Here is a 55,834-nt window from a genome sequence, read left to right as displayed (position 1 = left end):
GCGAGCGTGACGACGTCCGGCAGGACGCCCTCGTGGGCCTGGTACTCGAACCAGTGCCCGGTGCGCCCGATCCCGGTCTGCACCTCGTCGAGGACCAGCAGCGAACCGGTGGCCGCCGTGATCGCCCTGGCCGCCTTCAGGTAGCCGGGCGGGGGCACCACGACCCCGTTCTCGCCCTGGACCGGCTCGATGACGACGAGGGCGGTCTCCTCGGTGACCGCCGCGGCCAGGGCCCGCGCGTCCCCGTAGGGCACGTGGGTGACCTCGCCGGGCAGCGGCAGGAACGGCTCCTGCTTGCCGGGCTGGCCGGTGAGCGCGAGGGCGCCCATCGTACGGCCGTGGAAGCCGCCCTCGGTGGCGACCATGTGGGGGCGGCCCGTCAGCCGGCCGATCTTGAAGGCGCCCTCGTTGGCCTCGGCTCCGGAGTTGCAGAAGAACACCTTGCCGTCCCGGCCGAAGAGCTGGAGCAGCCGTTCGGCGAGGGCGACGGGCGGTTCGGCGATGAACAGGTTGGAGACATGGCCGAGGGAGGCGATCTGCCGGCCGACCGCCTCGACGACGGCGGGGTGGGCGTGGCCGAGCGCGTTGACCGCGATGCCGCCGACGAAGTCGACGTACTCCCGACCGTCGGCGTCCCACAGCTTCGCGCCCGCGCCGCGGACGAGGGCGAGCCGCGGGGTGCCGTAGTTGTTCATGAGCGCGCCCCGCCAGCGCGCGGCCAGTACCTCGTTGCTCAGGTCCTGGTTGCTCACGTCCTGGTTGCTCACGACTCCCCCTGTTCGTCCGGCACGACCATCGTGCCGATGCCCTCGTCGGTGAAGATCTCCAGCAGGATCGAGTGCTGGACCCGGCCGTCGATGACGCGGGCGGTGGTCACGCCGCCGCGCACCGCGTGCAGGCAGCCCCGCATCTTCGGCACCATCCCGGAGGACAGCTCCGGCAGCAGCTTCTCCAGCTCGCTCGCGGTCAGCCGGCTGATCACCTCGTCGGAGTGCGGCCAGTCCTCGTAGAGACCCTCGACGTCGGTGAGGACCATGAGGGTCTCGGCGCCCAGTGCCGCAGCGAGTGCCGCAGCCGCCGTATCAGCATTGACGTTGTAGACATGCCCGTCGTCCTCGGAGCGGGCGATCGAGGAGACGACCGGGATGCGGCCGTCGGCGAGCAGCGCCTCGATCGCGCCGGTGTCGATCCTGGTGATCTCGCCCACCCGCCCGATGTCGACCGGCTCGCCGTCGATCTCGGGGGTGTGCTTGGTGGCGGTGATGGTGTGCGCGTCCTCGCCGGTGAGGCCGACGGCGAACGGCCCGTGCTGGTTGAGCAGGCCCACCAGCTCCCGCTGCACCTGCCCGGCCAGCACCATCCGTACGACGTCCATGGCCTCCTCGGTGGTGACCCGCAGGCCCGCCTTGAACTCGCTGACGATGCCGTGCCGGTCGAGCGCCCGGCTGATCTGCGGACCGCCGCCGTGCACGACGACGGGCCTGAGGCCGGCGTGCCGCAGGAAGACGACGTCCTGGGCGAAGGCGGCCTTCAGCTCCTCGTCCACCATGGCGTTGCCGCCGAACTTGATGACGACGATCTTGCCGTGGTGCCGGGTCAGCCAGGGCAGCGCCTCGATGAGGATCTGCGCCTTCGGGAGCGCGGTGTGCTTGCGCGTGGTTCCGGAGCTCATGAGGAATAGGCGCTGTTCTCGTGGACGTAGTCGGCGGTGAGGTCGTTGGTCCAGATGGTGGCGGTCTCCGCGCCGGCGGCGAGGTCGGCCACGATGTGGACCTCGCGGTAGCGCATGTCGACCTTCTCGCGGTCCTCGCCGACGCCGCCGTTCTTGCAGACCCAGACGCCGTTGATGGCGACGTTCAGCCGGTCGGGCTCGAAGGCGGCCCCGGTGGTGCCGATCGCCGAGAGGACGCGGCCCCAGTTGGGGTCCTCGCCGTGGATGGCGCACTTCAGGAGGTTGTTGCGGGCGATGGAGCGGCCCACCTCCACGGCGTCCTCCTCGGTCGCGGCGCCCACCACCTCGACCTTGATGTCCTTGCTGGCGCCCTCGGCGTCACGGATGAGCTGCTGTCCGAGGTCGTCGCACACCGCGCGTACGGCCTCCGCGAACTCCGCGTACCCGGGGGTGATCCCGGAGGCGCCGGAGGCGAGCAGCAGCACGGTGTCGTTGGTGGACATGCAGCCGTCGGAGTCGACCCGGTCGAAGGTGACCCTGGTGGCGGCGCGCAGCGCCTGGTCGAGCACCTCGGCCTCCAGGTCGGCGTCCGTGGTGAGCACGACGAGCATGGTGGCCAGGCCGGGGGCGAGCATGCCCGCGCCCTTGGCCATGCCACCGACGGTCCAGCCTCCCCCGGACTCCGTCCGGGGGGACCCCCAGGTCACCACGGACGTCTTGTGGACGGTGTCGGTGGTCTTGATGGCGATGGCGGCCTTCTCGCCGCCGTGCTCGGAGAGCTGTGCGGCGGCCGCCGCGACGCCCGGCAGCAGCTTGTCCATGGGCAGCGGGACGCCGATCAGGCCGGTGGAGCACACGGCGACGTCGATGGCGCCGACGCCGAGCACGTCGGCGGCCTTCTCGGCGGTGGCGTGGGTGTCCTGGAAGCCCTTGGGGCCGGTACAGGCGTTGGCGCCGCCGGAGTTGAGGACGACCGCGGAGAGGCTGCCGTCCTTGAGGACCTGCTCGGACCACTGCACCGGGGCGGCCTTGACGCGGTTGGAGGTGAAGACGCCCGCGGCGGCGCGGCGGGGCCCGGTGTTGACCACGAGGGCCAGGTCCGGGTTGCCGTTCTCCTTGATCCCGGCGGCGATGCCCGCCGCCTGGAACCCCTTGGCTGCCGTGACACTCACGGTGCGACTCCGATCGTGGAAAGTCCGAGGTCCTCGGGGAGCCCGAGGGCGATGTTCATGCTCTGCACAGCGCCGCCCGCGGTGCCCTTGGTCAGGTTGTCGATGGCGCTGATCGCGACGACGCGGTGCGCGGCCGGGTCGTACGCCACCTGGATCTGCACGGCGTTGGAGCCGTACACGGAGGCGGTGGCGGGCCAGCGCCCCTCGGGCAGGAGGTGGACGAAGGGCTCGTCGGCGTAGGCCTTCTCGTACGCGGCGCGCACGAAGTCGGCGGTGACCCCGGGCCGGGCCTTGGCGCTGCAGGTGGCGAGGATGCCGCGGGGCATCGGCGCGAGGGTGGGGGTGAAGGACACGGTGACGTGTTCCCCCGCCGCCGCGCTGAGGTTCTGGATCATCTCCGGGGTGTGCCGGTGCAGGCCGCCGACCCCGTAGGGGGACATGGATCCCATGACCTCGGAGCCGAGCAGGTGCGGCTTGGCCGCCTTGCCGGCGCCGGAGGTGCCGGAGGCGGCGACGATCACCGCCTCGTTCTCGGCGAGTCCGGCCGCGTAGGCGGGGAAGAGGGCGAGGGAGGCGGCGGTCGGATAGCAGCCGGGCACCGCGATGCGCCTGGCCCCGGCCAGCGCGGCGCGGCCACCGGGGAGCTCGGGGAGGCCGTAGGGCCAGGTGCCGGCGTGCGGGGAGCCGTAGAAGCGCTCCCAGTCGGCGGGGTCCTTCAGCCGGAAGTCGGCGCCCATGTCGATGACGAGGACGTCGGGGCCCAGTTGCTCGGCGACGGCGGCGGACCGGCCGTGCGGCAGGGCGAGGAAGACGACGTCGTGCCCGGCGAGGGCCTCGGGGGTGGTCTCCTCCAGGACGCGGTCGGCGAGAGGCAGCAGGTGCGGCTGCAGGGCGCCGAGCCGCTCCCCGGCGTTGGAGTTCCCGGTCAGGGCGCCGATCTCGGCCTCGGGGTGCGCCAGGAGCAGGCGCAGCGCTTCTCCGCCCGCGTATCCACTCGCTCCGGCGACCGCCACACGTACAGCCATGAACCCTCCTCCTCGATGGCATGACTATACGTTTCGCTGCACGTTTATGCAATGTCGACGGGGGTCTTCACGGCCCGCTCCGGAGCGTGCGAGCCTCCAGGGGCACTCACCGAGGCAGCGCCACCCGACGAAAGGCATGACATGGACATGCTGACCAGACGTGAAAGGGCACTCGTCGCAGCCGTCTCCCTGGCACTCTTCGCCGGCGCGTGCGGCGGCTCGGGGAACGATGCCGGGTCGGACGTGACTCTCAAGATCACGACCAACGCCATCTCCGGCGGCAAGAACGGCGCACAGGCGGACTGGCTTCAGAAGTGGGCCATCCCGCGGTTCGTCAAGGCCGAGAAGGCCAAGGGTGTCGACGTGAAGGTCACGTTCCAGCCCAGCGGCGTGGACGACGAGCAGTACAAGACCAAGCTGGCCCTCGACCTCCAGTCCGGCTCCGGGCCCGATGTGTTCGACATCGACGGCATCTGGGTGGGGGAGTTCGCGCAGGCGGGGTACATAAAGCCTCTCGATAACGTTGTCAAGAGCGGCGACTGGGACGGCTGGAAGCAGATTCCGGACTCCGTGCAGCAGCTGGCCGCGTTCGAGGACAAGCGCTACGGCATTCCCAACGGCACCGACGGCCGCGTTCTCTTCTACAACAAGGACCTGTTCAAGAGGGCCGGTCTGCCCGCTACCTGGCAGCCGACGAGCTGGGACGACGTCATCCGGGCCGGCGAGCGACTGAAGTCGGTCAGCGGCGTCACCCCGATCCAGCTCAACGCCGGCACGGCCATGGGCGAGGCCACCACCATGCAGGGCTTCCTGCCGATGCTGGCAGGCACGGGCGAGCCGATCTGGGACGACGGCAAGTGGACGGGCGCCACCCAGGGCGTGAAGGACGTCCTCGGCCTCTACCGGAGGATCTACTCCGAGAAGCTCGGCGACCCGCTCCTCCAGCAGGAGGCGCAGGGCCGCGACAAGTCCTTCGAGCAGTTCGCCCACGGCAGGATCGGCATCCTGATGGAGGGCGACTACTTCTGGCGCGGTGTCGTCAACCCCGCCGAGGGCGTCGCGCCGATGAAGGACCGCGACCAGGTCGTGGGCTACGCCAAGATCCCGGCGATGGCACCGGGCAGGGGAATCAACGGCCAGGACTTCGTCTCCTACTCGGGCGGCAGCGTGCAGACGCTCAATCCGAAGTCCAGGCACCCGGACCTCGCCTTCGATCTGATGACGTTCCTGAACTCCGCCGAAGCCATCAAGTCGCAGCTGGCCGGCCAGGCCCGGATCACCGCCCGCACCGACGTCAACGACGAGGTGCTGGCGAGCGACCCGATGCTGTCCTTCGTCGCCAAGGACGTACTGCCCGTCACCACCTTCCGTCCGCCGCTGGCGCAGTACACACAGGTCTCGGCGCTGTTGCAGGAGGCCACCGCGGCGGTGGTCGGCGGCAGGAGCCCGCAGTCGGCGGCCGAGGAGTACGCGAAGAAGCTGGAAGGGGCCGTGGGCGGTGCCGACAACGTCACGTCCTGAGCCGCACGCCGCAGCGGCTCACGCGCGGGAGGGGGAACGGCGCCCCGCGCCGTCGCACGCGTCCGCCCGGTTCCGCGCCGGCGGCGACGCCGCCGGCCTGGGCCGGGCCCGTGCCACGGCGTTCCTCGTCCCGGCGCTCCTGCTGATCGCGGCGTTTCTGCTCTTCCCGGCGGTCTGGACCATCTACCTGGGGCTGACCGACTACCGGCTCACCGGCCTCGCCGCGGCACACCCCGAGTTCGTGGGGCTGGACAACTTCACGGACGCGGTGAGCGACGACCGGTTCGGCAACTCCCTCTGGCTGACCGTGGAGTTCGTCCTCGGCTCGGCCGTCATCGGCCAGTCGCTCCTCGGCTTCGCCGTCGCCTGGGTGATGCGCGAGCGGCGCGGCGCGCTGCGCCGCCTCGTCGAGGCGCTGATGCTGCTGGCCTGGGTGCTGCCCAGCTCGGTGGTGACCTTCCTGTGGATCGCGCTGCTCGACCGGGACAGCGGCTCACTGAACGCCCTGCTGCACACGCCGGGCGCCGCCTGGCTGCTGCAGTACCCGATGGCGTCGATCATCGTCTTCAACATCTGGCGGGGTGCGGCCTTCTCGATGATGCTCTACGCGGCCGCGATCGGGAACGTACCGCCCTCGCACCTGGAGACGGCACGGCTGGCCGGCGCGTCCGGCCGGCAGCAGCTGCGGGACGTGGTCCTGCCGCGGATCAAGGGACACATCCTGACCAACCTGCTGCTGATCAGCCTGTGGACGTTCAACGACTTCACCCCGTTCCTGCTCACCGCGGGCGGCCCCGAGGACAAGACCGCGATCATGCCGGTGTTCATCTACAAACTCGCCCTGAACAACGGCGAGCTCGGCTTCGGTGCGGCGATCTCGGTGCTGATGCTGCTGTTCAACCTGGTCATCGCGCTGTTCTACCTACGGATTCTCAGGCAGCGGAAGGACGGCACCGCATGACCGCCACCCTCGCCGGGTCCGCCGCCGACGACGCGTCGCACGAGGCCGCCCTGGAGCGGGCGCGGCGCACCGTGCGCACCGTCGGGCACTACACCTTCGTCTGTCTGGTGATCGCGTTCTTCGCACTGCCGCTGCTGTGGCTGGCGTCCGCGCCGTTCGACTCCAGGCCCGGTATCACGGCCTCGCTGCCGGACTTCACCCTGCACAACTTCCGCGTGCTCGCGGACAATCCGTACGCGCTGCGGTCACTGGGCAACTCCGTCGTCCTGGCGGCCGGGGCGGGCGCCCTGACCCTGGTGCTGTCGGCGCTCGCCGCGTACGCGCTGAGCCGGGTGCGGCTGCCGGGCCGGGACGTCCTGCTGTACGTCCTGCTGCTGCTGTCCTCCATCGTGACCGGCACGGCCGCCATGGTGCCCCTGTTCAACCTGGCGTTCGAGCTGCACCTCATCGACTCCCAGGTGGGCGTGGTGCTGGTGATGACCGGCGGCATGCTGCCCGGCGCGATCTTCATCCTGAAGGACTTCATGGACGGCACACCGGTGTCGTACGAGGAGTCGGCCCGCGTCTTCGGCGCCTCCCCGCTGCAGATCGTGCGGCACATCGTGGTGCCGGTGGTGCGGCCGGGCCTCGCGACGATCACGGTGTGGGCGGTGGCCCAGGTGTGGGGCAACTTCCTGGTGCCGTTCCTGCTGCTGCGCACACCGGAGAAGTCCCCCGCCGCCGTGGTGATGTACACGTTCTACACCGAGGGAGGACAGCCGGACCTCGCGCTCATCTCCACCTTCTCCCTGCTCTATTCGCTGCCGGTGGTCCTGATGTTCCTGTTCGTCAGTTCCCGGTACGGATTCCGGTTCCACGGAGGTATCAAGCGCTGATGGCATCGATCACCATGAGCGAGCTCGTGAAGATCTATCCCGGGGGTGTCCGGGCCGTGGACGCCATCGACCTGACGGTCGAGGACGGAGAGTTCTTCGCGCTGCTCGGCCCGTCCGGCTGCGGCAAGACGACCCTGCTGCGCACCATCGCCGGTCTGGAGGCGTCCAGCGGCGGCTCGATCCGCATCGGCGACCGCGACGTGACGGCCCTGCCGCCCGGGCGGCGCGATGTGGCGATGGTGTTCCAGGACTACGCGCTCTTCCCGCACATGACGGTCACCGACAACATCGCCTACCCCCTGCGCATCAAGAAGGTGCCCTCCGCCGAGCGTGCCCGGAAGGCCGCCGAGACCGCCGCCGAACTGGGCCTGTCCGACTATCTGGGGCGCCGCCCCGGCCAGTTGTCCGGCGGCCAGCAGCAGCGTGCGGCGCTCGCCCGGGCGATGGCCTGCCACCCGCGGGTGTTCCTCTTCGACGAGCCGCTGTCGAACCTGGACGCGCGGATGCGCCTGGAGGCCCGTACGTTCCTCAAGCGGCTGCAGCGCGAACTCGGCGTCACGACCGTGTTCGTCACCCACGACCAGGCCGAGGCGCTGGCCCTCGCCGACCGGATCGCGGTGATGGAGGGCGGCCGGATCCGCCAGCTCGGCACCCCGAAGGAGGTGTTCCACCGGCCGGCCAACACCTTCGTGGCCTCGTTCATCGGCTCCACCCCGATGAACCTCCTGGACGCGGTGGTGTCGTCCTCGGGCGAGCACCTCGCGGTCGGGAACGACGTACTGCCCGTGCCCGCCGCCTACGCCCGGGCGCTGACCGGCGGCGAGAAGCTCGTCCTCGGTGTCCGGCCGGAGTATCTGTCCTACTCCGCCGAGCCGGTGAAGCAGGCGCTGTCGGGGGAGGTCACCGTCGTGGAGAACCTCGGCAGCGCACAACTGGTCACGCTGAGCGGCGGGGCGGGCTTCGTCCAGGTGGTCGTCGACGAGGACACCGTTCTCCTGACGGGCGACCGGGGGTACGCCGTGCCCCGCCGGGACCGGATGCTGCTGTACCGGGACGGCGATCTCGTCGACACCGGCGCCCCGGCCGGGACAGCCGAATGAGCGCCCGCACCCTCACGGTCCACCGCGGTCGCTGGTCGCTGCGGGACCGGCTGGACGCGATGCTGCGGGAGCTGCCCTTCGAGGTGGTTCCCGGTACCGCGGCCGTCACCGTCGAGCTGTCCTACGACCGGCCGGCGGGCGTCCTCGACCTGGGCTGTCTGGGTGCGGACGGCTTCCGCGGCTGGTCGGGCGGCGCCCGGACGACGTACACGATCGCGGCCGACTGGGCGACGCCGGGCTATCTTCCGGGTGCGTTGGAACCCGGTGTCTGGCAGGTTCTGCTGCGGCTGCACCGCGTCCCGCCGGACGGCCTCGACTACGAGGTGCGGGTGACCGCCGCGACCGCCCGACCGGCGCCACCCGACCCGCCGGCCGCACCGGAGCCGGACCCGGTGCGGCGTCCCGCCGCACGTCAGCGGCGCGACATCCCCTCGGTCGACGGGCTGCGCTGGTACGCGGGCGACCTCCACAGCCACACCGTGCACAGCGACGGCGCGCTCACCGTCCCCGGACTGGCGTTTCTGGCCGCCGGACGCGGCCTGGACTTCCTCGCCGTCACCGACCACAACACCGTCAGCCACCACCCCGAACTGGCGGGCGCCGGCGCCCGTTACGGCATCGCCCTGCTGCCCGGCCAGGAGGTCACACGCGACGATGGTCACGCCAACGTGTTCGGCGACGTCGGGTGGGTGGACTTCCGCGAACCCGCCGACTCCTGGCACGCGCACGCCCGCAGCAAGGGCGGCATCATGTCCGTCAACCACCCGCTGGGCGGCAACTGCGCCTGGCGGCTGCCGCTCGCCGAGCGCCCCCGGCACGCGGAGATCTGGCACTCCGGCTGGTCCGACCGGCGCTGGGGCGCACCGCTGGCGTGGTCGGGCGCCTGGCGTCCGGACGTCATCGCCGTCGGCGGCAGCGACTTCCACCGCGAGGGTGATGACCAACTGCCCGGCTCCCCCACCACCTGGTTGCTGGCCGCGGACGACAGCCCTGCCGCCCTGCTCGCCGCGCTGGCCGCCGGGCGCACCGCGGTCTGCGCCGGTCCCGACGCCCCTCTGCTGCTGCGGTGGGGTGACGAAGTCGTCGCGCTGGGGGCCGACGGCACGGTGCTGGTCCGCCCGGACGGGCGGCGCCAGGTCGTCCACGGGGACCGCACGACCCTGCCCGCCGACGCGGGCCCGCACCGTCTGGAAAGCCACGAGAACGAGGTGATCGCACTGTGTCAGTGAGCATCCCCTCCCACGACCGCAGCGGGAGCGCGCTCGTCGTCGTTCCGCACACCCACTGGGACCGGGAGTGGTACCTGCCCTTCCAGCGCTTCCGCCTGCGACTCGTCGCTCTGCTGGACGAGCTGCTGGACCGGATGGAGGACGACCCGCGCCACCGGTTCACCCTGGACGGGCAACTGGCCGCGGTCGACGACTACCTGGAGGTGCGTCCCGGGGCCCGCGAGCGCGTGGTGTCGCTGGTGAAGGCGGGGCGGCTCGCCATCGGCCCGTGGGACATCCTGATGGACGAGTTCCTCTGCTCCGGCGAGCAGATCGTCCGCAACCTGGAGCGCGGCATCCGCCGCTCCGGCGAGCTGGGCGGCACCATGCCCGTCGGCTACCTCCCGGACATGTTCGGCCACATCGCGCAGATGCCGCAGATCCTGCGCGGCGTGGGTCTGGACCACGCCTGCGTCCACCGCGGCGTGCCCAGCAGGGTCACGACCGACACCTTCGCCTGGACCGCACCCGACGGCACGGCGGTCCGCACCCGGTACCTGGCCGCCGGCGGCTACGGCAACGCCGCGGGCCTGCTCGCCGACCGCGACGCGGTGGCCGAGGGGCTGCGCGAACTGCACGGCCGGATGTCCGCCTGGGCGCTGCCCGGGAGCGGCCCGCTGCTCGGCATGTACGGCTCCGACCACACCGCGCCGGAGAGCGACGCCCCGGATCTGCTGGCCCGGGCGGGACGCGCGGCCGGCATCACCGCCCGGCTGGCCACGCTGACCGAGTTCTTCGAGGGGCTGCCGTCGGCCACGGACGGACTGCCGGTGGTGCACGGCGAACTCCGTTCGCACGCCCGCGCGAACATCCTGCCCGGCGTCCACTCCGTACGTCCGCGGCTCAAGCAGGCGATGAGCCGCGCGGAACGCCGCGTCGAGCGGTACGCCGAACCGATGGCGGCACTGCACGGCGATGGCGGTGAACAGCGGTTCCTCGACATGGCCTGGCAGCGCCTGATCGCTGTCAGCGGCCACGACTCGGTCACGGGCTGCGGCTGCGACGAAACCGCCGTACAGGTGGCGGCGCGGACAGCCGAGGCCGAGCAGCTCGGCCAGGCCGTCTGCGACCTCATCGGGCGGCGCCTCGCCGCAGCCGTCCCGCACGACGCGCTGCTGGTCTTCAACCCCTCTCCATGGCCGCGCTCCGGCGTCGTGTTCGCCGATGTGGACCGGCCGGGCGTACAGGTCCTCGCGGACGACACCGACCTCCCCGCGCCGGTCGCGCTCGCCCGCGTGCACGGGACCGAGCTGTATGGGCGGCATGTCTCCTCCTGGTCGCTGAGCGGCGACGGCTCGCTCCTCACCTTCGAGGTCCTCCGGCAACCGTCGGCCCCCTTCGACGTGGCCGAGGTCCGCGAGGCGCTGGGCGCCGACTGGCGCAAGCGGAGACTGCGGGTGCGCATCGTCACCCCGCCCGGTGGGACGGTGCCGGTCTGGGCGCAGGTGCCGCCGCTCGGCCACGCGGCCGTGCGCCCGGCCGCCGAGGACTCGCCCACCGGTACCGGGCTGCCGCCGTACGATGTGCGGTCGGACGGCCGGGTGCTGGACAACGGCCTGGTGCGGATCGAGGTGGCCGGTGACGGCACCTTGGGCCTGCGGGGCCCGGACGGCGCCGTCACCGCCGGCCTCGGCGCGCTGACCGACGGCGGCGACCTGGGCGACACGTACAACTACGCCCCACCCGCGGCCGACCTGCTGGTCACCGAACCGGAGACGGTACGGGTCACCCGGGTCGCCGCCGGCCCGCTGCGTGCGGTCCTCGAGGTCGAGCGGCGCTACTCCTGGCCGGCGGCAGGCGACTTCGCGGTGGACGGTCGTGCGCGGCGCACCGAGCCGGTCGCGGTCACGATGCGCGTCGAACTGCGCGCGGCCGAGCCGTATGCCCGCGTCGACGTCGCGTTCGACAACCGCTGCGACGACCACCGGCTGCGGCTGCACCTGCCGCTGCCGTCACCGGCCCGGTCGTCCTTCGCCGAGGGCCAGTTCGCGGTGGTCCGGCGTGGCCTGACGGCGGAGGGCGGGGGCGGTGAGGCGCCGCTGCCGACCTTCCCGGCCTCGGGCTTCGTGGCGGCGGGCGGACTGGCTGTCCTGCTCACCGAGTACAGCGAGTACGAACTGGTCGACTCGGGCCGGGAGCTGGCGCTCACCCTGCTGCGCTCCGTCGGGCAGCTCTCCCGCAACCGGCACGTGATGCGCGACGAGCCGGCCGGCCCCCAGCTTCCGACGCCGGGCGCGCAGAGCCGGGGCCACCGCGCCGTCTCGCTCGCCCTGCTGCCGTACTCCGGCACCTGGGAGGGGGCGGCGGACACCGTGCTGCGGGCGGCGGACGAGTTCCGGCACGGGCTGCTGGCCGTCGCGGGCACGGCCGCCCTCTCGGCGCCGCTGCCCGAACCGGTGCACGGTCTGTCCGTCGGCGGCACCGGTGTGGTCCTGACCAGCGTGCGCGAGCGCGGCGAGTGGACCGAGGTACGTGTCGTCGCCGAGGGTGGCGTGTCCACCGAGGCAGTCCTCGACGGCGGGTTCACCCGGGCCCGACGCGCGGATCTGCTGGGCCGGGCCGGCGAGGAACTGCCCGTGCGCGAGGGGACGGTACGGCTGCCGCTGCGTGCCTGGGAGATCGCCACGCTCCAGTTGGGCCGCTGACGTCCGCCCCGCCGGGGCGGACGGAACGGCCGGAACACAGCGGTCGGCGACCACTCGGCGGGACGGCGGAGCCCGATGTGCGGCGGGCACCCGGCGGGTGCGGGTGCCCCAGGCCCTACGGTGGGCGGCGTGGGAGACGACGAGCGACGGGTGCCGGGTGGGTTCTGGCCGGTGCCGGACGTACTGGGGTACCTGGCCGGGAGCTGGGCGGTCCGGCGCTCGGTGCGGGATCTGGCGAGCGGTGCGGTCGGGGAGTTCAGCGGCAGGACGGACTTCTGCGCGCTGGACGGCGGCGGTCTGCTGCACCGGGAGTCCGGCCGGTTCCTCTGGCAGGGCGTCGCGCGGCCGGCCGAGCGGACACTGCGCTTTGTCCCCCGGAACGTACCGGGAACGGCGGACGTGTGGTTCGCGGACGGGCGGCCCTTCCACGACTTGGACCTGCGGTCGGGGAGGCATCTGGCCGACCACCCGTGCGCCGCCGATCTCTACCGGGGCGAGTTCACCGTCCAGGACGCCGGGCACTGGCGCTCGGTGTGGCGCGTGCGCGGTCCCGCGAAGGACCTCGTGCTGACCACGGACTACACGCGCGAGGGCTGAGCGGGCACGCCGTCGAGACAGAGGCTCCAGCGGCCCCCGCGGCCGGTGACGGTGGTCGTGGACAGGGGGCGGACGTCGATGTTCCAGTACGTCGACGGGGGCGCCTTCAGCACGTAGAGGACGGCGGCGCGGATCACGGAGGGTTCGGCGACGGCGACGATGCGGCTGCCGTCCTCGACGGGCCGGGTGTCGAGCCAGCTGCCCACCCGCATGACGAAGGACAGCAGCGACTCGCCGCCGTGCGGGGTGCCGCACGGATCGGCGAGCCAGGCGTCCACGGCCCCGGGCTCGCGCGCCATCGACTCGCCGAGCGTGAGCCCTCGCCAGCGGCCCATGTCGCAGTCGCGCAGGGCGAGCTGGGCGAGCGGGGCATAGCCCAGGGCGTCCCCGGTGGCGCGGCTGCGCGGGGTCGGCGAGCAGTAGCGCAGCTCGGCGGCGGCCAGCGGCAGCAGATCGCGGGCGACGCGCCGCACCTCCTCCCAGCCCGCCTGGTCGAGCTGCTGGTCGTCCTCGAAGCGCTCGGCGGGCAACGCGGGGTTGCGCGCCGCAGCGACGAACGTGACCCGGTGTGCCATGCGGAGATCGTGATCCGGGCCAGTGGGCGGGTCAAGGGGTGTCACTCGAAAACGAGCCGCGTCCGGTGCTCGGGCCGACGCGGACGTCGCACAGGCGGGCAAAGGTCCCGTACGCGTCCGTGGCGGGAGACCCGCCGGCCGGGTCGGCGGTGTGGATGCCGGTGGTGTCGTTGCCGGTGCTGTCGTTGCCGGTGGTGCCGATCCGCTTTCCCCACCCGGCCCCGGTCGGCTCCCCCAGCCGGCCGTCAGGGCAGTGCCTCCGCGCAGGCCGTCCGCAGGCGGCGCACCCCCTCGGCGATCTCCGCCGTGCCGCCGACCGCGGCGAAGCTCAACCGCACGTGGGCGGCCGGGGGTTCGGCGCTGAAGTACGGGCGGCCCGGGGTGAGCGCGACGCCCGCGCGCAGGGCGGCGGCGGTCAGCGCCGCTTCGTCCGTGCCGTCGGGCAGGCGCGGCCACAGGTGGTAGCCGCCGGACGGGACGTACGGCAGGGCCAGTTCCGGAAGGTGCAGCCGCAGCGCGCTGGTCAGTGCGTCCCGGCGGCTCCTCAACTCCGCGGCGACCGCGCGCAGATGGCGTGGCCAGGCGGGTGAGCCGACCAGTTCGAGGGCGGCCTCCTGCAATGGCCGCGGCACGAAGAACGTGTCGACGACCTGGATGGCGCGCAGCCGTTCCAGCACCGGGCCGCGCGCGACCAGCGCGCTCACCCGGAAGCTGGGCGCGGTGGCCTTGGTCAGCGAGCCGACGTGCAGCACGACCCCGTCCGGGTCGCCGGCGACGAGCGGGGGCGGCAGCGTACCGGCGTCCTCGTGCGCGAGCCGCCGTACGAAGTCGTCCTCGACGACGAAGGCGCCGGCGTCGCGGGCCGTCCGCAGCACCCGCGCTCGCCGGTCGGGGGCGAGAACGGCGCCGGTGGGGTTCTGGAACAGCGGCTGGCACACGAACACGCGGGCGCCGGTGGCCCGGAACGCGTCGGCGAGCAGGTCCGGCCTCACTCCGTCCGCGTCGACGGGCACGGGCACGGGCCGCAGCCCGGAGGAGCGGGCGATGGCCAGCATGCCGGGATAGGTGGGCGACTCGACCAGCACCGGGGCGCCGGGCGGGGCCAGGGCGCGCAGGGCGGTGGTCAGCGCGGACTGGCCGCCCGCGGTGACGAGGACATCGGCGGCGGTGACGGTCCCGCCCGGTCCGCCGATGTCCCGTGCGAACCACTCGCGCAGTTCCGGCAGCCCCTCCAGCGGTGGCCGCCCCCACGCCCCGGGACGGCGGCCGGCCCGGGACAGCGCGGCGGCCATGGCCCGCTCGGGCTGCAGGGAGGGGTGCAGATAGCCCCCGTTGAACTCGATCACGCCCGGCGGCGGGGCGGCCAGCGAGACCGTGACACCGGAGGCGTCCACCGTGCGCGGTACGAGGTCGGCGGCGCCGTCCGCGCTGAGCGCGACCTCCTGCCAGGAGGTGTCGCCGGCGGGGGCGGCCGTCGCGCGCGCCGGCGCGCGGAAGGCGCCGGCGCCGGGGCGGGTGACCACCAGGCCCTCGGCCGCCAGTTGCGACAGGGCCCGCGAGACGGTCACCGGACTGACCCGGTACCGCTCGACGAGGACCCGGCTCGACGGGAGCTTTCCACCCGGCGAGTAGCGGTCAAGCTCCTGTCGCAGCCGTTCTGCCAGTTCGGCGACGCTGCTACGCTCTTGCATGAGAGCACAGAGTAGCGCTACCGCAGCGACACCGATAGCGGTGGACAGCCCGGCCCCGTCGCGCGCCGGCACCCTTCAGGCGGCCCTCGGCGTGGTCGCCTTCTCCCTGACCTTCCCGGCCACCGCCTGGGGCCTGGAGGGCTTCGGGCCCTGGTCCCTGGTGGCCGTGCGCAGTGTGCTCGCCGCCGTCCTCGCGGGCGGCTGTCTGCTCGCGCTGCGCGTGCCACCGCCCGCCCGCCGGCACTGGCCCGGCCTCGCGGTCGTGGCCGCCGGAGTGGTCCTCGGCTTCCCGCTGCTCACCACGCTCGCCCTGGAGACCTCCACCACCGCGCACGCCGCCGTCGTCGTGGGCCTGCTGCCGCTCACCACGGCGCTGCTCTCCGCGCTGCGGTTCGGCATCCGTCCCTCGCGCACGTTCTGGGCGGCGGCGCTGGCGGGCGCGGCGGCCGTGGTGGCCTTCACCGTGCAGCAGAGCGGCGGCGCGCTGACCGCCGCCGACGGCTACCTGTTCGGCGCGCTGCTGGTGTGCGCCGCCGGCTACACCGAGGGTGGCCGGCTGGCCCGCGTGATGCCGGGCTGGCAGGTCATCGGCTGGGCGCTGGTGCTGTGCCTACCGCTCACCGTGCCCGCGGCCGCGCTGGCGCTGGCGCACGAGCCCGTGCGGCTCGGCGTCCACAGCGTGGCCGGGCTGCTCTGGGTCGCGGCGGGCTCGCAGTTCCTCGGGCTGGTCGTCTGGTACCGGGGCATGGCGGCCGTCGGCATTCCCAAGGCGAGCCAGTTGCAGCTTGCCCAGCCCCTGCTCACACTGGTGTGGTCGGTGCTGCTGCTCGGCGAGCACCTCAGCGCGGCCGCCCCCGTGACGGCCGTCGCCGTGCTCGTCTGCATCGCCGTCACCCAGCGGGCGCGCGGCTGAACCGGCGCTCGGACCGGTGCCGACCGCACAGCGGCCCGGCCGCTCACCGGTTCCAGCCGCGCTCCGCACCGTAGACTCGGAAGTCGAGGACCGGACTCGCAAGTCGAGGACCGCCGCTCCCGCACATGGTGAGGAGGCCCCGCAGATGCGCGCAACCGTGGGCGACCAGCTCGTCCAGCACGGCAGGGTGGTCGGCCAGCACGACCAAGTCAGCGAAGTCGTCGAGGTCATGGGCGCGGAGGGCAACCCGCCGTACCGCGTCCGCTTCCCGGACGGGCACGAGGCCGTGATGTCACCCGGCCCCGACTGCCAGGTCCGCCACAAGAAGGACTACGAACACCACTGAGTCAGCGCGGGGGTCGCGCCGGCCGGCGGTAGTGGTCGGCGACGACCCGCGCCATCGCCCCGGAGGGGTCGGCGGCGACCTCCTTCGCGGCGAAGAAGACGTGCCCGCGCACCTCGGGGTGCGTGGCCGCGAGGGTGAGGTGGCGGGACAGCTCGTCGGGGTCCTGCCAGGCGGCGCCCTGCGTGGGGCCGCCGGCCTTCCAGAGCGCCTCCCCCACGTAGAGCCGCGTACGGCTGCCCCGTACCGCCTCGGCCCACCAGGGCAGCAGGACGGCGTAGTCGGCGGTGGTGAAGCCGATGGTCCAGTAGAGCTGCGGCACGACGTAGTCGATCCAGCCCTTCCTGACCCACTTGCGCGTGTCCGCGTACAGGTCGTCGTACGTCTGCACGCCGGCCCGGGTGTCCGAGCCGCGGGAGTCGGACGAGGCGTTGCGCCACACCCCGAAGGGGCTGATCCCGAACGGCGTTCCGGGGCGGGCGGCGGCGACGCCCGCTGCCGCCTCGCGGACCAGCCGGTCGATGTTGTCGCGCCGCCAGTCGGCCCGGCTGGCGAAGGAGCCGCCGTGGCGGCGGAAGGCGGCGTCGTCGTCGAAGTTCTCGCCCGCCACCGGATAGGGGTAGAAGTAGTCGTCGAAGTGGACGCCGTCCACCGGGTACCTGGACACCGCGTCGAGCATCGCCCGCAGCACGAAGGCCCGGACCTCGGGCAGGCCGGGGTTGTAGTAGAGGCCGCCGCCGTGGCGGACCACCCAGTCGGGGTTCCTGCGGGCCGGATGCCCGGCGGCCAGCAGGGACGGGTCGTCGTGCACGGCGACCCGGTAGGGGTTGAACCAGGCGTGCAGCCGCAGCCCGCGGGCGTGCGCCTCCGCCACGGCCGTACCGAGCGGATCCCAGCCGGGGTCCCTGCCCTGCGTGCCGGTGAGGCACTGCGACCACGGCTCGTACGGCGAGGGCCACAGCGCGTCGGCCGCCGGGCGCACCTGGAGGATCACCGTGTTGAGCCGGCGGCGCACCGCCACGTCGAGCAGGGCGGTCAGCTCACCGCGCTGCCGGGCCACGCTCAGCCCGGGGCGTGAGGGCCAGTCGCGGTTGACCACGGTCGCCAGCCACATGCCGCGCATCCCGGTGACCGTGGCACGGCCTCGCGGGCCGGTGCCGGTACTGCCCGTCGCGGTGGCCGCGTCACCGGTCACCGCCAGGGTCGACAGCGCCGCCGCGGTGAACGACCTTCGTGTCACTCGGGCCATCCGGGCACTCCCCGTACGCCGTGGATCCGCGTGGTCACGGATCGTTCTCCGGGCCAGCATGCACGACCCGGGCGTCCGATCACGGCCACCACGGGGGTAACGTGCACGATCGGAGCAGGCACCGCACAACGGGCCGCCTGCCACAGCCGTAGGAACTGCGAAAGGGACGATGTGACCGGCATTTCGGGAGACATTGCACGCGTCGGAGTGGTGGGCTGCGGCCAGATGGGTGCGGGCATCGCCGAGGTGTGCGCCCGGGCCGGCCTGGAGGTGAAGGTCGCCGAGACCACCGGCGAGGCCCTGGAGATAGGCCGTACCCGGCTGTTCAACTCCCTGGCCAAGGCGGCCGAGCGCGGCAAGATCAGCGAGGCGGAGCGGGACGCCACGCAGGCCCGGCTGGGCTTCACCACCGACCTCGGGGAGTTCTCCGACCGCGACCTGGTGATCGAGGCCGTGGTGGAGAACGAGCAGGTGAAGACCGAGATCTTCCAGGTCCTCGACCAGGTGGTGACCCGGCCGGACGCGATCCTGGCCTCCAACACCTCCTCCATCCCGCTGGTGAAGCTGGCGGTCGCCACGGCGCGGCCCGACCAGGTGATCGGCATCCACTTCTTCAACCCCGCCCCGGTGCAGCAGCTCGTCGAGCTGATCCCGGCGCTCACCACCTCCGAGGGCACGCTGAGCCGGGCGCAGCTGTTCACCGAGAAGGTGCTCGGCAAGCACGCGATCCGCGCCCAGGACCGCTCGGGCTTCGTGGTGAACGCGCTGCTGATCCCCTACCTGCTCTCGGCGATCCGGATGTTCGAGTCGGGCATCGCCAGCCGTGAGGACATCGACAACGGCATGGAGCTGGGCTGCGCCCACCCGATGGGCCCGCTGAAGCTGTCGGACCTGATCGGTCTGGACACGGTGGCCTCGGTCGCCCACTCGATGTACGAGGAGTACAAGGAGCCGCTGTACGCCGCTCCCCCGCTGCTCCAGCGCATGGTGGACGCCGGCCGGCTGGGCCGGAAGTCCGGCTCCGGCTTCTACACGTACGCCTGACCAAAGCGACGGCCGACGGGCCCGGCACCGAGACGGTGCCGGGCCCCTGTCATCACCGGGTTTCCTGTCCGAGCCTGAGGTGGTGCAGGAGCAGTAACGCGGCCGCCATGCCGGCGGCGGGGACCTCGCCGCGGGCGACCAGGTCGGGTACGAGCTTGAGGGGGACCCACTCCCGGCGGTCGGACTCGAAGTCGTCCGCCGGGTGTCCGATGTACTCGCCCTCGTCCGACCAGTAGATGTGGTGCCGGGCGTCGGTGAGTCCGTTGGACGGCTCCACGCTCATGAGGTGGTGCAGGGGGCCCGGCCGCCAGCCGGTCTCCTCCTCCAGTTCCCTGGCGGCCGCTGCCGCGATGTCCTCACCGTCCTCCACGACGCCCGCCGCGAGCTCCCATCCCCAGCTGTCGGTGATGAAGCGGTGGCGCCACAAGAGGAGGACCTCGGCCGCCTTGTTCACCACCGTGGCCACGGCGACGGGCCGCAGCCGTATCAGGAAGTGGTCGAGATGCCGGCCGTCCGGCAGCTCGACATCCGCGAGGTTGACGGTGAACCAGCGGTTTGCGTACACAGTTTGTTCGTCCTGTTTCGTCCACTGCACGGTTCTGCCACCTTCCGTCGGGTCAGTGGCAATATCGCAGCCGGAACGCTCCCGCAGCAGGCGCACAATGGGTCGCCGTGAGCACCGCGCCGCGGTCACAGCGGTACGCGCAGGGCCCCGTCGATCAGTTCGGCCGCCTCCGCGGTGCCGGCGCAGCCGCTGCGCACCAGGTGCTCGCGCACGTCGCGCAGTCTGTCCCGCAGCCGCCGCGACTCCATCCCGCGGGCCTGCTCCGCCATCCGCACCGCCGTGTCCACCGCCTTGTCGGCGTTGCCCCGGCGCAGTTCGACCGTGCTGAGCATGGCCAGCCGGTGCACCCTGCCCCGGTCGTGCGCGGGGTTGTCCACGGCGGCCGCCGCGTGCTCCTCGGCGGCGGCCAGTTCGCCGAGGCTGAGCAGCGCCTCCGCCACCTGCACGTTGACCAGGCCCGGTTGGACGTAGCCCGTCTCGTCGGGTTCGTGTCCGCGCCGGATGCGTTCGGCGGCGGACTCGGCGCGCCGGATGCAGGCCAGGGTGCTCGTGCCGTCGCCGAGGTGGGCGTAGGCCTTGGCCTGCATCGCGTACAGGTCGGAGGCGAGCGCGGGGGTGATGTGCTGGCCGGCGGCGCGCAGCGCGGCCTCGGCGAAGGCGACAGCCTGGCGGAACTCCCGCATGTACAGCGACTGGTTGACCAGCAGCGCGATCACATACGCGCCAAGTCCCCGGTCACCGCTGGCCTTGGCGAGCCGAAGCGCCTGGTGGAAGTAGCGTTGCGCCAGACCGTGCGCGTCGGAGTCGTAGGCGCAGATGCCCACGATCGCCACCAACGCGCCGGTGGCGCGGTGCAGTCGGCGGCCGGTTGCGTCGGTGTAGCTGCCGCGCAGCAGCGGGGCGGCCTCGGCGTTGAGGAAGCCCACGACACGGCCGCGGGTCGCGATGCCACCGGTCTTGCGGTACATCTGCTCGTAGTGGGCGCGGGCGGCGCGCAGCATCTCGATGTCGGCGAGGGTGACCCGGTGCCGGCCACCGCGTGAGACGTCGACGTCCTCGGGCGGGTTCTCCCACTCCCACACCGGCATGACGGCGGGCGTGCCGGTCACTGCGGGGGCTCCGAGGAGGTGCGGGCGCTGCTGCTCGTCGGAGCGCCACAGGGCGGTGGCTCGCTCGACGAACCCGGACAGCGAGGTGGCGTGCGGCGCGGACGGCCCGCCGGGCACACCGAGGCCGATGTCGTCGAGTGCGACCGGCCGTTGCAGCCGGCTCGCCAGCACCTCGCAGATCAGGTCGGGCACCTGGCCGCGCGGCCGCTGGCCCTTCAACCACCGGGCCACGGCGGTGTGTTCGTACCGGAGGGCGAGTCCGCGGGCGCGCCCCTCCTGGTTGACGTGCGCTGCCAGGCCCGCGTGCGACATCCCGGCCTCGTCCAGGATCGCGTCGAGCAGTGTGTTGGGCTGCATGGGTGCCCCCCGGTGGCTCCGTGGCGACAGCGTAGTGCGTTCGCCTTCACACGGGGTGTGAACGGAGCACGCGCATCCGGGCCCTGCGCGCGCTGTCGCGGCCGGTCCCCACCCGGTTGACTGGACCGCCTCCTCCAAGAGGCCGTTCCGGGCCGCCGGCAGCTCCCCCTCAAAAGCACGGCGGCCCGGCGCGGCGCCTCTGGTCGCGCCCCGAAGGGGCGCGGGGAACTGCGCGACCAGCCACCGACCATCCACGGCCGGCGACGGACGCGCAGTCCCCCGCACGCGAACCCGTCAGCTACGCAGTTCCGCTCCCGTGCGCTCCGCGGCCAGCGCCACCGCCGCGTCACGGGCCGCGGACGCCTCGTCCACGGTCAGCGTGCGGTCCGGCGCGCGGAAGCGCAGCGCGTAGGCGAGGGACTTGCGGCCCTCACCGAGTTGCTCGGCGTTCTCGTAGAGGTCGAACAGCCGGATGGACTCCAGGAGTTCACCGGCGCCCTCGCGCAGCGCGGCCTCGACGTCGGCGGCCGGGACCGGCCTGTCGACGACCAGGGCGACGTCCTGCGTGGCGACCGGGAACGTGGAGATGCCCGGCGCCCGCGGGGTGCCGTCGCCGGCCTGCTCCAGGGCGTCCAGGTTCAGCTCCATCGCGCAGGTGCGCTCGGGCAGGCCCAGCGCCTTGACCACGCGCGGGTGCAGTTCGCCCGCGTGGCCCACGACCCGCTCGGCGCCGTCCACGGTCACCGCGAGCTCGGCGCAGCGGCCGGGGTGCCACGGGCCGTACTGGCCCTTGCGGACGACGAGTTCGGCACCGGTCTCACGGGCCACGGTCCGCGCGGCCTCGACCGCGTCGGCCCAGTCGGCTGGGCGGCCCTTGCCCCACCAGCCGGTTTGCTCACGGGCACCCGCGAGGACCACGGCGACGTGGCGCGGCTGCTCGGGCAGCGCCGCGTTCAGCTCCGCGATCTCCTCGTCGGTGGGACGCCGGTCGACGGGCGGCTGGGCCGCGATCCGCTGCTCCTCACGGGGGTGGAAGACCAATCCGGTCTCGAACAGCGCGAGGTCGTGGCTGCCGCGGCCGTCGTTGCGGCGCAGCGCCCCGAGCAGGCCCGGCAGCAGCGTGGTGCGCAGCGCGGGCTCCTCGTCGTTGAGCGGGTTGACCAGCCGGACCACGCGGCGCGCCGGGTCGCCTGCCTCCAGGCCGAGTTGGTCGAAGACCTGCTCGCCGATGAAGGGATAGGCCGGCGCCTCGACGTAGCCCGCGCCGGCCAGCGCGCGGCCGACCCGGCGGTGCACCCGCTGGCGGTGGGTGAGGCCGCGGGCCGAGGGGAGCCGGGGCAGCGTGGAGGGCAGGTTCTCGTAGCCCTCCAGGCGGATGACCTCTTCGGCCAGGTCGTTGGGGTCCGTCAGGTCGGGCCGCCAGGACGGGACGGTGACGGCCAGCTCGTCCTGGCCCTCCACCTGGCAGCCGATCTGCTGGAGCCGGCGGACGACGGCCTCACGGCCGTAGACGACGCCCGCGACCTTGTCGGGGTGGTCGGCCGCCACGGTGATCGTGCGCGGAGCCGCGGGTGCGGCGACCTCGGTGACACCGGCGTCGGCCGTGCCGCCCGCGAGCAGGACCAGCAGGTCCACGGTGCGCTGGGCCGCGGCGGAGGCGGCCTGCGGGTCGACGCCCCGCTCGAAGCGGCGGGAGGCCTCCGAGGACAGCTTGTGGCGGCGGGCGGTGCGCGCGATGGAGACCTGGTCGAAGTGCGCGGCCTCGATGACGACCTCGGTGGTCGCGTTGTCCGTGTCCGCGTGATCCGCGATCTCGGTGTTGGCGCCGCCCATCACGCCGGCGAGGCCGATGGGGCCGCGCTCGTCGGTGATGACCAGGTCCTCGGCGTGCAGCGTGCGCTTGACGCCGTCGAGGGTGGTGAACTTCTCGCCCTCCTCGGCCCGGCGCACGCCGATGGTGCCCTGGACCAGGTTGCGGTCGTAGGCGTGCAGCGGCTGGCCGAGCTCCAGCATCACGTAGTTGGTGATGTCGACGGCGAGCGAGACGGGGCGCATCCCGGCCTTCTGGAGGCGGCGCTGGAGCCAGATCGGGGAGCGCGCCTCGGGGTCGAGGCCGGAGACGGTGCGCGCGGTGAAGCGGTCGCAGCCGTGCGGCTCGTCGATCCGCACGGCGTAGCCGAAAGCGTTCGGCGCCGGTACGTCGAGCAGGGCGGGGTCGCGCAGCGGCAGGCCGTAGGCGATGGCGGTCTCGCGGGCGACGCCGCGCAGGGACAGGCAGTCGCCGCGGTTGGCGGTGACGGCGATGTCGAGGACCTCGTCGACGAGTTCCAGCAGCTCGATGGCGTCCTTGCCGACCTCGGTCTCCGGCGGCAGCACGATGATGCCCTTGGTGCCGTCGTCGCCCATGCCCAGCTCGTCGCTGGAGCAGATCATGCCGTGCGAGGTCTTGCCGTAGGTCTTGCGGGCGGCGATGGAGAAGCCGCCGGGCAGCGTGGCGCCGGGCAGCACCACGACGACCTTGTCGCCGACGGCGAAGTTGCGGGCGCCGCAGACGATCTCCTGCGGCTCGCCGGTCCCGTTGGCCTGCCCGACGTCGACGGTGCAGAAGCGGATCGGCTTCTTGAAGCCCTCCAGCTCCTCGATGGTCAGCACCTGGCCGACGACGAGCGGCCCCTTGAGGTCGGCGCCGAGCTGTTCGACGGTCTCGACCTCCAGGCCGGCCGAAATGAGCTTGGCCTGGACGTCGCGCCCGGTCTCCGTCGCCGGCAGGTCGACGTACTCCCGCAGCCAAGAAAGCGGGATCCGCATCAGATCTCCATCCCGAACGGCCGGGTGAACCGGACGTCACCTTCGACCATGTCTCGCATGTCCTCGACGTTGTGGCGGAACATCGCCATCCGCTCGATGCCGAACCCGAAGGCGAATCCGCTGTACTTCTCCGGGTCGACGCCGCAGGCGGTCAGCACCTTGGGGTTGACCATGCCGCAGCCGCCGAGCTCGATCCAGCCCTCGGAGGAGCAGGTGCGGCAGGGGCGGTCGGGGTTGCCGACGGACTCGCCGCGGCACACGTAGCACACCATGTCCATCTCGGCGGACGGCTCGGTGAAGGGGAAGAAGTTCGGCCGCAGCCGGGTCTTCATGCCCTCGCCGAAGAGCGACTGCACCATGTGGTCCAGGGTGCCCTTGAGGTCGGCCATGGTGAGGCCCTCGTCCACGGCGAGCAGCTCGACCTGGTGGAAGACGGGCGTGTGGGTGGCGTCGAGCTCGTCCGTGCGGTAGACGCGGCCGGGGCAGATCACGTAGACCGGCAGCTCGCGCTCGAGCAGGGAGCGGATCTGCACGGGCGAGGTGTGGGTGCGCAGCACGACACCGGACTCGGTGCCGCCCTCGGGGCCCTGCACGAAGAAGGTGTCGGCCTCGCCGCGGGCCGGGTGGTCCGGGCCGATGTTCAGGGCGTCGAAGTTGAACCACTCGGCCTCGGCCTGCGGGCCCTCGGCGACCTCGTAGCCCATGGCCACGAAGACGTCCTCGATGCGCTCCGAGAGCGTGGTCAGCGGGTGGCGGGCGCCGGCCGGGACGCGGTCGTACGGCAGCGAGACGTCGACGTCCTCCTCCACCAGCACGCGGGCGTCCCGCTCGGCCTCCAGTTCCACCTGGCGGGCGGCGAGCGCCTTGTTGACCGCGCCGCGGGCCATGCCGACCCGCTTGCCGGCGTCTGCCTTGGCGTGCGGGGGCAGGGCGCCGATCTCGCGGTTGGCGAGGGAGAGCGGGGAGGCGGGGCCGGTGTGGGCGACCTTTGCCTCGTGGAGCGCGTCGAGGGAGTCCGCGGCGGCGAAGGCGGCGAGCGCCTCGTCCCGCATGCGCTCGATCTCTTCCGGTTTCAACGCCTCTACCTCGACAGGGTCGTACGACTTATTGGGTGCCGACATCTCTTCCCGTGCTTCCGATTGGCTGGCTGGAGGTCCCCGTCACCGACTAGCACCGACTCGCGGACAGATCGTCACGGTTTTCGGGACACAAAGGTGCCAAAGGCCGAGTCTAACGGGGCCGGGGAAAGCGAATGCGCCCGTGGGGCCTCGGCGGGTGCTCAGAGCAGGTGCGCCGGGGTGCCCACGGGCAGGGTGAATCGGATCTCCGCGCCGCCCCCTCGGGCGCGGCCGACCGCGATGGTGCCGCCGTGGGCCTCGACGATGCCCTTGACGATGTAGAGCCCGAGGCCGGTGCCGCCGCGCTTGCTGCCCCGCCAGAAGCGGGTGAAGACACGGTTCATGGACTCCTCCGGGATGCCGGGCCCCTCGTCGCTCACCGTGACCGACGTGGCGCTGTTCCCCGCGTCGTCCCCCTCCCGTGGGGACGGCGCCGGTGTGACGTCGATGGTGACGGATCCCTCGCCGTGCCGCACGGCATTTTCCACAAGGTTGCTCAGCACCTGGTCGATCTTGTCGGGGTCGGCCCACAGCTCGGGCAGCGGCTGCTCGATCCGCACCAGGAACCGGTCGGCGGGCTGGCCCGCGGCGACGTACGCCTGGACGTGCCGTCCGACCGCGGCGCCCATGTCGACGGGCTGGCGGCGCACCTCGAGGCGGCCGGAGTCGATACGGGATATGTCGAGCAGTTCGGCGATGAGCCGGGTGACGCGGTCGGCGTCGGCGTCGACGGTCTCCAGCATCAGCCGCTTCTGGTCGTCGGTGAACCGCTCCCACTTGGCGAGCAGGGTCGCCGTGAAGCCCTTGACGGAGGTCAGCGGCGAGCGCAGTTCGTGCGCGACGGTGGCGATCAGCTCGGCGTGGCTGCGCTCGGTGCGGCGGCGGGCCTCGGTGTCGCGCAGGGAGACGACCACGCGGCGGACCGGGCCGGTGGGGTGGGCGCGGACGTACTTCGCGGAGACGAGGACCTCCCGGCCGCCGTGCAGCAGGAGGTTGCGCTCGGGCTGGCCCACCCGGATGGCCAGGCCGCCGTAGGGGTCGGTGAGCTGCCACCAGCGGCGCCCCTCCAGGTCCTCCAGGGGCAGGGCCTTCTCCAGGGGCTGTCCCAGGGCCTGATCGGCGGGTACGGCGCTGATCCGGGTGGCGGCGGCGTTGAAGCAGATGATCCGCCCGTGCTCGTCGGCGATCACCAGCCCGTCGGGCAGGTCGTCGGGGTCGACGCCGAGTCCGGCGGGATCGTCCTGCCGGGGCGCGGGTCGTCGTCGCGCGCTCCGCGCTCCGGGCGCGCGATCGGTGCCGACACTCATCCCCTCACCCCACCTCTCAGCCGGTGCAGCAGGCCCCCGGGCTGGTCACCCTACTGGTTGCGGGTGGCGGAGCGGCATCCTCCGGAGCCGCGCTGCGCACGGGCCGACGCGTACAGACATACGGCGGCGGCGGTCGCGAGGTTCAGGCTCTCGGCCTTTCCGTGGATCGGGACGCGTACGACGGCGTCGGCGAGGGCGCGGGTCTCCTCCGGCAGGCCCCAGGCCTCGTTACCGAACACCCAGGCGGTGGGGCCGCCCATGGTGCCGTGGTCGAGTTCGTCGTCCAGGTCGTCCTCGCCCGCGCCGTCGGCGGCGAGGATGCGCACCCCGGCATCCCTGAGCGCGCCGACGGCCCGCTCGACGGGGACTCCGACGGCCACGGGCAGGTGGAACAGGGAGCCGACGGAGGCCCGGACGGCCTTGGGGTTGTAGAGGTCCACGGAGGCGTCCGTGAGGACGACCGCCTCGGCTCCGGCGGCGTCGGCGCAGCGCAGGACGGTGCCGGCGTTTCCGGGGTCGCGCACGTGGGCGAGCACGGCGACGAGCGTCGGGCGGGCCGCGACGACGTCCTCGAAGGGGGTGTCGAGGAACCGGCAGACGCCGACGAGGCCCTGCGGGGTGACGGTGGTGGAGATGTCGGCGATGACGTCGTCGGCGGCGAGGTGGATCCGGGCCCCCGCGGCGCGGGCCTCGCCCACGATGTCGGCGTACCGCTCGGCCGCCTCGACCGTGGCGAACAGTTCCACCAGGGTGGGCGTGCCGCCGGCCCGGTGCGCCGCCGCCTCCCGCACGGCCTGCGGCCCCTCCGCGAGGAACAGCCGCTCCTTGCCCCGGAAGTTCCGCTTGGCCAGCCGCCGCGCCGCCGACACGCGGGGCGAGCGGGGGGAGATCAGGTCAGGGGTGGCGGGGGGCATGGAGAGCTTCACCTTCGGTAGGAACGTTCCGCCGCTACGGCGATCGGTCGGCGGCCGGCCGGCGGTGCCGGGCGGTGCCGGACGTGCCTCGGGCGCCGCGCGGCGCACATACGACGGACCCGCAGGCAGAGCCCACGGGTCCGTATGGATCGCGCCGGACGGGCCGGCGCCGCGTCACGCTGCCTTGGGCGCGTTGACGTCGCTCGGCAGGGCCTTCTGGGCGACCTCGACGAGCGCGGCGAACGCGCCGGCGTCGTTGACGGCCAGCTCGGCCAGGATCTTGCGGTCGACCTCGACGTTCGCGGCCTTCAGACCCTGGATGAAGCGGTTGTACGTGATGCCGTTGGCGCGGGCAGCGGCGTTGATGCGCTGGATCCACAGCTGACGGAAGTCACCCTTGCGCTTCTTGCGGTCGTTGTAGTTGTAGACCAGCGAGTGGGTGACCTGCTCCTTGGCCTTGCGGTACAGGCGCGAGCGCTGACCGCGGTAGCCGGAGGCCTGCTCGAGGATCGCCCGGCGCTTCTTGTGGGCGTTGACTGCCCGCTTGACGCGTGCCACTTGATTGACTCCTTGTAGCGGGGCCGTGGTTGTCCTCACACGGCCCGGAAACGATTGGGTCCCGGTTCTGACGTACGGGGCGCGGGGATCGCGGGGCGATCACGCGCCGCCGGGTCACTTGCCGAGAAGCTTCTTGATCTTCTTGGCGTCGCCCGGGGCCATCTCGGCGTTGCCGGTGAGGCGACGCGTCAGACGGGACGACTTGTGCTCGAGCAGGTGGCGCTTGCCGGCGCGCTCACGGAGCACCTTGCCGGAGCCGGTGACCTTGAAGCGCTTGCTGGCACCGCTGTGCGACTTGTTCTTCGGCATAGCGCCGTTCTCTCCTCGTAGGTGGCGCTCCGGTGCCCGGTCGCGAGAACCGGGCACGGTAGGAGCGTCGCTCTGGTATCGGTTACGTCCTGGGACTGGGCGTCCCGGGAGTCACGCCTCGGCGGAAGCCTCGGCCGGGGCCTCGGTGATCTCGGCCTCGGCGGCGTTCTGCGAGCGGCCCGGGTGGGCCTTCGCCTCGGCCTTGCGGGCCTCCTGCGCCTGGCGGGCCTCGGCCATCGCCTCGGTCTTCTTCTTGTGCGGACCGAGAACCATGATCATGTTGCGGCCGTCCTGCTTCGGGTTCGACTCCACGAAGCCGAGGTCCTGGACGTCCTCCGCGAGCCGCTGCAGCAGCCGGTAGCCCAGCTCGGGCCGGGACTGCTCGCGACCACGGAACATGATCGTGATCTTGACCTTGTCGCCCTGCTTGAGGAACCGGACGACGTGACCCTTCTTGGTGTCGTAGTCGTGCGGGTCGATCTTCGGCCGGAGCTTCATCTCCTTGATGACCGTGTGCGCCTGGTTCTTGCGCGCCTCACGGGCCTTCATGGCCGACTCGTACTTGAACTTCCCGTAGTCCATGAGCTTGCAGACGGGCGGACGGGCGTTCGCCGCGACCTCGACCAGGTCCAGGTCGTACTCCTGCGCAAGCTCCAGTGCCTTCGCGAGCGGCACGATGCCGACCTGCTCGCCACTGGGACCGACAAGTCGCACCTCGGGAACGCGAATCCGGTCGTTGATGCGGGGCTCGGCGCTGATGGATCCTCCTCGGTTAGCACCACACGGCGGTCTGGCGGACGGCCGCGTACTCTCTGTTCGACAGACCTAACCGCGCCGAAGCACGAAAAATGCCCCGGACGATCACAGGCGGGGCTCCTCGAACTACCGGAACGACCGCCGCGATGGCCGCGGGGCGCACTTTCGGACGGATCACCGCCGCTGGGACGGGACCGTCTGACCGGTGACCCGCCGCCCCGGAGGGCGGTCAGGTGGGAGTTCGAAGCCTCCACTTGTGGGCCGGGCCCGTATGCCGTGGGCAGTGCCCTGGGCATACACGTCCAGCCGGTCGTCACACAAGGTTAGCAGGATCGATGGGGAAGGGCTAATTCAAGCTGTCCGGGCCTCACTGCCGGAGCGCCCCCGTCCTGCACCTATCGTGTGGGGCATGAGTGAGACCTCCCCCTCCCCCGCCGAGCAGCCCGACTTCGACGCCATGACCCGCGACATCGCGGAGGTCCCGGCGGTCGAGGTGATCGTGACGGTCGCCGTCAACCTGATGAGCGCCGCCGCCGTGAAGCTCGGTCTGACCGAGGAGGGCGACACGTACAAGGACCTGGACGAGGCGCGCAAGCTGGTGAGCGCGCTCGCGGGCCTGCTGGACGCGAGCGCCACCGAGATCAGCTCCTTCCACGCGGCGCCGCTGCGCGACGGTCTGAAGTCGCTGCAGCTGGCCTTCCGCGAGGCCTCCGTCGTCCCGGACGAGCCGGGTCAGGGCCCGGGCGAGAAGTACACCGGGCCGATCTACGGCTGAGCCGCTCCCGCCGGTCCTCGTATCCCTCCTCGGCCGATCACCGCTGCGTCACGCGGCCGGTCCCCGCTCCTTCACGTACAAGGGCTCGCCCGGCGGCGTGGCCCCGGCCGGCAGCAGTGCCAGGTCGAGGCCGCGCACCAGGCGGGCCCTCAGTGTCTCGCTGGCGGCGAGCCGCTCGGCGACGGCGCGGGCGGCCTCGGCGGGGGCGGTGGGGACGGCCGGGTCGAGCACCAGCGCCAGGGTCCCGTCGGCCCGCCCCCGCCCGAGGTGGGCGCGCAGCACGGCGGGCTCGGCGGCGACGGCCTCCCGCACGGCGGTGACGACGGCCGGGTCGGCCAGCGGGTCGGTCGTCGTACGCCCCTCGGCGAGGGCGAGCAGGGCGGGCCCGGTCAGCTCGAACGGCACCGGTCCGGCCACGTCCAGCACCACCGTGTCGGCCTTCTCGTGCGCGGCGGCCTCCAGGACCTGGTGCAGCCGTACGGCCACGGGGCGGGCGTCCGGGTCCCAGCGGGCCAGGGAGCCGGTGGAGGCGAAGGCGGGCAGGGCGGTGCGGTGACCGGCCTTCAGGGTGGGCACGGCCATCTCGCTGGTCTTCTCCCGGCGCAGCCCGTTCTCGTCCTCCTCCACCTCGCCGAGCACGGCCACCACGGGGACGAGCAGCCGTGCGCTCCTGAGCGCCTCCAGAACGGGTCCCACGGCGGTGCGGTCCTCGGCCCAGGCGGCGAGCGCCGCGCTGAGCCCGGGGTCGGCGGAGCCGTCGTCGTCGGAGAAGCCGGAGTCGGGAATGTTCTTCATCGCCACGGTGCCGACCCTATCCGGGGCCGTGCCCGCTTCCTCAGGGTCCCCTGGCCCACGTGCGGCAGGGCTCCCCCGGGACGTTCGGGCCCCGTATCGTCGGCGGCGGACGGGCCGGGGCACGGGGAGGCGGGCGGTGGAGACGGTGGGCGGAGGATCGGAGCCGGTGCCGGTGACCGGGGGCGCGACGGTGGCGGTGGCGGTGCGTCGCCTCGGCTCCGGGGTGAGCGCCGGGTACGGCGACGCCGTGTTCGACACGGCGAGCATCGTGAAGGTCGACATCCTGGCGGCCCTGCTGCTGCGGGCCCAGGACGCGGGGCGGCGGCTGACCCCGCGGGAGCGGACGTACGCCGCCGCGATGATCGAGAGCAGCGACAACGACTCGGCGTCGGTGCTGTGGCGGGACATCGGCGGCGCCGACGGCCTGAACGCGGCGAACGAGCGGTTCGGACTCGCGCGGACCACCGGCGGCGACGGCCCCCAGTGGGGTCTGACCGGGACCACGGCCGCGGATCAGCTCATGCTCCTCGGGCATATCTTCGGGGCCCGCTCGGAGCTGAGCGAGGCCTCGCGGACGTACCTGCAGGGGCTCATGGGGCGGATCGTCCCGGGCCAGGACTGGGGTGTGTCGGCCGCCGGCGACGGCCCCGGGTGGGCGCTGAAGAACGGCTGGATGCCGCACGACGCGACCGGTCTGTGGGTCGTCAACAGCATCGGACGGGTGACGTCCGGCGGCGACGACTGCCTGGTGGCCGCCCTGTCCAGCGGCAACCCGACCAAGGAGCAGGGCATCGCGCTGGTGGAGGAGGCAGCGCGGTCGGCGGTGTCGGCGTACGGCCGGACGATGTGACCCGCAGCCGCGGTCGGAAGGACCCGGCCCTACAGCCGGAAGTCGATTCCGTCCTCTCGGCGGCCGCGCCACAGGACGATCGCCACGACCAGCATGACTCCGCCGGCACTGCCCGCGAGGGGGCCCGCCCAGCCCGAGGCGGCATCGGCCGGCTCGGCGGAGTCGGGGCCGGAGCCGAAGTAGCGCTCGCCGTAGGACGCCGCGGTCAGGCCTTCGGGCTTGAGGCGGCCCGCGGCCTTGATGGCGGCGGCGGGGTCGATCAGGCCGAAGCCGCGGGAGTCGTCACGACCGCCGACGGGGGCGTTGCGGGCCGTGTCCTCCAAAAGCTTCTTGATCTGGGCGGGGGTCAGGCCGGGGTGGGCGGCCTTGACGAGGGCGACGGCGCCGGAGACGAAGGCGGAGGCGGCGCTCGTGCCCCAGCCCTCGTAGTACCGCTGGTCGGGGTCGGCGATGACGACATCGACGCCGGGCGCGCTGACCGTCGCGTACCAGCGGCGGGTGGAGAAGGCGGCCCGGGTGCCGTAGCGGTCCACGGCGGTCGCGGCGATCACGCCCGGGTAGGCCGCCGGGTAGGAGATGTGGTCGCCCTTCTCGCCGCCGTTGCCGGCCGAGGCGACGACGACGGCGCCCTTGCTCAGCGCGTACTGGACGGCCTCGTCCTCCGCGGGCTCGGGGTGTGCGGAGTCCGAGTCGTCGCCGAGGGAGAGGTTGATGACGTCGGCGCCGTGGTCGGTGGCCCAGCGGATGCCGTCGGCGAGGGCGTTGCCGCGGGTGCTGCGGGCCTTGCCGCGGGCGGAGTCGTCCTCCTCCAGGATCACCCGCACGGGCAGGATCCTGGCCTCGGGCGCGATGCCCATGACGCCGTCGGCGTTGCCGAAGCCGTGGCCGTGACCGGCGATGATGCCCGCCATGGCGGTGCCGTGGCGGGCCCAGGGGCGGTCGCCGCGCCGCGCGCCGAAGCCGATCATGTCCTTGCCCGGCAGGACGTTGCCACGCAGGTCGGGGTGGTCGTCGTCGACGCCGGTGTCCAGGACCGCGACGGTGATGCCCTTGCCCTGGGTGGTGCGCCAGGCCTCCTGGGTGTGCATGGCGTCCAGGCCCCACTGCTGGGCGCGGATGCCGTCGGCGTGTGCGACGGCGGACGGTACGAGGGTGAGGCAGGCGGCGAGGAACAGGCTCGGGACGCCGGCCGCGAGCATCCTGCGCGGCGTACGGTTCCCGGGCGTCACGGCGGCTGTCACGAGGGCTCCTCCGTGGCGGACTTGACGGTCTGGCGCAGGCCCCGTTCGATGCGGTCGGCGAGGCCCTGGGCCTCGTTTCCGAGGCCTGCCTGGGCGGCGGGGGTGGTGGCTCCCTGCCGTGTCGCGTCGGCGGCGGCCTCCGAGGTGCCGGCGGCGCGGCCGTCGGCCCAGCCGGAGACGGCGTAGACGACCACCGGGGCCTCGGTCAGCACGGAGACGGTCCACGACGCGCGCTGCTCGTCGCCGAAGGCCGCGGCGACGGTGCCCTTGGCGGCGTAGGGGCGCGGCACGAGGTCGGTGCGCCGGGCGAGCCCCTCGTTCTCGAAACGGGCGGCCAGGGACGTCATGGCGGGGGCGTCGGCCTTGGTGAAGAGCAGGCCGACGGTGGTGACGTAGCTCTGGGTGGCGTCCGTGTAGGTGGCGCGCAGGAGGCGGGCGCATCCGGCGGGGGCGAGTGCCTTGCGCAGCGGCGGGTCGAAGGCGCCCGCGCAGCCGCTGTCCGGGGCGACCGCGACGCGGGTCCAGGTGCGGTCGGCTCCGCCGGGTCCGGCGCCGTGGCCGTCCACGGTGGGCGGGAAGAGCTGGTCGACGGGGACGCTGTGCCACAGGGCGCCGGCCGCGGCGAAGCCGCCCGCCGCGCCGGGCTTCCCCGGCTCCCCGGTGAGCCAGCTGCCGGTCACGGCGCCGCCGGTGAGCCCGAGCCCCAGCACCATGCAGGCGGCCGCCACGGCGACCCGCGGCCGTATCAGCGCACCGGTCGCCCGTGCCCGCCGGTCGTACGCTTCCGGCTCCCCGAACCCCATGCCGGTTCCGGTCGCCGGCGCCATGGCCGCGCTCCAGGACAACGCGGGGTCGGGCACGGGGCCGGCACCCGCGGCACGCGGGGGTGTCCCGGCGGGGGCGCCCGCGCCCGGGTGGGCACCGGACGGTCGCGCCTGGTTCGTGCTCGCGGCCCCGCCGGGCGGCGAGGCGCCGAAGGCGGCTTCCGACCAGGGAGCGCGCGCGGAGGGCGGGGTCGTCGGGTAGGGCGGTGTGCTCGGCTCCGGGGGGCTCTGGACCGGCACGGGGCGCAGTCGTGTGGTCGTCTCCGACACGCTCTCGGCGGGCGCGCCGCTGCCGCGTGCGGCCGTCGAGGGGCGGTGCCCCGGGCGCGGGGGTATGTTCCCGCCTTCGCGGCGGCCGGGCACCGCCGACCCGCTGGGGAAGCGAGCGGCCCTCCCGTCCCCCGGCACCGAACTCCCTGACGATCCGTCAGTGACGTCGGCGCGGATGCCGGCGGACGCTCCAGTGACCGTGGCGTGGCCTCCCCCGGCGGATCCGGACGGCTCAGGCGCGGCGCCCGGCCGCGCACCGGCCAGGCGGCCCGAGGTCCGCTCGTCCCCGTCGCCGGACGCCGTGCGTCTCGCGGCCGACGGCGTGCCGAGGGGAAGGTCCTCCGCCCGGCCGGGGCCCGGTCGGTGCGGCGTCTCTCTCCCGGCCGTCGGCGGTGCGTCCGGGAAACGGGCCGAGGCGGGAGGCGGGGGCAGGGTCGTAGGGGGCGTGGTGGTGCTGCGGCGGGAAGGGGAACGGAAGTCCGGGAAACGGGGGCGGGAGGCGGTGGCGGCCGGAGCACCGTCGGGGCCGGGGCCGGGGCTGGTGCGCGGAGACGGGAGTCCGGCGCCGTGACCCGCACGGCTGTCCGAGCCGGGGCCGGCCGAAGCGCGTGGGGAGCCGCCCGGGCCCGACGCGGCCGAACCCGCCGAAGCGCATGGGGAGCCGTCCGGGGCCGAGGCGGCGGAATCCTCCGAAGCACCACGCGACGAACCGTCCGGGACCGGAGCAGTGGAGGCAGCCGAAACACCACGTGGGGAACCACCCGGGACTGACTCAGCCGAACCCGCCGAAGCGTTCCGCGAGGAACCATCCAGGACCGGAGCCGCCGAACCCGCCGAAGCGCCCCGCGCCTCCGCGGCCCCGGCCGTGTCGCCGCCGGACGCCGGCCATGTCGCCTTCCCCGCGTCGTCGTCGGGTGCGGCCTGCACGGGTCGGCCTGAGGTGGCGCGGGCCGGGGCGTTCGGGGCGTCGTCGCCGCCCGCGGGCCCCACGGGCCGTGGGGGGACGGGGGCGTGGCGCGCTTCCGTGCTCATGCACCCCCCGTTTCCTCGTGCCCGTGCCGTTTCACCGGGCACGGCCGTCTCGTCGCCCCGTCCGGCGCGGACTCGTCGTCACCGGACACGCATACCCGTACGAGCGAACCGCCATCCCGGCTCAACGCTGCGGCCGGAATCACTTTCCCGGTTCCGCCGTGCGTGCGCGTCACTCTACGGGCTGCCCCGGCCCCGGCGGGAACCAGTCCACGAGCCCAGGGGGATCTGCCCGGAACATCCCCCTACCCTGCGGTAATCAGGTCTGGCAGGCTGCGTCCATGACTCCGCGCGCCGACGACCGGGCCCGTTACGACCGGGCCACCGCCCAACTCGACGCCCCCGTCGCGATCGTGGACCTGGACGCCTTCGACGCCAACGCGGACGACCTCGTCCGCCGGGCCGGCGGCAAGCCGGTCCGGGTCGCCAGCAAGTCCGTGCGCTGCCGGGCCCTGCTGGAACGCGCCCTGGCGAAGGACGGCTTCGCGGGCATCATGTCGTTCACCTTGGCCGAGTCCCTGTGGCTGGCCCGCTCCGGCTTCGACGACGTGCTGCTCGCCTACCCGTCGGCCGACCGCGCCGCCTACGCCGAACTCGCCGCCGACCCGAAACTCGCCCGCGCCGTCACGGTGATGGTGGACGACCCGGCGCAGCTGGACCTGATCGACGCCGCACGTCAAGGTGGAGGCGAAGTCGTGCGGGTCTGCCTGGAGTTGGACACCTCGCTGCGGCTGCTCGGCGGGCGCGTACGGGTCGGCGCGCGCCGCTCCCCGCTGCACTCCCCCGCCCAGGTCGCCGACATGGCCCGTACGGTGGCCCGCCGTCCGGGGTTCGCGCTCGTGGGGATCATGGCGTACGAGGGCCATGTGGCGGGCGTGGGCGACGCGGTCGCGGGGCGGCCGCTGCGGTCGCGCGCGATCCGGCTGATGCAGACCGCGGCACGCGGGGAACTCGCCGGGCGGCGTGCCGCCGTGGTGCGGGCGGTCCGGGCCGTGGCGCCCGACCTGGAGTTCGTCAACGGCGGCGGCACCGGCAGTGTGCAGCACACGGCGGCGGAGGACGCGGTCACCGAGATCGCCGCGGGTTCCGGGCTGTACGTCCCGCGGCTCTTCGACAACTACACGTCGTTCCGGGGCCGTCCGGCGGCGCTGTTCGGCCTGCCCGTCGTCCGGCGCCCGGGGGTCGGGGTCGTCACGGTCCTGGGCGGCGGCTACCCGGCCTCCGGCGCCCCCGGCGCGGACCGGCTCCCGGTGCCGTACCTGCCCGAGGGGCTGCGCTACGACTCCCAGGAGGGAGCGGGCGAGGTGCAGACCCCGCTGCTGGGATCCCCCGCCGACGACCTGCTGATCGGCGACAAGGTGTGGTTCCGGCACGCCAAGGCGGGCGAGCTGTGCGAACGGTTCGACACGCTGCACCTCGTCGAGGGCGATCGCGTGACGGCGGCCGTGCCGACGTACCGGGGCGAGGGGCACACCTTCCTGTAGCCGGGGCCTCAAGGCCCAGGTCCCGTCGCCTCGAGCTCAGGTCCGCCGCCCCCGGCTCAGTTCGACGGGCCGATGCTGCTGCCCACGCCGCCGCCGGCCGCGGTGTCGCCGATGGGCCGGATGCCCGTGGTGATCCGGTCGATGTCGGACGGCGGCGGCCCGTCCGGGCCGGCGTCGAGGACGAAGCGGACGAGGACCGGGGCCTGGGTGCCGGTGCTGGACGGGAAGACGAGCGACTCGACGTAACCGCCGGGCCCCTTGGCGGTCCTGACGAGCCTGCGCACGAAGTAGCCGGCCCGGCCCGCGACCGCGACCTGTCCGGACGCGACGGTCCGCTGGGAGGTGATCCCGCCGTAGAGGCGCTCGCCGATCGCGTTCCGCTCGTACGCCTCGTCGGCCGCCTCCTCGATGTCCCGTTCGGCCAGGGTCTCGGGAGTGGCGCCCTCGGCCGCGGTCACCGTGCGGGTGATGACCAGACCGTGCCGGCAGAACCCCACTCCGGCGGGACAGTCGTAGACGCCGTGGGTGGTCATGACGACGTCGTCCTGGGCGATGTTCTCCGGTTTCTCCCAGCCGTCCGGCAGCGGCAGGGTGATGCCGTTGAGCTGGTCGACGGCGACGGAGGGGTCGTCGTCGGGGGAAGGGCCGTCGGCGGCGGAGGCGTCCGGGGACGGCGGACCGGTGGCGGGGTCGCTCGTGGGCGCGGCGGACCGGGTGCCGGTGGCCGGGTCCGCCGCGTCGCCGCCCCCGTCGTCGCGGCCCAGCAGGACCGCGCCCGTGACGACCGCGGCGACCACGACGGCAGCGGCGGCGGTGAGGGCGACGGCCTTGATCCGGGCCGGTCGCGCGCCGGTGGACGGTGCGGCAGGAGGCTGCCCGGGCGCCCCGGTGACCCGCTGGTGCCCGGTCCACACGGTGCCGTCCCACCAGCGTTCCAGGTGGGGGGCGTTGGGGTCGGGGTACCAGCCGGGCGGGGGCGTCATGCTCACCCCGGCACTCTATGCACCCCGCCCGCCGGATTCATCGGCGCGGCGGATCCATCGGCCGGGCGGACACGTCGGCGGAGCGGGGCCGTCGGCCGAGCGCCCCGAGTGGTCGCCCGGCCGGGACGCCCCGACCGGGTGCCCGGCCCCTCACGTCAGCCGCCGTCGCGCAACGTCCCCGGTTCCAGGCCCAGTTCGCGCTCCGCCGTGGTGAACAGCAGGGTGCCGAGCGCGGGATGGGTGAACCGTGTGTCGTCGTTGGCGTAGGAGCCGAGGCCGTCGATCGCCACCAGGATGACCACGCACGCCCCGAGGGCGTCGGCGGTGGTGAAGTCGCCCCCGCGCACACCGTCCTCGATCACGGCGGTCAGCGCGTCCCGCATGATCGCCTCCTGCTCGGCGACGACGCGCCGGAGGCTCGGGCGGTAGCGGGAGAGGTGCCGGGCGTTGAGCCAGAGCCGGCCGAGGTCGACGAAGTCCTCGCCGTCGAGGCGGTGCAGCAGACGGCTCAGCCGACGCGGCGGCGGCAGCTCCGCCTCGGCCTCCGGCAGCAGGGCCTCGCGTTCGCGGGTGACCGCGCCCACGAACGCCTCGCACAGCAGGTCGTCGATGGTCGCGAAGTAGTGGCTGATCAGGCCGGGGCGCACCCCCAGCTCGTCGGCGACGAGCTGCATCGTCACGCGCTCCAGGCCCCGCTCGAGCGCGAGGCGTGCCGCCGTCCGCAGGATCTCGGCCCGTCGCTCGGCCGCGGTTTTGCGCGTCCTGGTGGCCCGGGGGGTTGACGTCATGCCGAGCACACTATTGGATTGCGCACCAACAGTCTATTGGTGTAGGCACCAATAATGCTGCTCCGCCTTTGGCCGCACCCCCCGGACACCTCGGTGGCGAGGACAGTGCCGTCTTTTCGTCTCTTCGAAGGAACCACCCATGCAGCGTTCCCCGCGTTCCCCGGCGGGCCCCGACGTGGCCGCCTCCGCCCCCGGACGTGACCGGGCCGGACTGGTCGAGAGCCGTGGCATCGACTGCGTGCCCGACTCGGAGCGGCACGGCACGGCACGCGAGCTGTTCTCCGTCTGGGCCGCGCCGAACGTGAGCTACCTCAGCTTCGTCGTCGGGGGCACCCTCGTCCTGATGGGGCTGTCCCTGGCGGAGTCGCTGGCCGTCATCGTCGCCGGCAACCTCTTCTGGCTCCTGACCGGGTTCATCGCCGTCAGCGGCCCCGCCGCGGGCACCTCGGGCTCGGTCATCTCCCGCGCCATGTACGGCGTCGTGGGCAACAAGGCCGTCGTCGCCCTCACCGGCTGGCTGATCTCCTCGCTCTACCTCGCGCTGAACTGGTCGGCGGCCTCCGTCGCCGGACTCGGCCTGACGGCACGGCTCGGCCTGCCGGACTCCCCCGCCCTGGACGCCGTGGTGGTCTGCGTGATCGCCGGCGCCACCATCCTCGTCGCGATCTACGGGCACGCGACGATCGTCCGCCTGTACACGGCGCTGACCATCGTCCTCACCCTGGTCTTCGTCGCCCTGAGCGTGATGGTGCTCGGGCACACGAACTGGTCGTACACGCCCGCCGAGCCGCTCACAGGACTCGCTCACCTCGTCGTCCTGACCTCCGGCTTCACCATCGTCGCCTCCGCCCCGCTGTCGTACTCCAACAGCCCCGACCTCTCCCGCTACCTGCCGCGGCACACCCGCGGGCGGGCCATCACGCTGTGGACCGCGTGCGGCGCCTTCCTGCCGAGCGTCGTGTTCACGGGGATCGGGGCCCTCGCGGCCACCACGCTCGACATGAACGATCCGCAGGCGGCGCTGGAGAGCGTCATGCCGCACTGGTTCGTGCCCGTCTTCGTCGTCGCGGTGGTGGTGAACACCGTGGCGAACAACGGCCTCACCGCCTACAGCTCCGGACTGTCCATGCAGTCGATCGGCGTGCGGCTGCCCCGGATGATCGCCGTCCTGGTCGTCGGCGTGATCGGCACCACCATGACGCTGTTCGCGCTGCTGGTCTTCGACTTCCTCACCGCCGTCAACGCCATGATGGAGCTGGTCGTGATCGTCACCGGCCCCTGCATGACCGTCTACGCCACCGACATCGTCCTGCGCCGCAACCGCTACGACGGCGAACTGCTCCACGACCAGAGCCGTACGAGCCCCTTCTGGTACCGCGGAGGCGTCAACTGGGCGGGTGTGCTCGCAGCCCTGGGCGGCGCCGCCGGGGCGACGCTGTGCGCAGGCTCCACGTTCTGGGCCGGGCCCGTCTCCGCGGCCATGGACGGCCTCAACCTCGCCATACCCGTCGGCGTCCTCGGCTCGGCCGCCCTCTACCGGGTCCTGTCCCGTGCCTTCGGCACCTTTCCCTCGACGTCCTCCCCCACGACCACTCAGCGCTGAAAGACCATCATGAACGCCGATCTCATCGTGCGCGCGGCACGGATCGAGAACTTCGACCCCACGCCCGGCCCGGCCACGGACACCGTGGTGGCCGTCCAGGACGGCAGGATCGTCGCCGTCGGCGGGGACGACGTCCTGCGCCACTGGGCGGGCGCCGCCACCGACGTGCTGGACTTCCCCGGGGCGACCCTCACCCCGGGACTGACCGACGCCCACGCCCACCCCGTATGGGGGGCGATCGAGGTCGGCAGCGGCCTGGACCTCGGCGGTCTGACCACGCTCGACGCGGTGTTCTCCCGCATCGAGGACCGCGTCGCGGAGCGGGGCCGCGAGGCGTGGGTGACCGGATTCGACCTCGACGTCAACGTCTTCGACGGGCAGCCCACCGGCCACCCGCTGGGGCGGCGCTTCCCCGGCGTGCCGATCTCGCTCATGACCCGTGACGCGCACTCCCTCGTGGTCAGTACCGAGGTGATCGACCGGGTCGGGCTGACCGGTGCGGAGACCTTCGACGACGCCTCCGAGATCGTCGTCGGACCCGACGGCCGGCCCACCGGCTTCGTCGTCGAACTCCAGGCCATGGACCTCGTCCTGGACCACTATCCCGAGGTGCCGCTCCCGGTCGCGGCCGGCCATGTCGCCGACAGGCTGCGCGAGTTCGCCGCGACCGGCCTCACCGGCCTGCACGCGCTCGACTTCACCGCGCCCTCCGAGGACGTCTACCGGGAGATCGAGAGGAACGGGGAACTGCCGCTGCGGGTGCGCTGCTCACCGCTCGTGCCCGCCGACTCGGGACGGGACGTGTGGGAGGCCGTCGCCGCCCAGCAGGGTCTCGCCGGACGCCGCTGGCACGTCGCGGGCGCCAAGCTCATGCTGGACGGCACCGCCGACAACGGCTCCGCCTGGTTCGAGCACCCCGACGTCCTCGGCCAGAACCGCCGGCCGCTGTGGAAGGCCGTGGAGGGCTACCGCGAGGCCGTACGGTTCTTCACCGAGCGCGGCATCCCCACGGCCACCCACGCCATCGGCGACCTCGCGGTGCGCACCGCCCTCGACGTGATCGAGGAGGCCGGCCACGCCGCGTCCGCGCCGCACCGGATCGAGCACATCGAGTCGATCCCCGACGACCTGGTGCCCCGCTTCGCCGCGCTCGGCGTCGTCGCCGGGCTCCAGCCCGTCCACGCAACCCGTATGACCAGGGCCGACCAGCAGGACAACTGGTCCCGCCGCATCGGGCCGCGGCGGGTCGCCCACGGCTGGCGCACCCGCGACCTGCTGGACCACGGCGCCGTGGTGGCACTCGGTTCGGACTGGCCCATCGGCATCGCGGACCCCCGGACCGCCCTCGCCGACGCCCAGCTCCGCCGGCCCGTCGAGGAGCCGGCGGCCGCTCCGGTGCAGCCCCGCCAGCGGATCAGCGCGCGTGAGGCCTACGCCGGGATGACCCGCGCCCCGGCCGTCGCGGCGGGCGCCGCCGACCGGCTCGGCCGGATCGCGCCGGGCTACCTGGCCGACCTCGCCGTGTTCGCCCGCGACCCCCTCGGCCTGACCCCCGAACAGCAGACCGCCAACCCCGTCCTCGCCACGGTCGTAGGCGGCTCCGTCCTCCAGCACACGCCCCAGGAAAGCACCTCGTGACCTCCGCACCGTATCCCCGCCCCGACCACCGCGCGCACGTTCGCGCCGACGCCGCCGACCCCCGCCTGCGCGGCCGGTTCCGGGGCCTCCGGCTCGCCGACGGGCTGCCCGGCACCCTCGACGCCTACGACCGCCTCTTCGCGCTCGCCGGCATCCGGCCCGCCACGGTCCGCGACGACGCCGACCGCGCGCTCGACACCATCGGCGCCTTCCGGCCGGCCCTGCGCGAGCAGATCGAGGGCATCGCGGAGGGAGCCGGGGTCGAGCCCCGGCAGGTGGCCGCGCTCAACGCGCGCACCGAGATCCTCGCCCGCGGCAGCGCCGTACCGCCCGGTGAGTGCTCGACCATCGTGCGGCGACTGCGGACGGCCGACGGGGGCAGCACCCACGTGGGCGTGCAGACCTGGGACTGGCACGTCGAGCTCAGCTCCTCGTGGCACACCCTCGAATCCGGCGGCGGCACGCACCGGTACGTGGGCATCACCGAGCACGGCATCCTCGCCAAGATCGGCGTCAACAGTGCCGGACTCGCGCTGCACTTCAACATCCTCGGCCACCGGGACGACGGCGTCGGCGGCATCCCGGTGCACGTCCTCGCCGCGCTCGTCCTGGAGGAGGCCGGCAGCGTCGAGCAGGCGCGGGAGATCCTGCGCGAGGCGCCGCTCGGCTCGTCCGGATCGTTCGCGCTCTTCGACGAGCGCGGCGCCGTTCTTCTCGACCTCAGCCCGGTGGGGGTCTTCGAGGTGCCCGAGGTGGCGGAGGGGACGCTGCTGCGCACCAACCACTTCCTCACCGCCGTCCCCTCCCGGCACGAGAAGAGCCGGCTCTACCAGCCGGACTCCGGCGAGCGGTACGCCTTCCTCCGCGACCGGCTCGCGCGCGACCCCGTCGAACAGGCCGGGGAACTGGTCCAGCGGCTGGTGACCGGACCCGGGGAGCCCCCGGTGACCTGCGTGCCCGACATGGACGGTCCTGCGGGCGGCCGCTGGGCGAGCCTGGCCACCGTCGTCCTCGACCCGGCCTCCCGCACCGCGCAGGTCCTCGACGGCACACCCGCCGAGCACACGACCCGACCGTGGCGCTCGCTGCACGCCCGACCGGCCTGACCTGGTTCCGGCGGCGACGCCCGACTCCCCGCACACGCGGGGTTCCTGACCCGTCCCGGCCCCGGCATCGTCCGTCGCCCGGACCCCTTACGACCGCGTCAGCGACAGCAGTTCGCGGGCCGGGCCCGCTGGGCGGTGACCGGTGGGCCAGACTGCCCGCAGGTCGCGTTCGAGGGTGACGTCGGCGACGGGGACGGGGACGAGGCGGCGCAGGGACAGTTCCTCCCCCACCGCGAGTTCGCTGAGCACCGCCGGTCCCGCTCCGCTCACCGCGGAGGCCTTCACCGCCGTCGTGGAGGACAGCTCGATCAGCGGGCGGGCCAGGCCGCCCAGCGCCGCGTCCAGCACCTGCCGGGTGCCGGAGCCCTTCTCGCGCAGGATCAGCGGCGTGGTGGCCAGCTCCTCCGCGGCCAGCGGACGCCTGCGCCGGGCCCACGGGTGGGCCGGGGCGGTCACCACGAGCAGGCGGTCGTGGCCGATCACGACGGAGTCGAGACCGGACGGCACCGACACCCCCTCCACGAAACCGAGGTCCGCCTCGCCCCCCAGCAGCCGCTCCGCCACCACCGCCGAGTTCCCGGCGAGCAGGGACACCGCCGTGTCCGGCCGCCGGGCGCGCAGCGCGATCAGCCAACCCGGCAGCAGGTACTCCGCGATCGTCATGCTCGCCGCCACCCGCAGCCGCGAGTCCCGCCGGTCCCGCAGCGCCTGCGCACCCGCGTCGAAGGCCTCCGCCGCCTCCACGACCCGCCGCGCCCAGTCGGTGACCAGGGCTCCGGCGTCCGTCAGCCGCGATCCGCGCGGCGAGCGGTCCACCAGCGCCACGCCGAGCTGCCGCTCCATGGAACGGATCCGGCTGCTCGCCGCCGGCTGGGTGATGCCCAGCTCCCGGGCCGCCCCGCCGAGGCTCCCCAGCCGCGCCACCGCCAGCAGCAGTTCCAGCGCCCCCAGGTCGGGCACCCGGTGCGCCAGCGAGGTCCCCGGCCGCCGGCCCGCGCCGGCTCCTGCGTCCGCCTCGTGCCTCTGGGTGCTCTCGGTGCTCCTCATAAGCCCAGCTTATGTCGTGATAGACACAAACCCCCTGGTGGGAGCGTATGGACCGGGAAAACCTTGAGTCATGGTCACCGCAGCCCACTCCCTGCCCCGGCAGGCCGCACCCCGGCCCCGCGTCCCCGCCCTCCGCCATCTGGGCCCCAACTGGTACGCCTCCGTCATGGGCACCGCCGCCGTCGGCACGGCGGGCGCCGCGCTGCCGCCGCACATCCCCGGACTGCGTACCGTGTGCACCGCCGTGTGGGCCCTCTCCCTCGTGTGGCTCCTGGTCCTGCTGACCGCCCGCACCCTGCACTGGATCCACCACCGCGACCAGGCCCGCGCCCATCTGCTGGACGCGGCGGCTGCGCCGTTCTACGGCTGTCTGTCCATGGCCCTGCTGGCCGTGGGCGGCGGCGCCCTGTCCGTCGGACGGGACTGGATCGGCATCCCCGCCGCGATCGCCCTGGACACCGTGCTGTTCACCGCCGGTACGGCCGTCGGACTCGCGGCCGCCGTCGCCGTGCCGTACCTGATGGTCGTGCACCACCGGATCGAGCCGCACCAGGCGACACCGGTGTGGCTGCTGCCGCTGGTCGCGCCGATGGTGTCCGCCGCCCTGGGCCCCGCCCTCGTGCCGCATCTGCCGAACGGGCAGGCGCGGGCCACCCTGCTCCTGGCGTGCGTGGCGATGTTCGGGCTCAGCCTGCTCGCGACCCTGATCGTCCTGCCGGTGATCTTCGGCCGGCTGGTCACGGCGGGTCCGCTGCCGCTCGCGCTGACCCCGACGCTGTTCCTGGTCCTCGGCCCGCTCGGGCAGTCCACGACCGCCGTCGGCGCGTTCGCGGACATCGCGCCCGGTGTCGTGCCGGCCCCGTACGCCGGCGGATTCGGCGTGCTCGCCGTCCTGTACGGCGTCCCGGTGATGGGCTTCGCGCTGATGTGGTTCGCCCTGGCCGCCGCCCAGGTGGTGCGCGCCGCCCGCCAGGGCATGGGCTTCGCCATGACCTGGTGGTCGTTCACCTTCCCGGTGGGCACCTGCGTCACCGGCGCCGCGGCCCTCGCCCGGCACACCCACCTCGCCGCCTTCAGCGGGCTCGCGGTCGGCCTGTACGCCGTCCTGGTGACCGCCTGGGCCGCGGCGGGCGTGCACACCGCCCGCGGGCTGATCAGCGGCGCGCTGCTCGCAGCGCCTCGCCCAGCACCCGTGGCGCCCGCGCCAGCGACGGCCCGTACCACGTCAGGTGCCGCCCGCTGACCAGCGCGCAGGGCAGTCCGGGGAAGGCCTCGGGACCGTCGTCGGCGGTGAAGCGGTACGGCTCGTCCGGCAGTACGACGACGTCCGGGGCCGCGGCGCGCAGCTCCTCCAGCGGGACGCGCGGATAGCGCTCGGCGTGCCCGGCGTGGAGGTGGTCGACGCCCAGGCGGGCCAGGACGTCGCCCGCGAAAGTGTCCCGGCCCAGCACCATCCAGGGCCGCCGCCAGATCGGCACGACGGCCGTCGTACGGTGCGGGGGCACGGGCGTCGAGGACCAGGCCGCCTCCGCCTCGTCCAGCCACCGCGGGGGGCCGGTCCCGCCGCACGCGCTCAGCACCCGGGCCAGTTCGCGGAACGCCTGCGGCAGGTCCCTGATCTCGGTCACCAGGACCTCCAGGCCCGCCGCGCGCAGGGCGTCGAGGTCCGGCTTCCGGTTCTCCTCCTCGTTGGCGATCACCAGATCGGGGGCGAGGGCGGCGATCCGGTCGACCTTGGGGTTCTTGGTGCCGCCGACGCGGGTCACCTCGAGGTCCGCGGGACGGGTGCACCAGTCGGTGGCGCCGACGAGCACGCCGGGCAGGGACACGGCCACCGCCTCGGTGAGGGAGGGAACCAGCGAGACGACCCGCATCAGCGCGACCGGTCCTGCACGGCCTCGATGTGCTCCGCGACCGCGACCACGATCACCCGGGTGTCGGGCACGGTCGCCCGCCAGCGGTGCCGGACCCCGCCGGTGAGGTACATCGTGTCGCCGCGCACCAGCCGGTAGGCGCGCCCCTCCGCCTCGATCTCCACCGCTCCGTCGGCGACGTACATCAACTCGTCGTTGCGGTGCTGGAATTCGCGGCCGGCGTCGTGGTCGCCGGTGAACTCCGAGGCGTGGAGCTGGTGGTGGCCGCGCACCAGGGAGCGCACCCGGGGTTCGGGTTCCAGCTCGGTGACCTCGGCGCGTACCACGTCGACGCTGCACGCCGGGTCGGCCGCCGCCAGCAGCTCCACGGCGGTGGTGCGCAGCGCGTCGGCGACCTTCTCCAGGGAGGTCTGGCTGGGCCGGGCCCGGTCGTTCTCGATCTGGCTCAGGAAGGGGACCGACAGACCGCTGCGGTCGGCCACCACGGCGAGGGTGAGCCCCAGCGCCCGGCGGCGCCGCCGGACGGCCGCGCCCACCCGGAGGGGCCGCTCTTTGTTGTCGCCCATCGCTCCGGCTCCCTCCTTCGCTCGTCGGTCCGCTGTTCGTGGGGCCGCTGCCCGGCGGCCCGGTTCCGGGCGCACTCCTTCTGATGAGTTCTCTGCACCCTACGCATGTCCGGCAAACAGTTTCCTGTCGCCGTCGCGTCCCTGTAAGGATCGCGCGGGCCCGGGGTGCGTGGGGGTGGCTCTGCGTGGTTGGCCGGATTCCTCCTGTGGACAAGCCTGCGGGGCGGGCCCGTCCCCCGCATCGCGGGCGATGCGGGGCGGCCCGCCCCGTCGGCGGTGTCCGGAGCGGCGGCTACTGCGGGGTCATCCGCGCCGGGACGTCGGGGTGCTGCTTCAGCCAGGCCGTGACGGCCTCGTCCTCGTGGCCCTGACCGCGCTGGTTGATCTCGCTCTCCAGGCTGCCGAGCTCGTCCTCGCTCATCCTGAAGTTCTTGATCCACTTGGTGAGCTGCGGGTACTGCTCGGGGAACTTGGCGCTGGAGATGGTGCGCACCGTGTTGCCCTCGCCGAAGAGCTTCTTGTCGTCGGCGAGCTTGGTGAGGTCGTAGCGGCTGTACGCCCAGTGCGGCGACCACAGCACGACGGCCACGGGCTGCTTCTTGGCGTACGCGCGCTTGAGCTCGGCGAGCATCGCGGGCGTGGAGCCGTCGACGACCTTGTACTCCTTGTCCAGGCCGTAGCCGGGCAGGACCTTGGTCTTCAGCAGGTCCATCTCGCCGGTGCCCGGCTCGATGCCGATGATCTTCCCGCCGAAGGTGGACGCCTTGCCCTTGAGGTCCTCCAGGGACTTCACGTCCTTGACGTAGGACGGCACGGCGATCTCCAGGGAGGTCGGCTCGTACCAGGTGCCGAGGTCCCTGAGTCTGTCCTTGCTCTTGTCCCAGTAGTTCTTCTGGGCGTAGGGCAGCCAGGCGTCGAAGTTGAGGTCGATGTCACCGCCGGCCAGGCCGGTGTAGACCGGGCCCACGTCCATCTGCTTCATGTTCATCCGGTAGCCGCGGCGCTCCAGGACGTTCTTCCACAGGTGGGTGACGGCGATGTCCTCGTCCCAGGGGAACCAGGCGACGTTGAGGGTGCGCTTGGCCTCGGCCGGCTTGGCGTCGGAGCCGCCGGGCAGCGGGGCGAGCTTGTCGACGACGCCCGCGTTGTCCTTCAGCCAGGCGCGGACGGCGTCCTGCTGGCGGCCCTTGCCCGCCTTGTTGATCTCGGCCTCGAGACTGGTGAGCTGCTCCTCGGTCAGCTTGAAGTTCTTCAGCCAGTCGCCGACGACCGGGTCGTCGTTCGCGAAGCCCTTGCGGGCCAGCGTGTGCACGCCGTCGCCCTTGCCCCAGGAGCCCTTGGGGTCCTTCAGCTTCTTCAGGTCGAAGTCGCTGTACGCCCAGTGCGGCGACCAGAGCGTGACGACGATCGGTTCCTTCTTGCTGTAGGCGCGCTTCAGCTCGGCCAGCATGGCGGGCGTGGAGCTGTCGACGACCTTGTACTCCTTGTCCAGGCCGTAGTCCTTGAGGACCTTGCTCTTGAGCAGGCCCATCATGCCGGCGCTCGACTCGATGCCGGTGATCTTCCCGCCGAAGGTGGACGCCTTGCCCTTGAGGTCCTCGAGCGAGTTCACGTCCTTCATGTACGAGGGGACGGTCAGCTCCAGGGACGTCGGCCCGTACCAGGAGCCGAGGTCGTCGAGCTTGCTGCCGTACTTCTTCCAGTACTGGGCGTGGGTCGTGGGCAGCCAGGAGTCCGTCTCGAAGTCGACGTTGCCCTGGGCGAGCGCGGTGTAGAGCGGTCCGGCGTCGAACTGGCGGGCCTCGACCTGGTAGCCGCGCTGTTCGAGGATCTCCTTCCACAGGAAGGTGGACGCGACGCCCTCGTCCCACGGGATGTATCCGATGGTGATCTTCTTGCCGTGGCCGACGTCGCCGTCGTCGCCGGCGGCCGTGGCACTGCCGCCGCCCGCGAAGAGGCCCATGCCGCCCGCGACCAGGGCGAGGACCACCACGCCGATCACGGCGACCTGCGGCTGCGGCCGGTAGGACCAGATCTTCAGGCCCTTGGCGGCCCGCGCCTTGGCGGCGGCGCGCCGGCCGAGCGGCGAGACCTCGGTGCCCAGGGCGCTGGTCATGCGGTCGAGGTAGATCGCGAGGATCACGATGGCGATGCCGGACTCGGAACCGAGGCCGACGTTGAGCTGGCCGATGGCCTCGTTGACGTCGCCGCCGAGGCCGCCGGTGCCGACCATGCCGGCGATCGCGGCCATGGACAGGCCGAGCATGATCACCTGGTTGACGCCGGCCATCACGGTGGGCAGCGCCAGCGGCAGCTGGACGCGCAGCAGCGTGTTGCGGGGCGTGGTGCCGAACGCCTCGGCCGCCTCGACCAGTTCCTTGTCGACCTGGCGGATGCCCAGCTCGGTCATGCGCACGCCGGGCGCGAGGGCGAAGATCAGGGTGGCGACGATGCCCGCGGAGGCGCCGGTGCCGAAGAAGAGGATGGCCGGGATGAGGTAGATCATCGCGGGCAGCGTCTGCATGAAGTCCAGGACCGGCCGGACGACGGCGCTGACCCGGTCCGAGCGGGCCGCCCAGATGCCTACCGGCACCGAGACGACCAGCGCGATGATCGTGGCGACGAGGACCAGCGACAGGGTCACCATCGCGTCCGACCACAGTTCCATGGAGTCGATGAACGCGAACCCCACGAAGGTGAGCACTCCGGCGAGGGACCCGCGCAGCCACCAGGCGAGCACGGCGAAGATGCCCGCGAGCAGCAGCGGGTGCGGCGCCTGGAGGACGGCGTTGATGCCGTCGTAGGTGCCGGTGAAGACGGCCTTGAAGAAGTCGAAGAGCCAGGACATGTGGCCGAGCAGCCAGTCGACCGCGGAGTTGACCCAGTCGCCGAGCGGGATCCTAGGCACGGGCCACCGCCTTGTCGCCGCCCTTGTCCCGTGGCGCGTCGCAGCTCACCTGGGTGCTCTGCTCGTCGCCCAGGAAGCCGACGAGACGCCGGCGCGGGACGATGCCGACGAGGTCGTGGTGCTCGTCCAGCACGGCGACCGGGTGGGGCACGCGGGCGCTGATGGCGCACAGCTCGGTGAACGGGGTGTGCGGGGTCGCGGTGTCGCAGCCGCAGTCCGCCTCGTCACCGCGCACCTCGCGGTCCATGACCGACTCCGCGGTCAGCACCCGGGACCGGTCGACGTCCTGGGTGAAGGAGGCGACGTAGTCGTCGGCGGGGCGCAGCAGGATGTCCTCGGCGGTGCCGGTCTGCACGATGCGGCCGTCGCGCATGACGGCGATCCGGTCGCCCAGGCGCATGGCCTCGTTGAGGTCGTGGGTGATGAAGACGATCGTCTTCTTGAGCGTCTTCTGGAGCTGGAGCAGCTGGTCCTGCATGTCGCGCCGGATCAGCGGGTCGAGGGCGCTGAACGACTCGTCCATCAGCAGCAGGTCGGCGTCGGTGGCCAGGGCGCGGGCCAGGCCCACCCGCTGCTGCATGCCGCCGGAGAGCTCGTCGGGCCAGGAGGACTCCCAGCCGGCCAGACCACACAGGGCGAGCGCCTCGTCGGCGCGGCGTTCGCGCTCGGCGCGGGGCACGCCCTGCACTTCCAGACCGTAGGCGGCGTTCTCGCGGACGCTGCGGTGCGGGAACAGCGCGAAGTGCTGGAAGACCATGCTGATCTTCCTGGAGCGGACCTCGCGCAGCTCGCGGTCGCTGAGCGCGGTCAGGTCCTGGCCGTCGAAACTGACGGTGCCCGCGGTCGGCTCCAGCAGCCCGTTGAGCATCCGCAGGAGCGTGGACTTGCCGGAACCGGACAGGCCCATGACGACGAAGATCTGGCCGGGATCGACGCTGAAGGAGGCGTCGATGACGGCGGCGGTGGTGCCGCCGGCGCGCAGATCCTCGCGGTCGGCACCCTGCCGTAGCTTTTCCACTGCCTTGTCCGGTCGTCGGCCGAACACCTTGAACAGGTGCTGGGCCTGAAGTCTTGAAGACACGCGTACCTCTTGTCTCGGGGCCAGGGACAGGACGCAGAGGGCCGCCAACAGTTGAAGAAAGCAACCAACTTTGATCCGAGGCGCGCCTGCCCAGACCCTTTTGACTCAAACCAAACGTGGCCTGGTTCACAATGCCCTCGCCCAGCGTCCACCAGGAATTCACGGTTTCCGCCCGTCCGGTGGCTGTCGGTGCCGTACGGCATGATGCGAGACGTGACCGGACGACTGATGCTCCTCGACAGCGCCTCCCTGTACTTCCGCGCCTACTTCGGCGTCCCCGAGTCGATCAGGGCCCCGGACGGCACGCCGGTGAACGCCGTGCGCGGTCTGCTCGACTTCATCGACCGGCTGGTCAAGGACCACCGGCCCGACCGCCTGGTGGCCTGCATGGACGCGGACTGGCGGCCGGCCTGGCGGGTGGAGCTGATCCCCTCCTACAAGGCGCACCGGGTGGCCGTGGAGCACACCGGCGGTCCGGACGAGGAGGAGGTGCCGGACACGCTGTCCCCGCAGGTCCCGGTGATCGAGTCGGTCCTGGACGCGGTGGGCATCGCCCGCGTGGGCGTGGCGGGGTACGAGGCGGACGACGTGATCGGCACGTTCACCGCGCGTGCGAGCGGCCCGGTCGACATCGTCACCGGCGACCGGGACCTGTACCAACTGGTGGACGACGCCCGAGGGGTCCGTGTGCTGTACCCGGTCAAGGGTGTCGGCACGCTTCAGGCCACCGACGAGGCGGCGCTGCGGGAGAAGTATGGGGTCGACGGCCCGGGGTACGCGGATCTGGCGCTGCTGCGGGGCGATCCGAGCGACGGACTGCCGGGCGTGCCCGGCATCGGGGAGAAGACGGCGGCCAGGCTGCTCGCCGAGTTCGGCGATCTGGCCGGGATCATGGCGGCCGTCGACGATCCGAAGGCGAAGCTCACCCCGTCGCAGCGCAGGCGGCTCGACGAGGCGCGGCCGTATCTCGCGGTGGCGCCGAAGGTCGTGCGGGTCGCCGCTGACGTCCCGCTGCCGGACGTGGACACGGCGCTGCCGCACGCCCCGCGCGACCCGGCCGCGCTGGAGGAGCTGGCGGCCCGCTGGGGTCTGGGAGGTTCTCTTCAGCGGCTGCTCGCCACGCTGGGGGCGTGACGGCCGCGGCGCGCGTCGCCGCGGCCCGGACGGGAGAGGAACTCACCGGGGCGAGGTGTTAGCTTAGGTAAACCTAAGCAAGGGGAACTGGGAGGCCGTCATGGCAGATCGTCCGGCGCGCAAGCAGCGCAGGGCCCACTCCGCGCAGGTCGTCCGGACCGAACGGCTGACCCCGCACATGCAGCGCGTGGTGCTCGGCGGGGACGGCCTGGCGGACTTCTCGGCGGACAGCTGCACGGACCACTACGTCAAGCTGCTGTTCCCACCCGACGGCGTCACCTACCCCGGGCCCTTCGATCTTCAGCGGATCCGCGAGGAGCTGCCACGCGAGCAGTGGCCGGTGACCCGGACGTACACGGTGCGCTTCTGGGACCCCGGCCACCGCGAGCTGACCCTGGACTTCGTCATCCACGGCGACGAGGGGCTGGCCGGGCCCTGGTCGCTGCTGGCACGACCGGGCGAGACCGTGCACTTCATGGGTCCCGGCGGCGCCTACGCCCCGGACGCGAGCGCCGACTGGCATCTGCTGGCCGGTGACGAGAGCGCCCTGCCGGCGATCGCCCGCTCCCTGGAGGCCCTGCCCGAGGGCGCGACGGCCCACGCCTTCATCGAGGTCGCGGGCCCCGAGGAGGAGCAGAAGATCGACTCCGATGTGGAGGTGGTCTGGCTGCACCGCGGCGAGCGGCCCGTCGGCCGGGCGCTGGTGGAGGCCGTACGGGCGCTGCCGTTCCCCGAGGGCCGGGTGCACGCGTTCGTGCACGGCGAGGCCGGGTTCGTGAAGGAGCTGCGCCGGCTGCTGCGGGTGGAGCACAACGTGCCCCGCGAGGACCTGTCGATCTCCGGCTACTGGCGGCTCGGCCACGACGAGGACGGCTGGCAGGCCTCCAAGCGGGAGTGGAACGCCCGGGTCGAGGCGGAGCAGGAGGGTGCGGCGCCGGTCGCCTGAGTCACGCACGAAGCGGCGGCGGTACCGGGTCGGTACCGCCGCCGCTTTCGCGTGGCTCAGACCGACCGCTGGTAGGAGCGGAACGTCCGTATCGACAGCCATACCGCGGCCACCGCGAGGGCCAGCAGCGCACCGCCCCGGCTCGCCACGACGCTCCAGTCGGGCTGCGCGGACATCGCGGAACGGCCCGCCACCATCGCCCAGTTGAGCGGGTTGAAGTCGGCGATGTGGCGCATCCAGCCGGGCATCTGCGCGGGGGCCATGAAGGCGGAGGACAGGAACGTCAGCGGCAGCAGCAGGAAGGTGTTGATGCCGATGATGGACTCCCGCTCCTGCACCAGCATGCCGAGCGCGTTGGACAGCGCCCCGAAGACCGTGCCGAGCAGCACCGAGGCGAGCACCAGGATCAGGACGCCGACGGCGCCTCCGGGGTAGTCAGCCCCGCCCAGCAGGCCGAGCAGCACGATGACGACCGACTGGAGTGCGGTGACCAGTCCGTTGTGGACCACGTTGCCGTTCATCAGGGCGGCACGGCTGACCGGGGTGGTCAGGAACCGGTTGAGGGTGCCGCGCTGGATCTCCTCCAGCGTGCCCATGCCGGCCCACATGTTGGAGCTGAGCGCGCTCATCACCACCACGCCCGGCACCAGGTAGTCCAGGTACGAGGTGGTGCCGAAGCCGCCGAGCTCGACGACCTTCCTGAAGAGGTTGCCGAACAGGAACAGCCAGATCACCGGCTGGATCAGAGTGATGACCGCGTAGGCCGGCTGGCGCGCGAACACCGTCATCTGACGCTGGGTCATGTACCAGGTCTGGGAGATCGCGGTGCTCATCGGGCACCTCCGGCGAGGGCGAGGGCCTCGCTGCCGACGGCTCCGCTCCCGGCCTCCGCCTCGGCGTAACGGCGGCCCGCGTAGCGGAGGTAGACGTCGTCGAGGGAGGGGCGGGCCACGGTCGCCGCGGTCACGGTGACCCCGGCGCGCTCGAGGCCGGCGAGGAGCGCGGGCATCGCGGCGGCTCCGTCGTCGGCGCGGGCGCTGATCCGGCGCCCGTCGATCAGTATCTCGTGCACGCCGGGCAGGGCGCCCAGGGTGGCGGCGAGCAGCGTGCGCCCGGCCTCGCCGACCGGCTCGCGCAGTTCCACGTGGACCGCGTCGCCGCGCAGTTCGCCCTTGAGGGAGTCCGGGGTGCCCTCGACGACGACCCGGCCGCGGTCGACGATGGCGATGCGCTCGGCGAGCCGGTCGGCCTCCTCCAGGTAGTGCGTGGTGAGCAGGATGGTCAGGCCCTCCTCGCCGGCCAGGCGGCCGATCTCGTCCCACATCGCCGTACGGGCCTCCGGGTCGAGGCCGGTGGTGGGCTCGTCGAGGAAGAGCACCTCGGGCCGGTGCACCAGTCCGAGGGCGACGTCCAGACGCCGCCGCATACCGCCGGAGTAGCCCTTGACCGGGCGGCGGGCGGCGTCGGCGAGGCTGAACCGCTCCAGCAGCTCCTCGACCCGCCGGTCCAGGCCCGCGCCCTTCAGGCCGTAGAGCCTGCCCTGGAGCCGGAGGTTCTCGCGGCCGGTGGCGACCGGGTCGGCGCCGGAGTTCTGCGCGACCACGCCGATGGCGCGCCGCACCCGGTCCGGGTAGCGCAGCACGTCGTGGCCTGCCACGGTCGCCTCGCCGGAGTCGGGGCGGGCCAGGGTGGTGAGGATCTTGACGGTGGTGGACTTGCCGGCGCCGTTCGGGCCGAGGAGACCGAAGACGGTGCCCGGCTCGACGGTGATGTCCATGCCGTTCAGGGCGGTGACGTCGCCGGAATAGGTCTTGGTCAGTCTGCGCGCCTCGACGGCGGGTGCCCGGGTGGGACTCATGGCGGAGCTCTCCTGGATGAGTGGTGCGTGGATGGGTGGCGGAATTCGCCGAATGATCCACGTGAGAGCGCCGGGCTATCCTGGGTGTGCCGCACCTCGATCGCCCGGAGAAGCCTCACGGTGGATCCGGCTTCGGGGTTCGAGACCCCGGCGGGACTGCTGCAACAGCCCTGCCGGGGTCTGTCTCATGACGAGTTCACTTCTGGTAGTGGCGTTCCTCGGCTTCCTTGAACTCCGCGGGGATCTCCCCCGTCTCGTGGAACCGGCGCCAGTCCTCGACGCCCGGCAGCGAGCCCTCGCGGATCTCGCGGGCGAAGCCGCGGACCCACGCCGTCTCCGCCTCGGCCATGTGCTGGTGGTACTCGACCTCTACGAGGAACAGGCGCGGCAGCGTCTCGTTGAGCTTGTCCAGCACCGCCCGTCCGCTCGCCACCCGCATTTCCAGGGCGGTCAGCCGCTCCTCCAGCAGCCGCACCACGTCGTCCGGGGGCAGCGCCCCCAGCAGCGAGAGCGCGGTCTCGAAGATCGGGTACTCCTTGGCCGGCACGGCGACGAGGTCCGACAGCCACCGCGTCATCTCCTCGCGGCCGGACCCGGTGAGCGCGTAGATCGTGCGCTCGGGGCGGTTGCCCCGGCGCTCGACGTCGACGACCTCGACGAAGCCGCGCTCCTCCAGGCTCTGCACGACCGTGTAGAGCGAGCCGTAGTTGATCTTCGTGCTGGCGTCCTTGCCCTGACGGCGCAGGGTCTGCGCGATCTCGTAGGGGTGCATGGGCTTCTGCCAGAGCGTGGTCATCACGGTCAGCGCGAGCGGATTGCTCAGCTTCTTGCGCCCGCCGGCCATTCCGACCACCTCGCTTCCGAATATCCGGACACGAACATATCGCGACCCGACACTCGCGTCAATGCACGCGATATATCGCGCCTGGGAAACCCTGCCCCGTCCTCAGTCCCCCCGGAGGCGGGCGTGCAGATGCATGTCGTGCCAGCCGTCCGCGTGGAGTCCGGACCCGCGCTTGGTGCCCTCCACGGCGAAGCCGGACCTGGTCGCGACGCGGCAGGACGCCTCGTTGCGCACGGAGTGCAGAAGCTCGAGACGGTGGAATCCGGTGACCTCGAACGCCCAGTGGACGAGGGCCGCGGTGGCGCGCGAGGCCACGCCCAGCCCACGGGCCGCCGGAGCGGTCCAGTACGCCACCTCCGCCACGCCGTCCGCGAACCGCACCTCGCGCAGCGCGACCCGCCCCACCGGGCGGCCGGTGTCCGCGTCGGCCACCGCCCACTGGGCCTCTCGGTCCTCCGCCCAGGCGGCACGCCACTCCTCGATCCAGCCGGCCGCCTCGGCCTCCGACTCGGCGGCCCTGGCGTGCCACTGGTGCATGACCGGGTCCTGGAAGACCTCGTGGACGACGGGCGCGTCCTTCGGCGTCCAGGGCCGCAGCAGGAGACCGTCGCCGGTGGACAGGGTGGGCTGCGCGATGCGCGCGAAGGTGCCGGCCGGAAGGACCGGGCTGATGAGAAGAGGCATGACCCGTATCCTGCCCACCGGCCGGCCGCCGGCGCACCGGCTTTCCGGGGCCGTGGGCGGCCTCGTAGGCTTTCGCTCGATGCGACGCAAGACCCGTACCCCGCCCTCTCCCCTGCCGCAGCGCCACGGGGTGGACCCGGTGCGGGTGCGGCTGCCCGCGGCGGGGTCCTGGACCACCGTGCGGGCGTATCTGGTGGAGCGGCTGTCGGGGGCCGGGCCCGGGGTGGTCGGGGCCATGGTCGACGCGGGCCTGGTCGTCGGGGCCGACGGGCGGGCGGTGGCGACCGACGCGCCGTACGAGCCCGGGATGTACGTGTGGTTCCACAGGGAGCTGCCCGAGGAGGTGCCGGTGCCGTTCCCGCTCCGGGTCGTGCACCGCGACGAGCACTTCGTCGTCGTCGACAAACCGCACTTCCTGGCCACCACCCCGCGCGGCTCGCACGTCACCGAGACGGCGCTGGCACGGCTGCGGCGGGAGCTGGGGATCCCCACGCTGGGCGCCGCGCACCGCCTGGACCGGCTCACCGCCGGGCTGGTGCTGTTCACCGTGCGGCCGGAGGAACGCGGCGCCTACCAGGCGCTGTTCCGCGACCGCGTGGTGCGCAAGGAGTACGTGGCGGTGGCACCGTACGACCCGGCGCTGGTCCTGCCGCGGACCGTGCGCAGCCGGATCCTGAAGGAGCGCGGGGTCCAGGCCGCCCGCGAGGTCGCGGGCGAGCCGAACGCCGTCACGCGCGTGGAGCTCGCCGAGCACCGCGCGGACGGGCTGGGTCGGTACCGGCTGGTGCCCGCCACCGGGCAGACGCACCAGTTGCGGGTGCACATGAACGCGCTGGGCGTGCCGATCCTGGGCGATCCGCTCTACCCGGTGGTGACCGACCCCGTGCCCGCCGGTGACTTCCGGCGTCCGCTGCAACTGCTCGCGCGGACGCTGGAGTTCACGGATCCGGTCACGGGGGCGGAGCACCGGTTCACCAGCGGGCGGGTGCTTCGGGCCTGGTCCGACCCCGCGGGGTGGACGGGACGTCAGTAACCGCGCCACCACCGCAGGAGG

Annotated in this window: 49 protein-coding genes and 1 pseudogene (1 of these 50 running past the window's edge); 20 read left to right on the top strand and 30 right to left on the bottom strand. The window is 72.9% G+C overall.

Translation table 11 applies throughout. The annotated features are described in order from the left end of the window. The 4 genes in view from ACF09J_RS16120 to argC are tightly spaced (at most 26 nt apart) and all read right to left on the bottom strand, a layout consistent with a single transcriptional unit that may run on beyond the window. Nucleotides 1-737: the 5' portion of an acetylornithine transaminase gene (locus ACF09J_RS16120; RefSeq protein WP_392306202.1), read on the bottom strand. 448 nt of this gene lie to the left of the window's left edge; 737 of the gene's 1,185 nt are visible here — the first part of the coding sequence; its start codon is at nucleotides 735-737; the stop codon falls past the left edge of the window. A 26-nt stretch (nucleotides 738-763) separates the two neighbouring features. After that, on the bottom strand, nucleotides 764-1,672 hold the full coding sequence (gene argB, locus ACF09J_RS16115) for an acetylglutamate kinase (RefSeq protein WP_392306044.1): 909 nt from the start codon (nucleotides 1,670-1,672) through the stop codon (nucleotides 764-766). Further along, the gene (gene argJ / locus ACF09J_RS16110; RefSeq protein ID WP_392306043.1) at nucleotides 1,669-2,844 is read right to left on the bottom strand and encodes a bifunctional glutamate N-acetyltransferase/amino-acid acetyltransferase ArgJ; all 1,176 of its coding nucleotides are present in this window, start codon (nucleotides 2,842-2,844) and stop codon (nucleotides 1,669-1,671) included. The genes argB and argJ overlap by 4 nt, the downstream gene beginning before the upstream one ends. After that, nucleotides 2,841-3,869 (bottom strand): N-acetyl-gamma-glutamyl-phosphate reductase, encoded by a 1,029-nt coding sequence (gene argC, locus ACF09J_RS16105; RefSeq protein ID WP_392306042.1) that lies wholly within the window; start codon nucleotides 3,867-3,869, stop codon nucleotides 2,841-2,843. Before argC ends, argJ begins: the two co-directional genes overlap by 4 nt. A gap of 147 nt (nucleotides 3,870-4,016) precedes the next feature. Here argC and ACF09J_RS16100 point away from each other — a divergent pair, with 147 nt between their 5' ends. The 7 genes from ACF09J_RS16100 to ACF09J_RS16070 all read left to right on the top strand — a co-directional run bounded on the left by ACF09J_RS16100 (nucleotide 4,017) and on the right by ACF09J_RS16070 (nucleotide 12,836). Continuing rightward, entirely contained in the window at nucleotides 4,017-5,390 is a 1,374-nt protein-coding gene (locus ACF09J_RS16100; RefSeq protein WP_392306041.1) for an extracellular solute-binding protein, read from the top strand. After that, nucleotides 5,368-6,351 (top strand): carbohydrate ABC transporter permease, encoded by a 984-nt coding sequence (locus tag ACF09J_RS16095; protein WP_392306040.1) that lies wholly within the window; start codon nucleotides 5,368-5,370, stop codon nucleotides 6,349-6,351. The genes ACF09J_RS16100 and ACF09J_RS16095 overlap by 23 nt, the downstream gene beginning before the upstream one ends. Further along, nucleotides 6,348-7,226, top strand: a complete 879-nt coding sequence (locus ACF09J_RS16090) for a carbohydrate ABC transporter permease (protein WP_392306039.1) — start codon at nucleotides 6,348-6,350, stop codon at nucleotides 7,224-7,226. Before ACF09J_RS16095 ends, ACF09J_RS16090 begins: the two co-directional genes overlap by 4 nt. Then, entirely contained in the window at nucleotides 7,226-8,326 is a 1,101-nt protein-coding gene (locus ACF09J_RS16085; RefSeq protein ID WP_392306038.1) for an ABC transporter ATP-binding protein, read from the top strand. Before ACF09J_RS16090 ends, ACF09J_RS16085 begins: the two co-directional genes overlap by 1 nt. Continuing rightward, nucleotides 8,323-9,555 (top strand): CehA/McbA family metallohydrolase, encoded by a 1,233-nt coding sequence (locus ACF09J_RS16080; protein WP_392306037.1) that lies wholly within the window; start codon nucleotides 8,323-8,325, stop codon nucleotides 9,553-9,555. Before ACF09J_RS16085 ends, ACF09J_RS16080 begins: the two co-directional genes overlap by 4 nt. Next, nucleotides 9,552-12,239 carry an alpha-mannosidase gene (locus ACF09J_RS16075; RefSeq protein WP_392306036.1) on the top strand — a complete coding sequence of 896 codons (2,688 nt, stop codon included), beginning with the start codon at nucleotides 9,552-9,554 and terminating at the stop codon, nucleotides 12,237-12,239. The genes ACF09J_RS16080 and ACF09J_RS16075 overlap by 4 nt, the downstream gene beginning before the upstream one ends. A 129-nt stretch (nucleotides 12,240-12,368) precedes the next feature. Then, nucleotides 12,369-12,836 carry a DUF6314 family protein gene (locus ACF09J_RS16070; RefSeq protein WP_392306035.1) on the top strand — a complete coding sequence of 156 codons (468 nt, stop codon included), beginning with the start codon at nucleotides 12,369-12,371 and terminating at the stop codon, nucleotides 12,834-12,836. Here the strand turns inward: ACF09J_RS16070 and ACF09J_RS16065 are convergent. Together ACF09J_RS16065 and ACF09J_RS16060 are read right to left on the bottom strand one after the other, a co-directional pair. Then, entirely contained in the window at nucleotides 12,818-13,411 is a 594-nt protein-coding gene (locus tag ACF09J_RS16065; RefSeq protein WP_392306034.1) for a histidine phosphatase family protein, read from the bottom strand. The two genes, ACF09J_RS16070 and ACF09J_RS16065, sit on opposite strands and share 19 nt — an antisense overlap. 245 nt (nucleotides 13,412-13,656) lie before the next feature. Beyond that, nucleotides 13,657-15,102, bottom strand: coding sequence for a PLP-dependent aminotransferase family protein (locus ACF09J_RS16060; RefSeq protein WP_392306033.1), 1,446 nt, complete (start codon nucleotides 15,100-15,102; stop codon nucleotides 13,657-13,659). Here ACF09J_RS16060 and ACF09J_RS16055 point away from each other — a divergent pair. Both ACF09J_RS16055 and ACF09J_RS16050 read left to right on the top strand, forming a co-directional pair. Continuing rightward, entirely contained in the window at nucleotides 15,101-16,015 is a 915-nt protein-coding gene (locus ACF09J_RS16055) for a DMT family transporter (protein ID WP_392306032.1), read from the top strand. The genes ACF09J_RS16060 and ACF09J_RS16055 overlap by 2 nt on opposite strands. 145 nt (nucleotides 16,016-16,160) lie before the next feature. Then, nucleotides 16,161-16,361, top strand: coding sequence for a DUF1918 domain-containing protein (locus ACF09J_RS16050; RefSeq protein WP_392306031.1), 201 nt, complete (start codon nucleotides 16,161-16,163; stop codon nucleotides 16,359-16,361). 1 nt (nucleotide 16,362) lies between these two features. Here the strand turns inward: ACF09J_RS16050 and ACF09J_RS16045 are convergent, their stop codons facing one another. Then, complete coding sequence (locus tag ACF09J_RS16045; protein WP_392306030.1) at nucleotides 16,363-17,607, bottom strand: glycoside hydrolase family 10 protein; 1,245 nt, start codon at nucleotides 17,605-17,607, stop codon at nucleotides 16,363-16,365. A 171-nt stretch (nucleotides 17,608-17,778) separates the two neighbouring features. Here ACF09J_RS16045 and ACF09J_RS16040 point away from each other — a divergent pair, with 171 nt between their 5' ends. Continuing rightward, nucleotides 17,779-18,651, top strand: a complete 873-nt coding sequence (locus ACF09J_RS16040; protein ID WP_392306029.1) for a 3-hydroxybutyryl-CoA dehydrogenase — start codon at nucleotides 17,779-17,781, stop codon at nucleotides 18,649-18,651. 52 nt (nucleotides 18,652-18,703) lie between these two features. Here ACF09J_RS16040 and ACF09J_RS16035 read toward each other — a convergent pair whose 3' ends face one another. From ACF09J_RS16035 to infC, 9 genes and pseudogenes are all read right to left on the bottom strand, one after another. Then, nucleotides 18,704-19,246: an NUDIX hydrolase gene (locus ACF09J_RS16035; protein ID WP_392306028.1), complete on the bottom strand. Its 543-nt coding sequence runs from the start codon at nucleotides 19,244-19,246 to the stop codon at nucleotides 18,704-18,706. A 95-nt stretch (nucleotides 19,247-19,341) separates the two neighbouring features. Further along, complete coding sequence (locus ACF09J_RS16030) at nucleotides 19,342-20,682, bottom strand: transcriptional regulator (RefSeq protein WP_392306027.1); 1,341 nt, start codon at nucleotides 20,680-20,682, stop codon at nucleotides 19,342-19,344. 294 nt (nucleotides 20,683-20,976) lie between these two features. Then, entirely contained in the window at nucleotides 20,977-23,490 is a 2,514-nt protein-coding gene (pheT, locus tag ACF09J_RS16025) for a phenylalanine--tRNA ligase subunit beta (RefSeq protein WP_392306026.1), read from the bottom strand. Beyond that, entirely contained in the window at nucleotides 23,490-24,611 is a 1,122-nt protein-coding gene (gene pheS / locus ACF09J_RS16020) for a phenylalanine--tRNA ligase subunit alpha (protein ID WP_392306025.1), read from the bottom strand. The genes pheT and pheS overlap by 1 nt, the downstream gene beginning before the upstream one ends. Before the next feature lie 158 nt (nucleotides 24,612-24,769). Further along, nucleotides 24,770-25,915, bottom strand: a complete 1,146-nt coding sequence (locus ACF09J_RS16015; protein WP_392306024.1) for an ATP-binding protein — start codon at nucleotides 25,913-25,915, stop codon at nucleotides 24,770-24,772. 50 nt (nucleotides 25,916-25,965) lie between these two features. Beyond that, the gene (locus tag ACF09J_RS16010; protein ID WP_392306023.1) at nucleotides 25,966-26,829 is read right to left on the bottom strand and encodes a TrmH family RNA methyltransferase; all 864 of its coding nucleotides are present in this window, start codon (nucleotides 26,827-26,829) and stop codon (nucleotides 25,966-25,968) included. A 174-nt stretch (nucleotides 26,830-27,003) separates the two neighbouring features. Then, entirely contained in the window at nucleotides 27,004-27,387 is a 384-nt protein-coding gene (rplT, locus tag ACF09J_RS16005; protein WP_004002577.1) for a 50S ribosomal protein L20, read from the bottom strand. Nucleotides 27,388-27,501: 114 nt separating this feature from the next. Then, nucleotides 27,502-27,696, bottom strand: coding sequence for a 50S ribosomal protein L35 (gene rpmI, locus ACF09J_RS16000; RefSeq protein WP_007829094.1), 195 nt, complete (start codon nucleotides 27,694-27,696; stop codon nucleotides 27,502-27,504). 111 nt (nucleotides 27,697-27,807) lie between these two features. Beyond that, nucleotides 27,808-28,480, bottom strand: a pseudogene (gene infC, locus ACF09J_RS15995) (translation initiation factor IF-3). Between the two features lie 381 nt (nucleotides 28,481-28,861). Between infC and ACF09J_RS15990 the strand changes: the two are divergent. Continuing rightward, nucleotides 28,862-29,227 carry a DUF1844 domain-containing protein gene (locus tag ACF09J_RS15990; protein ID WP_392306022.1) on the top strand — a complete coding sequence of 122 codons (366 nt, stop codon included), beginning with the start codon at nucleotides 28,862-28,864 and terminating at the stop codon, nucleotides 29,225-29,227. Nucleotides 29,228-29,275: 48 nt separating this feature from the next. On the opposite strand, the gene ACF09J_RS15985 is transcribed toward ACF09J_RS15990, so the two are convergent. Beyond that, entirely contained in the window at nucleotides 29,276-30,028 is a 753-nt protein-coding gene (locus ACF09J_RS15985) for an SseB family protein (RefSeq protein WP_392306021.1), read from the bottom strand. Between the two features lie 160 nt (nucleotides 30,029-30,188). On the opposite strand from ACF09J_RS15985, the gene ACF09J_RS15980 reads away from it, so the two are divergent. Then, nucleotides 30,189-30,872, top strand: a complete 684-nt coding sequence (locus ACF09J_RS15980) for a serine hydrolase (RefSeq protein WP_392306020.1) — start codon at nucleotides 30,189-30,191, stop codon at nucleotides 30,870-30,872. A gap of 29 nt (nucleotides 30,873-30,901) precedes the next feature. Here ACF09J_RS15980 and mycP read toward each other — a convergent pair whose 3' ends face one another. Both mycP and ACF09J_RS15970 read right to left on the bottom strand, forming a co-directional pair. Next, entirely contained in the window at nucleotides 30,902-32,071 is a 1,170-nt protein-coding gene (gene mycP, locus ACF09J_RS15975; RefSeq protein WP_392306201.1) for a type VII secretion-associated serine protease mycosin, read from the bottom strand. A gap of 38 nt (nucleotides 32,072-32,109) precedes the next feature. Further along, on the bottom strand, nucleotides 32,110-32,940 hold the full coding sequence (locus ACF09J_RS15970; protein ID WP_392306019.1) for a hypothetical protein: 831 nt from the start codon (nucleotides 32,938-32,940) through the stop codon (nucleotides 32,110-32,112). 1,577 nt (nucleotides 32,941-34,517) lie between these two features. Between ACF09J_RS15970 and ACF09J_RS15965 the strand changes: the two genes are divergently transcribed. After that, complete coding sequence (locus tag ACF09J_RS15965) at nucleotides 34,518-35,720, top strand: amino acid deaminase/aldolase (protein ID WP_392306018.1); 1,203 nt, start codon at nucleotides 34,518-34,520, stop codon at nucleotides 35,718-35,720. Between the two features lie 56 nt (nucleotides 35,721-35,776). On the opposite strand, the gene ACF09J_RS15960 is transcribed toward ACF09J_RS15965, so the two are convergent. Continuing rightward, entirely contained in the window at nucleotides 35,777-36,703 is a 927-nt protein-coding gene (locus tag ACF09J_RS15960) for a DUF2510 domain-containing protein (RefSeq protein WP_392306200.1), read from the bottom strand. 155 nt (nucleotides 36,704-36,858) lie between these two features. Next, a complete protein-coding gene (locus ACF09J_RS15955) occupies nucleotides 36,859-37,491 on the bottom strand; it encodes a TetR/AcrR family transcriptional regulator (RefSeq protein ID WP_392306017.1) in 633 nt (210 codons plus the stop codon). Between the two features lie 139 nt (nucleotides 37,492-37,630). Here ACF09J_RS15955 and ACF09J_RS15950 point away from each other — a divergent pair, with 139 nt between their 5' ends. Genes ACF09J_RS15950 through ACF09J_RS15940 form a run of 3 tightly spaced genes read left to right on the top strand, consistent with a single transcriptional unit; the run spans nucleotide 37,631 to nucleotide 41,838 of the window. Continuing rightward, nucleotides 37,631-39,094 (top strand): purine-cytosine permease family protein, encoded by a 1,464-nt coding sequence (locus tag ACF09J_RS15950; protein WP_392306016.1) that lies wholly within the window; start codon nucleotides 37,631-37,633, stop codon nucleotides 39,092-39,094. Between the two features lie 9 nt (nucleotides 39,095-39,103). Continuing rightward, nucleotides 39,104-40,732: an amidohydrolase gene (locus tag ACF09J_RS15945; protein ID WP_392306015.1), complete on the top strand. Its 1,629-nt coding sequence runs from the start codon at nucleotides 39,104-39,106 to the stop codon at nucleotides 40,730-40,732. After that, a complete protein-coding gene (locus ACF09J_RS15940) occupies nucleotides 40,729-41,838 on the top strand; it encodes a C45 family autoproteolytic acyltransferase/hydolase (RefSeq protein ID WP_392306014.1) in 1,110 nt (369 codons plus the stop codon). The genes ACF09J_RS15945 and ACF09J_RS15940 overlap by 4 nt, the downstream gene beginning before the upstream one ends. 87 nt (nucleotides 41,839-41,925) lie before the next feature. Here ACF09J_RS15940 and ACF09J_RS15935 read toward each other — a convergent pair whose 3' ends face one another. Beyond that, complete coding sequence (locus ACF09J_RS15935; RefSeq protein WP_392306013.1) at nucleotides 41,926-42,885, bottom strand: LysR family transcriptional regulator; 960 nt, start codon at nucleotides 42,883-42,885, stop codon at nucleotides 41,926-41,928. 70 nt (nucleotides 42,886-42,955) lie between these two features. Here ACF09J_RS15935 and ACF09J_RS15930 point away from each other — a divergent pair, with 70 nt between their 5' ends. Further along, complete coding sequence (locus tag ACF09J_RS15930; RefSeq protein WP_392306012.1) at nucleotides 42,956-44,128, top strand: TDT family transporter; 1,173 nt, start codon at nucleotides 42,956-42,958, stop codon at nucleotides 44,126-44,128. On the opposite strand, the gene ACF09J_RS15925 is transcribed toward ACF09J_RS15930, so the two are convergent. The 4 genes from ACF09J_RS15925 to ACF09J_RS15910 all read right to left on the bottom strand — a co-directional run bounded on the left by ACF09J_RS15925 (nucleotide 44,040) and on the right by ACF09J_RS15910 (nucleotide 49,314). Then, entirely contained in the window at nucleotides 44,040-44,759 is a 720-nt protein-coding gene (locus ACF09J_RS15925) for a helical backbone metal receptor (RefSeq protein WP_392306011.1), read from the bottom strand. The two genes, ACF09J_RS15930 and ACF09J_RS15925, sit on opposite strands and share 89 nt — an antisense overlap. Continuing rightward, on the bottom strand, nucleotides 44,759-45,325 hold the full coding sequence (locus tag ACF09J_RS15920) for a helix-turn-helix domain-containing protein (RefSeq protein ID WP_100567780.1): 567 nt from the start codon (nucleotides 45,323-45,325) through the stop codon (nucleotides 44,759-44,761). The genes ACF09J_RS15925 and ACF09J_RS15920 overlap by 1 nt, the downstream gene beginning before the upstream one ends. Nucleotides 45,326-45,617: 292 nt before the next feature. Continuing rightward, a complete protein-coding gene (locus ACF09J_RS15915) occupies nucleotides 45,618-48,233 on the bottom strand; it encodes an ABC transporter permease/substrate binding protein (protein WP_392306010.1) in 2,616 nt (871 codons plus the stop codon). Further along, the gene (locus ACF09J_RS15910; RefSeq protein ID WP_392306009.1) at nucleotides 48,226-49,314 is read right to left on the bottom strand and encodes a glycine betaine/L-proline ABC transporter ATP-binding protein; all 1,089 of its coding nucleotides are present in this window, start codon (nucleotides 49,312-49,314) and stop codon (nucleotides 48,226-48,228) included. The genes ACF09J_RS15915 and ACF09J_RS15910 overlap by 8 nt, the downstream gene beginning before the upstream one ends. A gap of 204 nt (nucleotides 49,315-49,518) precedes the next feature. Between ACF09J_RS15910 and ACF09J_RS15905 the strand changes: the two genes are divergently transcribed. Then, on the top strand, nucleotides 49,519-50,448 hold the full coding sequence (locus tag ACF09J_RS15905; RefSeq protein WP_392306199.1) for a 5'-3' exonuclease H3TH domain-containing protein: 930 nt from the start codon (nucleotides 49,519-49,521) through the stop codon (nucleotides 50,446-50,448). A gap of 100 nt (nucleotides 50,449-50,548) precedes the next feature. Next, nucleotides 50,549-51,394, top strand: a complete 846-nt coding sequence (locus ACF09J_RS15900) for a siderophore-interacting protein (protein ID WP_392306008.1) — start codon at nucleotides 50,549-50,551, stop codon at nucleotides 51,392-51,394. Between the two features lie 56 nt (nucleotides 51,395-51,450). On the opposite strand, the gene ACF09J_RS15895 is transcribed toward ACF09J_RS15900, so the two are convergent. The 4 genes from ACF09J_RS15895 to ACF09J_RS15880 all read right to left on the bottom strand — a co-directional run bounded on the left by ACF09J_RS15895 (nucleotide 51,451) and on the right by ACF09J_RS15880 (nucleotide 54,780). Continuing rightward, complete coding sequence (locus tag ACF09J_RS15895; RefSeq protein ID WP_392306007.1) at nucleotides 51,451-52,227, bottom strand: ABC transporter permease; 777 nt, start codon at nucleotides 52,225-52,227, stop codon at nucleotides 51,451-51,453. Further along, complete coding sequence (locus ACF09J_RS15890; RefSeq protein ID WP_392306006.1) at nucleotides 52,224-53,252, bottom strand: ATP-binding cassette domain-containing protein; 1,029 nt, start codon at nucleotides 53,250-53,252, stop codon at nucleotides 52,224-52,226. Before ACF09J_RS15890 ends, ACF09J_RS15895 begins: the two co-directional genes overlap by 4 nt. A 196-nt stretch (nucleotides 53,253-53,448) precedes the next feature. After that, the gene (locus ACF09J_RS15885) at nucleotides 53,449-54,096 is read right to left on the bottom strand and encodes a PadR family transcriptional regulator (RefSeq protein ID WP_392306005.1); all 648 of its coding nucleotides are present in this window, start codon (nucleotides 54,094-54,096) and stop codon (nucleotides 53,449-53,451) included. Between the two features lie 102 nt (nucleotides 54,097-54,198). Then, nucleotides 54,199-54,780 carry a GNAT family N-acetyltransferase gene (locus tag ACF09J_RS15880; RefSeq protein WP_392306004.1) on the bottom strand — a complete coding sequence of 194 codons (582 nt, stop codon included), beginning with the start codon at nucleotides 54,778-54,780 and terminating at the stop codon, nucleotides 54,199-54,201. Between the two features lie 79 nt (nucleotides 54,781-54,859). Here ACF09J_RS15880 and ACF09J_RS15875 point away from each other — a divergent pair, with 79 nt between their 5' ends. Continuing rightward, nucleotides 54,860-55,813, top strand: a complete 954-nt coding sequence (locus ACF09J_RS15875; RefSeq protein WP_392306003.1) for an RluA family pseudouridine synthase — start codon at nucleotides 54,860-54,862, stop codon at nucleotides 55,811-55,813. Nucleotides 55,814-55,834 lie beyond the last annotated feature (21 nt).

The sequence above is a fragment of the Streptomyces sp. NPDC014889 genome (assembly GCF_043081205.1).
Taxonomy (GTDB): domain Bacteria; phylum Actinomycetota; class Actinomycetes; order Streptomycetales; family Streptomycetaceae; genus Streptomyces.
The sequence above is the reverse complement of the archived record's forward strand: the minus strand, read 5'-3'. Positions and strand labels throughout refer to the sequence as shown.

Excerpts from the sequence above, each read along its gene's own strand:
- argB (WP_392306044.1), bottom strand. The coding sequence starts at position 1,672 with ATGAGCTCCGGAACCACGCGCAAGCACACCGCGCTCCCGAAGGCGCAG.
- argC (WP_392306042.1), bottom strand. The coding sequence starts at position 3,869 with ATGGCTGTACGTGTGGCGGTCGCCGGAGCGAGTGGATACGCGGGCGGA.
- ACF09J_RS16100 (WP_392306041.1), top strand. The coding sequence starts at position 4,017 with ATGCTGACCAGACGTGAAAGGGCACTCGTCGCAGCCGTCTCCCTGGCA.
- ACF09J_RS16090 (WP_392306039.1), top strand. The coding sequence starts at position 6,348 with ATGACCGCCACCCTCGCCGGGTCCGCCGCCGACGACGCGTCGCACGAG.
- ACF09J_RS16085 (WP_392306038.1), top strand. The coding sequence starts at position 7,226 with ATGGCATCGATCACCATGAGCGAGCTCGTGAAGATCTATCCCGGGGGT.
- ACF09J_RS16080 (WP_392306037.1), top strand. The coding sequence starts at position 8,323 with ATGAGCGCCCGCACCCTCACGGTCCACCGCGGTCGCTGGTCGCTGCGG.
- ACF09J_RS16065 (WP_392306034.1), bottom strand. The coding sequence starts at position 13,411 with ATGGCACACCGGGTCACGTTCGTCGCTGCGGCGCGCAACCCCGCGTTG.
- ACF09J_RS16055 (WP_392306032.1), top strand. The coding sequence starts at position 15,101 with ATGAGAGCACAGAGTAGCGCTACCGCAGCGACACCGATAGCGGTGGAC.
- ACF09J_RS16060 (WP_392306033.1), bottom strand. The coding sequence starts at position 15,102 with ATGCAAGAGCGTAGCAGCGTCGCCGAACTGGCAGAACGGCTGCGACAG.
- ACF09J_RS16050 (WP_392306031.1), top strand. The coding sequence starts at position 16,161 with ATGCGCGCAACCGTGGGCGACCAGCTCGTCCAGCACGGCAGGGTGGTC.
- ACF09J_RS16045 (WP_392306030.1), bottom strand. The coding sequence starts at position 17,607 with ATGGCCCGAGTGACACGAAGGTCGTTCACCGCGGCGGCGCTGTCGACC.
- ACF09J_RS16030 (WP_392306027.1), bottom strand. The coding sequence starts at position 20,682 with ATGCAGCCCAACACACTGCTCGACGCGATCCTGGACGAGGCCGGGATG.
- pheT (WP_392306026.1), bottom strand. The coding sequence starts at position 23,490 with ATGCGGATCCCGCTTTCTTGGCTGCGGGAGTACGTCGACCTGCCGGCG.
- pheS (WP_392306025.1), bottom strand. The coding sequence starts at position 24,611 with ATGTCGGCACCCAATAAGTCGTACGACCCTGTCGAGGTAGAGGCGTTG.
- ACF09J_RS16015 (WP_392306024.1), bottom strand. The coding sequence starts at position 25,915 with ATGAGTGTCGGCACCGATCGCGCGCCCGGAGCGCGGAGCGCGCGACGA.
- ACF09J_RS16010 (WP_392306023.1), bottom strand. The coding sequence starts at position 26,829 with ATGCCCCCCGCCACCCCTGACCTGATCTCCCCCCGCTCGCCCCGCGTG.
- rpmI (WP_007829094.1), bottom strand. The coding sequence starts at position 27,696 with ATGCCGAAGAACAAGTCGCACAGCGGTGCCAGCAAGCGCTTCAAGGTC.
- ACF09J_RS15990 (WP_392306022.1), top strand. The coding sequence starts at position 28,862 with ATGAGTGAGACCTCCCCCTCCCCCGCCGAGCAGCCCGACTTCGACGCC.
- mycP (WP_392306201.1), bottom strand. The coding sequence starts at position 32,071 with ATGCTCGCGGCCGGCGTCCCGAGCCTGTTCCTCGCCGCCTGCCTCACC.
- ACF09J_RS15970 (WP_392306019.1), bottom strand. The coding sequence starts at position 32,940 with ATGGCGCCGGCGACCGGAACCGGCATGGGGTTCGGGGAGCCGGAAGCG.
- ACF09J_RS15965 (WP_392306018.1), top strand. The coding sequence starts at position 34,518 with ATGACTCCGCGCGCCGACGACCGGGCCCGTTACGACCGGGCCACCGCC.
- ACF09J_RS15960 (WP_392306200.1), bottom strand. The coding sequence starts at position 36,703 with ATGACGCCCCCGCCCGGCTGGTACCCCGACCCCAACGCCCCCCACCTG.
- ACF09J_RS15955 (WP_392306017.1), bottom strand. The coding sequence starts at position 37,491 with ATGACGTCAACCCCCCGGGCCACCAGGACGCGCAAAACCGCGGCCGAG.
- ACF09J_RS15950 (WP_392306016.1), top strand. The coding sequence starts at position 37,631 with ATGCAGCGTTCCCCGCGTTCCCCGGCGGGCCCCGACGTGGCCGCCTCC.
- ACF09J_RS15945 (WP_392306015.1), top strand. The coding sequence starts at position 39,104 with ATGAACGCCGATCTCATCGTGCGCGCGGCACGGATCGAGAACTTCGAC.
- ACF09J_RS15935 (WP_392306013.1), bottom strand. The coding sequence starts at position 42,885 with ATGAGGAGCACCGAGAGCACCCAGAGGCACGAGGCGGACGCAGGAGCC.
- ACF09J_RS15930 (WP_392306012.1), top strand. The coding sequence starts at position 42,956 with ATGGTCACCGCAGCCCACTCCCTGCCCCGGCAGGCCGCACCCCGGCCC.
- ACF09J_RS15925 (WP_392306011.1), bottom strand. The coding sequence starts at position 44,759 with ATGCGGGTCGTCTCGCTGGTTCCCTCCCTCACCGAGGCGGTGGCCGTG.
- ACF09J_RS15920 (WP_100567780.1), bottom strand. The coding sequence starts at position 45,325 with ATGGGCGACAACAAAGAGCGGCCCCTCCGGGTGGGCGCGGCCGTCCGG.
- ACF09J_RS15905 (WP_392306199.1), top strand. The coding sequence starts at position 49,519 with ATGCGAGACGTGACCGGACGACTGATGCTCCTCGACAGCGCCTCCCTG.
- ACF09J_RS15900 (WP_392306008.1), top strand. The coding sequence starts at position 50,549 with ATGGCAGATCGTCCGGCGCGCAAGCAGCGCAGGGCCCACTCCGCGCAG.
- ACF09J_RS15895 (WP_392306007.1), bottom strand. The coding sequence starts at position 52,227 with ATGAGCACCGCGATCTCCCAGACCTGGTACATGACCCAGCGTCAGATG.
- ACF09J_RS15890 (WP_392306006.1), bottom strand. The coding sequence starts at position 53,252 with ATGAGTCCCACCCGGGCACCCGCCGTCGAGGCGCGCAGACTGACCAAG.
- ACF09J_RS15885 (WP_392306005.1), bottom strand. The coding sequence starts at position 54,096 with ATGGCCGGCGGGCGCAAGAAGCTGAGCAATCCGCTCGCGCTGACCGTG.
- ACF09J_RS15880 (WP_392306004.1), bottom strand. The coding sequence starts at position 54,780 with ATGCCTCTTCTCATCAGCCCGGTCCTTCCGGCCGGCACCTTCGCGCGC.
- ACF09J_RS15875 (WP_392306003.1), top strand. The coding sequence starts at position 54,860 with ATGCGACGCAAGACCCGTACCCCGCCCTCTCCCCTGCCGCAGCGCCAC.